The organism is Staphylococcus sp. CWZ226, assembly GCF_018986355.1.
GTDB lineage: Bacteria > Bacillota > Bacilli > Staphylococcales > Staphylococcaceae > Staphylococcus > Staphylococcus simulans.
The window spans coordinates 1-57,671 of the sequence record NZ_JAHMSB010000013.1 but is presented as its reverse complement, the minus strand read 5'-3'; the positions used below and the strand labels follow the sequence as shown (position 1 = coordinate 57,671).

At 36.1% G+C, this 57,671-nt stretch carries 65 protein-coding genes, 2 tRNA genes, 1 rRNA gene and 1 riboswitch (1 of these 69 running past the window's edge); of the genes, 63 read left to right on the top strand and 5 right to left on the bottom strand.

The genetic code is table 11. The features are described from left to right. Window positions 1–74: the end of a DNA-directed RNA polymerase subunit delta gene (gene rpoE / locus KRR19_RS10385; protein ID WP_002481808.1), read on the top strand. Its footprint begins 475 nt before the window's first position; the window shows 74 of its 549 coding nt (coding positions 476–549); its start codon lies off the left edge, out of view; the stop codon is at window positions 72–74. Window positions 75–301: 227 nt separating this feature from the next. Beyond that, entirely contained in the window at window positions 302–1,918 is a 1,617-nt protein-coding gene (locus tag KRR19_RS10380; RefSeq protein WP_002481807.1) for a CTP synthase, read from the top strand. A 97-nt stretch (window positions 1,919–2,015) separates the two neighbouring features. Here the strand turns inward: KRR19_RS10380 and KRR19_RS10375 are convergent, their stop codons facing one another. Further along, window positions 2,016–2,549 (bottom strand): DUF2529 family protein, encoded by a 534-nt coding sequence (locus KRR19_RS10375; RefSeq protein WP_002481806.1) that lies wholly within the window; start codon window positions 2,547–2,549, stop codon window positions 2,016–2,018. A 302-nt stretch (window positions 2,550–2,851) separates the two neighbouring features. Between KRR19_RS10375 and fdaB the strand changes: the two genes are divergently transcribed. The 28 genes from fdaB to fabZ all read left to right on the top strand — a co-directional run bounded on the left by fdaB (window position 2,852) and on the right by fabZ (window position 26,910). After that, window positions 2,852–3,709 (top strand): class IIb fructose-bisphosphate aldolase FdaB, encoded by an 858-nt coding sequence (fdaB, locus tag KRR19_RS10370; RefSeq protein WP_002481805.1) that lies wholly within the window; start codon window positions 2,852–2,854, stop codon window positions 3,707–3,709. Window positions 3,710–4,207: 498 nt separating this feature from the next. Next, complete coding sequence (locus KRR19_RS10365; RefSeq protein ID WP_023016121.1) at window positions 4,208–5,467, top strand: UDP-N-acetylglucosamine 1-carboxyvinyltransferase; 1,260 nt, start codon at window positions 4,208–4,210, stop codon at window positions 5,465–5,467. 62 nt (window positions 5,468–5,529) lie between these two features. Continuing rightward, window positions 5,530–5,880: a winged helix-turn-helix transcriptional regulator gene (locus KRR19_RS10360; RefSeq protein ID WP_023016120.1), complete on the top strand. Its 351-nt coding sequence runs from the start codon at window positions 5,530–5,532 to the stop codon at window positions 5,878–5,880. Window positions 5,881–6,011: 131 nt separating this feature from the next. After that, a complete protein-coding gene (locus KRR19_RS10355; protein ID WP_023016119.1) occupies window positions 6,012–7,442 on the top strand; it encodes an aldehyde dehydrogenase family protein in 1,431 nt (476 codons plus the stop codon). Between the two features lie 191 nt (window positions 7,443–7,633). Then, window positions 7,634–8,950, top strand: a complete 1,317-nt coding sequence (gene rho, locus KRR19_RS10350) for a transcription termination factor Rho (RefSeq protein WP_002481801.1) — start codon at window positions 7,634–7,636, stop codon at window positions 8,948–8,950. A gap of 132 nt (window positions 8,951–9,082) precedes the next feature. Continuing rightward, window positions 9,083–9,343, top strand: a complete 261-nt coding sequence (locus tag KRR19_RS10345) for a type B 50S ribosomal protein L31 (protein ID WP_002481800.1) — start codon at window positions 9,083–9,085, stop codon at window positions 9,341–9,343. Between the two features lie 152 nt (window positions 9,344–9,495). Beyond that, window positions 9,496–10,095, top strand: a complete 600-nt coding sequence (locus tag KRR19_RS10340; RefSeq protein ID WP_023016118.1) for a thymidine kinase — start codon at window positions 9,496–9,498, stop codon at window positions 10,093–10,095. 2 nt (window positions 10,096–10,097) lie between these two features. Beyond that, window positions 10,098–11,174: a peptide chain release factor 1 gene (gene prfA, locus KRR19_RS10335; protein ID WP_023016117.1), complete on the top strand. Its 1,077-nt coding sequence runs from the start codon at window positions 10,098–10,100 to the stop codon at window positions 11,172–11,174. Then, the gene (gene prmC / locus KRR19_RS10330) at window positions 11,164–12,003 is read left to right on the top strand and encodes a peptide chain release factor N(5)-glutamine methyltransferase (protein WP_156667030.1); all 840 of its coding nucleotides are present in this window, start codon (window positions 11,164–11,166) and stop codon (window positions 12,001–12,003) included. The genes prfA and prmC overlap by 11 nt, the downstream gene beginning before the upstream one ends. 107 nt (window positions 12,004–12,110) lie before the next feature. After that, window positions 12,111–13,154 (top strand): L-threonylcarbamoyladenylate synthase, encoded by a 1,044-nt coding sequence (locus tag KRR19_RS10325; protein ID WP_002481796.1) that lies wholly within the window; start codon window positions 12,111–12,113, stop codon window positions 13,152–13,154. Then, window positions 13,151–13,585 (top strand): low molecular weight protein arginine phosphatase, encoded by a 435-nt coding sequence (locus tag KRR19_RS10320; RefSeq protein ID WP_156667029.1) that lies wholly within the window; start codon window positions 13,151–13,153, stop codon window positions 13,583–13,585. Before KRR19_RS10325 ends, KRR19_RS10320 begins: the two co-directional genes overlap by 4 nt. A 114-nt stretch (window positions 13,586–13,699) precedes the next feature. After that, entirely contained in the window at window positions 13,700–14,227 is a 528-nt protein-coding gene (locus KRR19_RS10315; protein ID WP_023016114.1) for a TIGR01440 family protein, read from the top strand. A 25-nt stretch (window positions 14,228–14,252) separates the two neighbouring features. Further along, window positions 14,253–15,491 (top strand): serine hydroxymethyltransferase, encoded by a 1,239-nt coding sequence (glyA, locus tag KRR19_RS10310; protein ID WP_216733616.1) that lies wholly within the window; start codon window positions 14,253–14,255, stop codon window positions 15,489–15,491. A gap of 23 nt (window positions 15,492–15,514) precedes the next feature. Beyond that, window positions 15,515–16,144 (top strand): uracil phosphoribosyltransferase, encoded by a 630-nt coding sequence (upp, locus tag KRR19_RS10305; protein ID WP_002481792.1) that lies wholly within the window; start codon window positions 15,515–15,517, stop codon window positions 16,142–16,144. A 164-nt stretch (window positions 16,145–16,308) separates the two neighbouring features. Next, window positions 16,309–17,460: a non-hydrolyzing UDP-N-acetylglucosamine 2-epimerase gene (gene wecB, locus KRR19_RS10300; protein WP_002481791.1), complete on the top strand. Its 1,152-nt coding sequence runs from the start codon at window positions 16,309–16,311 to the stop codon at window positions 17,458–17,460. A gap of 160 nt (window positions 17,461–17,620) precedes the next feature. Further along, window positions 17,621–17,971 carry an ATP synthase subunit I gene (locus KRR19_RS10295; RefSeq protein WP_002481790.1) on the top strand — a complete coding sequence of 117 codons (351 nt, stop codon included), beginning with the start codon at window positions 17,621–17,623 and terminating at the stop codon, window positions 17,969–17,971. Between the two features lie 33 nt (window positions 17,972–18,004). Then, complete coding sequence (gene atpB, locus KRR19_RS10290) at window positions 18,005–18,730, top strand: F0F1 ATP synthase subunit A (RefSeq protein ID WP_002481789.1); 726 nt, start codon at window positions 18,005–18,007, stop codon at window positions 18,728–18,730. Window positions 18,731–18,778: 48 nt separating this feature from the next. Beyond that, window positions 18,779–18,991: a F0F1 ATP synthase subunit C gene (gene atpE / locus KRR19_RS10285; RefSeq protein WP_002481788.1), complete on the top strand. Its 213-nt coding sequence runs from the start codon at window positions 18,779–18,781 to the stop codon at window positions 18,989–18,991. A gap of 113 nt (window positions 18,992–19,104) precedes the next feature. Then, the gene (locus KRR19_RS10280; protein ID WP_002481787.1) at window positions 19,105–19,629 is read left to right on the top strand and encodes a F0F1 ATP synthase subunit B; all 525 of its coding nucleotides are present in this window, start codon (window positions 19,105–19,107) and stop codon (window positions 19,627–19,629) included. Next, on the top strand, window positions 19,629–20,168 hold the full coding sequence (locus tag KRR19_RS10275; RefSeq protein WP_002481786.1) for a F0F1 ATP synthase subunit delta: 540 nt from the start codon (window positions 19,629–19,631) through the stop codon (window positions 20,166–20,168). The genes KRR19_RS10280 and KRR19_RS10275 overlap by 1 nt, the downstream gene beginning before the upstream one ends. Window positions 20,169–20,190: 22 nt before the next feature. Further along, entirely contained in the window at window positions 20,191–21,702 is a 1,512-nt protein-coding gene (gene atpA, locus KRR19_RS10270; RefSeq protein WP_002481785.1) for a F0F1 ATP synthase subunit alpha, read from the top strand. 33 nt (window positions 21,703–21,735) lie between these two features. Beyond that, window positions 21,736–22,599 (top strand): ATP synthase F1 subunit gamma, encoded by an 864-nt coding sequence (gene atpG, locus KRR19_RS10265; protein WP_002481784.1) that lies wholly within the window; start codon window positions 21,736–21,738, stop codon window positions 22,597–22,599. Between the two features lie 22 nt (window positions 22,600–22,621). After that, window positions 22,622–24,037 (top strand): F0F1 ATP synthase subunit beta, encoded by a 1,416-nt coding sequence (atpD, locus tag KRR19_RS10260; protein ID WP_002481783.1) that lies wholly within the window; start codon window positions 22,622–22,624, stop codon window positions 24,035–24,037. Between the two features lie 19 nt (window positions 24,038–24,056). Continuing rightward, window positions 24,057–24,461 (top strand): F0F1 ATP synthase subunit epsilon, encoded by a 405-nt coding sequence (locus tag KRR19_RS10255; protein ID WP_002481782.1) that lies wholly within the window; start codon window positions 24,057–24,059, stop codon window positions 24,459–24,461. Window positions 24,462–24,647: 186 nt separating this feature from the next. After that, the gene (locus tag KRR19_RS10250) at window positions 24,648–24,881 is read left to right on the top strand and encodes a DUF1146 family protein (RefSeq protein ID WP_002481781.1); all 234 of its coding nucleotides are present in this window, start codon (window positions 24,648–24,650) and stop codon (window positions 24,879–24,881) included. A gap of 109 nt (window positions 24,882–24,990) precedes the next feature. Continuing rightward, the gene (murA, locus tag KRR19_RS10245) at window positions 24,991–26,262 is read left to right on the top strand and encodes a UDP-N-acetylglucosamine 1-carboxyvinyltransferase (protein WP_002481780.1); all 1,272 of its coding nucleotides are present in this window, start codon (window positions 24,991–24,993) and stop codon (window positions 26,260–26,262) included. Between the two features lie 17 nt (window positions 26,263–26,279). Next, window positions 26,280–26,468 carry a DNA-directed RNA polymerase subunit beta gene (locus KRR19_RS12365; RefSeq protein ID WP_002481779.1) on the top strand — a complete coding sequence of 63 codons (189 nt, stop codon included), beginning with the start codon at window positions 26,280–26,282 and terminating at the stop codon, window positions 26,466–26,468. Between the two features lie 4 nt (window positions 26,469–26,472). Continuing rightward, window positions 26,473–26,910 carry a 3-hydroxyacyl-ACP dehydratase FabZ gene (gene fabZ / locus KRR19_RS10235; RefSeq protein ID WP_002481778.1) on the top strand — a complete coding sequence of 146 codons (438 nt, stop codon included), beginning with the start codon at window positions 26,473–26,475 and terminating at the stop codon, window positions 26,908–26,910. A 72-nt stretch (window positions 26,911–26,982) separates the two neighbouring features. On the opposite strand, the gene KRR19_RS10230 is transcribed toward fabZ, so the two are convergent. Next, window positions 26,983–27,426, bottom strand: a complete 444-nt coding sequence (locus KRR19_RS10230) for a YwpF family protein (RefSeq protein WP_002481777.1) — start codon at window positions 27,424–27,426, stop codon at window positions 26,983–26,985. Between the two features lie 185 nt (window positions 27,427–27,611). On the opposite strand from KRR19_RS10230, the gene KRR19_RS10225 reads away from it, so the two are divergent. From KRR19_RS10225 to KRR19_RS10185, 9 genes are all read left to right on the top strand, one after another. Next, entirely contained in the window at window positions 27,612–28,028 is a 417-nt protein-coding gene (locus KRR19_RS10225) for a single-stranded DNA-binding protein (RefSeq protein WP_002481776.1), read from the top strand. Window positions 28,029–28,738: 710 nt separating this feature from the next. After that, on the top strand, window positions 28,739–29,416 hold the full coding sequence (locus tag KRR19_RS10220; RefSeq protein ID WP_216733615.1) for a transglycosylase family protein: 678 nt from the start codon (window positions 28,739–28,741) through the stop codon (window positions 29,414–29,416). 208 nt (window positions 29,417–29,624) lie between these two features. Beyond that, window positions 29,625–30,386, top strand: a complete 762-nt coding sequence (locus KRR19_RS12360) for a LysM peptidoglycan-binding domain-containing protein (RefSeq protein ID WP_367875029.1) — start codon at window positions 29,625–29,627, stop codon at window positions 30,384–30,386. 113 nt (window positions 30,387–30,499) lie between these two features. Beyond that, window positions 30,500–30,596, top strand: a riboswitch (TPP riboswitch). A 67-nt stretch (window positions 30,597–30,663) separates the two neighbouring features. Beyond that, window positions 30,664–31,344, top strand: a complete 681-nt coding sequence (tenA, locus tag KRR19_RS10210) for a thiaminase II (RefSeq protein WP_156667026.1) — start codon at window positions 30,664–30,666, stop codon at window positions 31,342–31,344. Window positions 31,345–31,346: 2 nt separating this feature from the next. Continuing rightward, window positions 31,347–32,168, top strand: a complete 822-nt coding sequence (thiD, locus tag KRR19_RS10205; RefSeq protein WP_002481772.1) for a bifunctional hydroxymethylpyrimidine kinase/phosphomethylpyrimidine kinase — start codon at window positions 31,347–31,349, stop codon at window positions 32,166–32,168. Further along, window positions 32,161–32,955, top strand: coding sequence for a hydroxyethylthiazole kinase (gene thiM / locus KRR19_RS10200; protein ID WP_060804052.1), 795 nt, complete (start codon window positions 32,161–32,163; stop codon window positions 32,953–32,955). Before thiD ends, thiM begins: the two co-directional genes overlap by 8 nt. Then, a complete protein-coding gene (thiE, locus tag KRR19_RS10195; protein ID WP_156667025.1) occupies window positions 32,956–33,594 on the top strand; it encodes a thiamine phosphate synthase in 639 nt (212 codons plus the stop codon). 88 nt (window positions 33,595–33,682) lie between these two features. Then, entirely contained in the window at window positions 33,683–34,552 is an 870-nt protein-coding gene (gene yidC / locus KRR19_RS10190) for a membrane protein insertase YidC (RefSeq protein WP_002481769.1), read from the top strand. 125 nt (window positions 34,553–34,677) lie between these two features. Continuing rightward, window positions 34,678–35,190, top strand: coding sequence for a GNAT family N-acetyltransferase (locus tag KRR19_RS10185; protein WP_002481768.1), 513 nt, complete (start codon window positions 34,678–34,680; stop codon window positions 35,188–35,190). A 56-nt stretch (window positions 35,191–35,246) separates the two neighbouring features. On the opposite strand, the gene KRR19_RS10180 is transcribed toward KRR19_RS10185, so the two are convergent. Further along, entirely contained in the window at window positions 35,247–35,897 is a 651-nt protein-coding gene (locus KRR19_RS10180) for an HD domain-containing protein (protein WP_216733614.1), read from the bottom strand. Between the two features lie 23 nt (window positions 35,898–35,920). Then, window positions 35,921–37,402 carry a cardiolipin synthase gene (gene cls, locus KRR19_RS10175; RefSeq protein WP_002481766.1) on the bottom strand — a complete coding sequence of 494 codons (1,482 nt, stop codon included), beginning with the start codon at window positions 37,400–37,402 and terminating at the stop codon, window positions 35,921–35,923. A 158-nt stretch (window positions 37,403–37,560) separates the two neighbouring features. On the opposite strand from cls, the gene csoR reads away from it, so the two are divergent. From csoR to KRR19_RS10150, 5 genes are all read left to right on the top strand, one after another. Beyond that, window positions 37,561–37,854, top strand: a complete 294-nt coding sequence (csoR, locus tag KRR19_RS10170; protein WP_002481765.1) for a copper-sensing transcriptional repressor CsoR — start codon at window positions 37,561–37,563, stop codon at window positions 37,852–37,854. A gap of 14 nt (window positions 37,855–37,868) precedes the next feature. Then, window positions 37,869–38,075 carry a putative copper chaperone CsoZ gene (gene csoZ / locus KRR19_RS10165; protein WP_002481764.1) on the top strand — a complete coding sequence of 69 codons (207 nt, stop codon included), beginning with the start codon at window positions 37,869–37,871 and terminating at the stop codon, window positions 38,073–38,075. Window positions 38,076–38,093: 18 nt separating this feature from the next. Further along, window positions 38,094–38,300 (top strand): copper ion binding protein, encoded by a 207-nt coding sequence (locus KRR19_RS10160; RefSeq protein ID WP_002481763.1) that lies wholly within the window; start codon window positions 38,094–38,096, stop codon window positions 38,298–38,300. A 92-nt stretch (window positions 38,301–38,392) separates the two neighbouring features. Next, window positions 38,393–40,585, top strand: a complete 2,193-nt coding sequence (locus KRR19_RS10155) for a heavy metal translocating P-type ATPase (RefSeq protein ID WP_061054648.1) — start codon at window positions 38,393–38,395, stop codon at window positions 40,583–40,585. An 81-nt stretch (window positions 40,586–40,666) separates the two neighbouring features. Beyond that, window positions 40,667–40,807, top strand: coding sequence for an Lmo0850 family protein (locus KRR19_RS10150; RefSeq protein WP_023016106.1), 141 nt, complete (start codon window positions 40,667–40,669; stop codon window positions 40,805–40,807). A gap of 59 nt (window positions 40,808–40,866) precedes the next feature. Here KRR19_RS10150 and KRR19_RS10145 read toward each other — a convergent pair whose 3' ends face one another. Beyond that, window positions 40,867–42,075 carry an FtsW/RodA/SpoVE family cell cycle protein gene (locus KRR19_RS10145; RefSeq protein ID WP_002481760.1) on the bottom strand — a complete coding sequence of 403 codons (1,209 nt, stop codon included), beginning with the start codon at window positions 42,073–42,075 and terminating at the stop codon, window positions 40,867–40,869. 245 nt (window positions 42,076–42,320) lie between these two features. Here KRR19_RS10145 and KRR19_RS10140 point away from each other — a divergent pair, with 245 nt between their 5' ends. From KRR19_RS10140 to KRR19_RS10050, 19 genes are all read left to right on the top strand, one after another. Continuing rightward, the gene (locus KRR19_RS10140) at window positions 42,321–43,391 is read left to right on the top strand and encodes a D-alanine--D-alanine ligase (protein WP_002481759.1); all 1,071 of its coding nucleotides are present in this window, start codon (window positions 42,321–42,323) and stop codon (window positions 43,389–43,391) included. A 14-nt stretch (window positions 43,392–43,405) separates the two neighbouring features. After that, the gene (locus KRR19_RS10135) at window positions 43,406–44,770 is read left to right on the top strand and encodes a UDP-N-acetylmuramoyl-tripeptide--D-alanyl-D-alanine ligase (protein WP_070848605.1); all 1,365 of its coding nucleotides are present in this window, start codon (window positions 43,406–43,408) and stop codon (window positions 44,768–44,770) included. Window positions 44,771–45,093: 323 nt separating this feature from the next. Next, window positions 45,094–46,602, top strand: coding sequence for a degradosome RNA helicase CshA (gene cshA / locus KRR19_RS10130; protein WP_216733613.1), 1,509 nt, complete (start codon window positions 45,094–45,096; stop codon window positions 46,600–46,602). A 146-nt stretch (window positions 46,603–46,748) separates the two neighbouring features. Then, a complete protein-coding gene (locus KRR19_RS10125; RefSeq protein ID WP_023016102.1) occupies window positions 46,749–47,213 on the top strand; it encodes a PH domain-containing protein in 465 nt (154 codons plus the stop codon). Beyond that, window positions 47,206–48,699 carry a PH domain-containing protein gene (locus KRR19_RS10120; RefSeq protein WP_156667022.1) on the top strand — a complete coding sequence of 498 codons (1,494 nt, stop codon included), beginning with the start codon at window positions 47,206–47,208 and terminating at the stop codon, window positions 48,697–48,699. The genes KRR19_RS10125 and KRR19_RS10120 overlap by 8 nt, the downstream gene beginning before the upstream one ends. Then, on the top strand, window positions 48,692–49,189 hold the full coding sequence (locus tag KRR19_RS10115; RefSeq protein ID WP_156667021.1) for a PH domain-containing protein: 498 nt from the start codon (window positions 48,692–48,694) through the stop codon (window positions 49,187–49,189). Before KRR19_RS10120 ends, KRR19_RS10115 begins: the two co-directional genes overlap by 8 nt. Before the next feature lies 1 nt (window position 49,190). Beyond that, window positions 49,191–49,544 carry a holo-ACP synthase gene (gene acpS / locus KRR19_RS10110; protein WP_031262810.1) on the top strand — a complete coding sequence of 118 codons (354 nt, stop codon included), beginning with the start codon at window positions 49,191–49,193 and terminating at the stop codon, window positions 49,542–49,544. A 79-nt stretch (window positions 49,545–49,623) separates the two neighbouring features. Continuing rightward, a complete protein-coding gene (gene alr / locus KRR19_RS10105) occupies window positions 49,624–50,778 on the top strand; it encodes an alanine racemase (RefSeq protein WP_023016098.1) in 1,155 nt (384 codons plus the stop codon). A gap of 80 nt (window positions 50,779–50,858) precedes the next feature. After that, complete coding sequence (gene mazE / locus KRR19_RS10100; protein ID WP_023016097.1) at window positions 50,859–51,026, top strand: type II toxin-antitoxin system antitoxin MazE; 168 nt, start codon at window positions 50,859–50,861, stop codon at window positions 51,024–51,026. Then, window positions 51,023–51,373: a type II toxin-antitoxin system PemK/MazF family toxin gene (locus tag KRR19_RS10095; RefSeq protein WP_031262808.1), complete on the top strand. Its 351-nt coding sequence runs from the start codon at window positions 51,023–51,025 to the stop codon at window positions 51,371–51,373. The genes mazE and KRR19_RS10095 overlap by 4 nt, the downstream gene beginning before the upstream one ends. A gap of 291 nt (window positions 51,374–51,664) precedes the next feature. Next, on the top strand, window positions 51,665–52,666 hold the full coding sequence (locus tag KRR19_RS10090) for a SpoIIE family protein phosphatase (RefSeq protein WP_216733612.1): 1,002 nt from the start codon (window positions 51,665–51,667) through the stop codon (window positions 52,664–52,666). 75 nt (window positions 52,667–52,741) lie between these two features. Beyond that, entirely contained in the window at window positions 52,742–53,068 is a 327-nt protein-coding gene (locus KRR19_RS10085) for an anti-sigma factor antagonist (protein WP_002481749.1), read from the top strand. Between the two features lies 1 nt (window position 53,069). Continuing rightward, complete coding sequence (gene rsbW / locus KRR19_RS10080) at window positions 53,070–53,549, top strand: anti-sigma B factor RsbW (protein WP_023016096.1); 480 nt, start codon at window positions 53,070–53,072, stop codon at window positions 53,547–53,549. Next, entirely contained in the window at window positions 53,524–54,294 is a 771-nt protein-coding gene (gene sigB, locus KRR19_RS10075) for an RNA polymerase sigma factor SigB (RefSeq protein WP_002481747.1), read from the top strand. Before rsbW ends, sigB begins: the two co-directional genes overlap by 26 nt. A gap of 115 nt (window positions 54,295–54,409) precedes the next feature. Further along, on the top strand, window positions 54,410–56,560 hold the full coding sequence (locus KRR19_RS10070; RefSeq protein WP_216733618.1) for a Tex family protein: 2,151 nt from the start codon (window positions 54,410–54,412) through the stop codon (window positions 56,558–56,560). 7 nt (window positions 56,561–56,567) lie between these two features. Then, window positions 56,568–57,020 (top strand): SprT family protein, encoded by a 453-nt coding sequence (locus KRR19_RS10065; RefSeq protein ID WP_060804066.1) that lies wholly within the window; start codon window positions 56,568–56,570, stop codon window positions 57,018–57,020. 268 nt (window positions 57,021–57,288) lie between these two features. Continuing rightward, window positions 57,289–57,371 (top strand) — tRNA-Leu (locus KRR19_RS10060). A 28-nt stretch (window positions 57,372–57,399) separates the two neighbouring features. After that, window positions 57,400–57,473, top strand: a tRNA-Gly gene (locus KRR19_RS10055). Between the two features lie 124 nt (window positions 57,474–57,597). Beyond that, window positions 57,598–57,671: ribosomal RNA gene (locus tag KRR19_RS10050) — 16S ribosomal RNA — on the top strand; the annotation flags it as partial.

Here is a 57,671-nt window from a genome sequence, read left to right as displayed (position 1 = left end):
ATGAATTAGAAGAAGCAGAAGAATTATTTGAAGATGCGGCTGGTTTTAATGATGAGCCAGACGATGAAGAATAATAATTGACTTTTTCTAGAAAAATGATAAAATTTTATTCGGGCTCCTTTAATTAGGACAACGTGTATAAATCATACGCTCCCCCTTTACATGAGATGTGAGAGGGAGCGTTTTTTTATTTTTTAAGCGATATTTAAAATAAGCGCTAAGACTTTTATGTCTTAACATGAATACAAACAAGTTATGGAATGTTAAATTAATTTGTAATTGAAAAGTAGGAGGAAAAAGAATGACTAAGTTCATATTTGTTACTGGCGGAGTAGTTTCTTCACTTGGTAAAGGAATTACAGCGGCATCATTAGGCAGATTATTAAAAGATAGAGGTTTATCCGTAACGATACAGAAATTCGATCCATATTTAAACGTAGACCCAGGTACTATGAGTCCGTATCAGCACGGGGAAGTCTTTGTGACAGATGATGGTGCGGAAACAGACTTAGACTTAGGACACTATGAACGTTTTATCGACATCAACTTAAATAAATATTCAAACGTGACAGCTGGTAAAGTTTACTCTCACGTATTGAAAAAAGAACGCCGCGGTGATTACTTAGGCGGCACGGTTCAAGTTATTCCTCATATCACGAATGAAATTAAAGAACGTTTATTATTAGCAGGCGAAAGCACAAATGCAGACGTTGTTATTACTGAAATCGGCGGTACAACAGGTGATATCGAATCACTGCCATTTATCGAAGCGATTCGTCAAATTCGTAGTGATTTAGGCAGAGATAATGTCATGTATATCCACTGTACTTTATTACCTTACATCAAAGCAGCAGGTGAAATGAAAACAAAACCGACACAACATAGTGTTAAAGAATTACGTGGTTTAGGTATCCAACCTGATTTGATTGTGGTAAGAACTGAATATGAAATGACACAAGATTTAAAAGATAAAATTGCATTATTCTGTGACATTCCTGAAGAAAATGTTATCGAATGTCGTGATGCTGAATCTTTATATGAAATTCCTTTACAATTAAGCAAACAACATATGGATGACTTAGTCATCAATCGCTTAGACTTAGATGCGAAATACGATACACAATTAGATGAATGGAAACATTTATTAGAAATCGTAAACAATCTTGATGGTGAAATCACAATCGGTTTAGTCGGTAAATATGTAAGCTTGCAAGATGCTTATCTTTCAGTTGTAGAATCATTAAAACACGCAGGCTATCCATTATATAAAGACATTAAAGTTAAATGGATTGATTCTAGCGAAGTGACAGATGAAAACGCAGCAGAATATTTAAAAGATGTAGACGGTATCTTAGTGCCTGGCGGCTTTGGTTACCGTGCAAGTGAAGGTAAGATTTCAGCAATCCGTTATGCGCGTGAAAACAATGTGCCATACTTCGGTATCTGCTTAGGTATGCAGTTGGCAACAGTAGAATTTGCGCGTAACGTTCTTGGTTTAGAAGGTGCACATTCTGCAGAATTAGATCCTGATACACCATATCCAATCATTGACTTATTACCAGAACAAAAAGATATCGAAGATTTAGGCGGAACATTACGTTTAGGCTTGTACCCAAGTGAAGTTAAAGAGGGTACATTAGCTTATGATATCTATGGTAAAAAAGAAATCGAAGAACGTCATCGTCACCGTTATGAATTTAACAACGACTATCGTCAACAAATGGAAGATGCAGGTATGGTCTTCTCAGGTATCAGCCCAGACGGCAGAAGAATCGAAATGATTGAAATTCCTGGTAATGACTTCTTCTTCGCGAGTCAATTCCACCCAGAATTCTTATCAAGACCAAACCGTCCGCAACCAATCTTCAAAGCGTTTATCGAAGCGGCTAACAAATATCAACAAAATAAAAGTAAATAAGGCAAAATACGTCTATTATAAAGCATAAAGAAGCGGCAAAGCAGATTCACAACTAGGTGAAACAGCTTTGCCGCTTTTGTATTTTCAAATTATTTAGTTACTCTTCTACGTTCAAATCCAAGTCTCTGATCATTTCAATCATTTGTGTATAGATTTCATAGTAAACGTAAGTGAATGCCATAGGATGAGGTTGAACGATTTTGTCGTAATCCTCTGTATAGACAATCGGTCTTGGTGTACATAAATCTATATAATGAAGAAGATGGTCAGGAATAGGGGTTTCTTTATTTTTGTTACAGATTAAAACGAAATCAACATCTAAATCAATTAAGCGTTGTGTATCCGCTTGAACTTCTTCTGTATAAAAAGGAGAGAAGAGTAAGACGCGGTCAGTTGTATCTAATGCATCATAACTTTCTAAGTCAGTTAGACGTTTGCTTGCTTCTAATTTTTCATTGCTGTTAAGCACATAATCTTCGAAGCAATTTAAGTCGCCATAACCTTTGACATAAACATGACCTTCTCCGCCGATAGCTTGAATTAAACATTGTGCTGCCATTTGTATATCCAATTCTTGTTGATTTAAGCGATTGAATATACCAGTAAGTTGTGTTTGTAAGATATTCGCCATAGTAGCCTCCAACTATATTATCGATATTTCAATTTTAAATGAAGCTTATCTTTAATTCAATTGACTGAAAAATGTATAAGACGCAGATGAAAATGGGTAATAATAAAAAATACAACGTTAAGCACAGAACAAAGTGGTTGTGAAACACATATACACATGTTGTATACGTTTTCATTTGAAAATTCACACAATTTTATCATTTATAACCGCTTACATTTAGTTTTGCAATGCATTACGGCGGTGACTTTGATATACTTAACGTATAAAAATCACGTGCAAAACGCACGCAAGGAGGAACTTTCATGCCTTTAGTTTCAATGAAAGAAATGTTAATCGATGCAAAAGAAAAAGGTTACGCAGTTGGTCAATACAACTTAAATAACCTAGAATTCACTCAAGCTATTTTAGAAGCTTCACAAGAACAAAATGCACCAGTTATTTTAGGTGTATCTGAAGGTGCTGCTCGTTACATGAGCGGATTCTACACTGTAGTTAAAATGGTAGAAGGCTTATTACATGATTTAAAAATCACTGTACCAGTTGCTATCCATTTAGACCACGGTTCAAGCTTCGAAAAATGTAAAGAAGCAATCGACGCTGGTTTCACATCAGTTATGATTGACGCTTCACACAGCCCATTCGAAGAAAATATTGAAATCACTAAAAAAGTGGTTGAATATGCACATGCACGCGGTGTATCAGTTGAAGCTGAATTAGGTACTGTTGGCGGACAAGAAGACGACGTAGTAGCTGACGGCGTTATCTATGCTGACCCTAAAGAGTGTCAAGAACTTGTTGAAAAAACAGGTATCGATACTTTAGCACCTGCATTAGGTTCTGTTCATGGTCCTTACAAAGGTGAACCAAACTTAGGCTTCAAAGAAATGGAAGAAATCGGTCAATCAACTGGTTTACCATTAGTATTACACGGTGGTACTGGTATCCCAACTAAAGATATCCAAAAATCTATTTCTTTAGGTACAGCTAAAATCAACGTAAATACTGAAAACCAAATTGCTTCAGCGAAAGCAGTTCGTGAAGTATTAAACAACGACAAAGAAGTATACGATCCACGTAAATATTTAGGACCAGCTCGTGAAGCTATCAAAGCTACAGTAACTGGTAAAATCAAAGAATTCGGTACTTCTAACCGCGCTTAATTTTGAATAATTAAGTATTGAAAGAGCATCTTGTTCGGATGCTCTTTTTTGTGTTGTGAGACAACACCAAAAGATTGTGTTCTCGTCAACCATTTGTTAGGATACAAAAGATTGCGGAAATATCTATATGACAATAATGTTAGGCAAAAATGGTGTATTGCCTGAAATTATTTCGCAGTCTTAACGTGACTTGTGCTATAATGTCTTAAGTGATTTTTTGAATGAAACAAAAAAGTTTGTTGAGACTGACATCTTAAGACAAACGCATAAAATGGGTGCAACATATCAACATGTTGTAAATACTTTAACAAATGGCTTTGTATTCTATAATATGAATATACAATCGCTAGTACATTCAACTATAATTAATATGAAGTATGTGGATAACAGTTATTTTCATAGAAAATGATGAAAGAGTGGGTGTAGTCGTATCAGAAACAAGGTAGACTATACATAGAACTGTGGAATAAAGATTGAATAACAAAGGAGAACAATCGAATGGCTCAAGAAGTAATAAAAATCAGAGGCGGACAGCCATTAAAAGGGAAACTGAAAATCAACGGCGCTAAAAATAGTGCAGTGGCGATTATCCCAGCAGCATTACTTGCAGAGGATGTTGTAACATTAGAAGGCTTACCGCAAATTTCAGATGTTGCTACTTTAGTAAGCTTGTTAGAGGATTTAAACATTAAAACAGATTTAAAAGATACAGAATTAAAAGTAGACCCGACGGAAATAAAAAATGCGTCTTTACCAAACCATAAGGTAGAGTCATTAAGAGCATCATATTATATGATGGGAGCAATGTTAGGTCGATTTAAAAAATGCGTCATCGGACTACCAGGTGGTTGTCCTTTAGGACCACGTCCGATTGATCAACATATTAAAGGATTCAAAGCATTAGGTGCGACGATTGATGAATCAAGCCCGACTTCTATGAAAATTGAAGCGGAAGAATTAAAAGGTGCGAATATTTTCTTAGACATGGTTAGTGTCGGTGCAACGATCAATATTATGTTAGCTGCTGTCCGTGCAGAGGGACAAACAGTAATCGAAAATGCAGCGAAAGAACCTGAAGTTGTAGATGTTGCGACGTTCTTAACAGGAATGGGTGCGAATATCAAAGGTGCAGGTACAAGTACTATTAAAATTACTGGTGTCGATCATTTGCATGGTGTGACACATCAAATTATTCCAGACCGTATTGAAGCTGGTTCATATATGTGTATGGCAGCAGCTTGCGGTGCTGAAGTGGAACTTGATAATATCATTCCAAAACACATCGAACCTTTAACTGTTAAATTACGTGAACTAGGTGTAGATGTTGAGATTGATGATGACCGCGTAAAACTTAAAGGCCAATTACCATTTAACAGCGTCAACATCAAAACATTGGTTTATCCAGGTTTTGCGACTGACTTACAACAACCAATCACACCATTATTATTCTTAGCAGATGGACCTTCATTTGTAACAGATACAATTTATCCTGAAAGATTCCGTCATATTGAAGAGTTAAGAAAAATGGGCGGAGAAATTTCTGTAGATCAAAACACAGCAACAGTTAAACCGTCTCAATTACATGGTGCGTCTGTGTATGCGAGTGATTTACGTGCCGGTGCTTGCTTAATTATTGCAGGTTTAATCGCAGAGGGTGTAACAACAATTTATAATGTAAATCACATTTATCGCGGCTACACAAACATTGTAGAGAATTTAAAATCTCTCGGCGCAAACATTTGGACTGAAAAAATTTAGAAAACGTGGTATACTTTGTATAGTAGGTTTGCATGATCTAGTAATCATGAGAGGTGATTTAAATGGAAATTTGTCCATATCTAGAAGAAACATTCAAAATCATCGGTCGAAGCTGGAATGGATTAATTTTAAATTATTTATCTAGATGTCCAGAACAGTCTGCACACTTCAGTGATATGAAGAAAGATTTGAAGACAATTACACCACGTTCTTTAAGCTTAAAACTTTCTGAACTGATGGAATGGGAGTTAGTAGAAAAGAACATCGTATCAAAAGCCCCCTTATCAATCGTTTATCATTTAACTGATAAAGGTGCTGCTTTAGCTGAGGCTTTAGTACCGATGGAAGAATGGGCACAAAAATATATTGAACTTGAATCTGAGAATCAAACAGATAATGTGTCCAATTCTTAATATAGATTTGAGAGAAGTAAGAGTTATTCCTTTTGGAGTAGCTCTTATTTTGCGTTATAAGCAGAAACGTTTAAAAAAATCTGAGAAAGGATAAACTATAAAATAAGACGTAATACTAAGGAGTGACTGAATTGAGAATTCAAACTAAGCAATATATCAATGGTGAATGGGTTGATAGTGCAAGTGGCGAAACAATCGATGTCATCAACCCAGCAACTGAAGAAGTACTCGGTCAAGTTGCGAAAGGTAACAAAGAAGACGTAGATAAAGCAGTCCAAGCTGCAAAAGATGTTTATCTTGAATTCCGTCACAGCAGTGTAGAATATAGAAGAGACTTACTCGATAAAATTGTCAAAGAGTATGAAAATAGAAAACAAGATATTATAGAAGCGATTACTGATGAACTAGGTTCACCGCTTGAAAAATCCGAAAATGTGCATTATCAAATGGGGCTTAATCACTTCTCAGAAGCAAGAGATGCATTGGATAATTTCCAATTTGAAGAACGACGCGGTAATGACTTAGTGGTGAAAGAGGGTATTGGTGTTGCTGGTTTAATCACACCATGGAACTTCCCAACTAACCAAACATCATTAAAACTAGCAGCAGCATTCGCAGCTGGTAGTCCAGTCGTATTAAAACCTTCTGAATTAACACCATACGCAGCAATTATCTTAGCTGAAATCTTTGATAAAGCTGGCGTACCAAAAGGTGTATTCAACTTAGTAAATGGTGACGGCGAAGGTGTCGGCAATCCATTAAGTGAACATCCAGATGTACGCATGATGTCATTCACAGGTTCAGGACGTACAGGTGCAAAAATTATGGAAAAAGCAGCACAAGACTTCAAAAAAGTTTCACTTGAACTTGGTGGTAAATCACCTTATATCATTTTAGATGATGCAGATGTAGAAGAAGCTGCTGAAGCTGCAGTCGGCAAAGTTTATAACAACACAGGCCAAGTATGTACTGCAGGTACAAGAACTATTATTCCTGAATCAATGAAAGATAAATTCATTGAAGCAGCAAAAGAAAAAATGAGCCAAGTAAAAGTCGGAGATCCAAGAGAAGAAGGCGTTCAAATGGGTCCAATCATCAGCAAAAAACAATTTGATCAAGTTGAAGATTATATTCAAAAAGGTATCGATGAAGGTGCTGAATTAGTTCTTGGCGGTGTAGGCAAACCTGAAGGATTAGACAAAGGTTACTTCGCAAAACCAACAATCTTTGCGAATGTTGATAACCAAATGACTATCGCACAAGAAGAAATCTTTGGACCTGTAATGTCAATTATCACTTACAAAGACCTTAAAGAAGCAATTGAAATTGCGAACGAAACAAAATATGGTCTTGCTGGTTATGTATATGGTAAAGACTTAAACACTTTACGCAAAGTTGCACGTGAAGTTGAAGCAGGTACAATTGAAATCAATGAAGCAGGTCGCAAACCAGATTTACCATTCGGTGGTTATAAACAATCAGGTATCGGTAGAGAATGGGGCGACTATGGTATTGAAGAATTCTTAGAAATTAAATCAATTGCAGGTTACTATAATGAATAACCTTTGAATACTATTTGCTGGGCACGAAAGTGTCCAGCTTTTTTAATGGAGAAATAGTTAATTATACGCAATTGATAACGTTAGACCAATGATTGTTTTTGTAATTAAAATGGAAATTTGCTATGGTTATCTTATGAAAAATACTTTATAATAAGTAAATACGTAAAATTAAAACGAAATGAGTGTCAAACATGCCTGAAAGAGAACGTACATCTCCTCAATACGAGTCTTTCCACGAACTTTATAAGAACAACACTACTAAAGCGCTAACTCAAAAAGCAAAATCTCTTAAACTTACAAATTATAGTAAACTTAATAAAAAAGAATTAGTATTAGCTATCATGGAAGCTCAAATGGAAAAAGACGGCAACTATTATATGGAAGGTATCTTAGATGATATTCAACCTGACGGTTACGGTTTTTTAAGAACAGTCAACTATTCCAAGGGCGAAAAAGATATTTATATTTCTGCAAGCCAAATCCGCCGTTTTGAAATCAAACGAGGGGATAAGGTTACAGGTAAAGTCAGAAAGCCAAAAGATAATGAGAAATATTATGGTTTACTGCAAGTTGACTTCGTTAATGATCACAATGCAGAAGAAGTCAAAAAACGTCCTCACTTCCAAGCACTTACACCACTATATCCAGATGAACGTATTCGATTAGAAACAAAATCAACTAACTATTCCACACGTATTATGGACTTGGTTTCACCGATTGGTTTAGGCCAACGTGGTTTAATTGTCGCACCGCCTAAAGCAGGTAAAACAACGTTGCTTAAAGAAATTGCGAACGCCATTTCAGCAAACAAACCAGAAGCTAAATTGTTCATTTTATTAGTTGGAGAACGACCAGAAGAGGTAACAGATATTGAACGTTCAAGTGATGATGCAGAAGTAGTGCATTCAACATTTGATGAGCCGCCAGAACATCATGTTAAAGTTGCTGAATTATTACTAGAACGTGCGAAACGTTTAGTTGAAATCGGAGAAGACGTCATTATTTTAATGGACTCTATTACACGATTAGCACGTGCATACAACTTAGTTATTCCACCAAGCGGACGTACTTTATCAGGTGGTTTAGATCCGGCTTCATTACACAAACCTAAACATTTCTTTGGTGCGGCAAGAAATATTGAAGCAGGCGGCAGCTTAACAATTTTAGCCACTGCATTAATTGATACAGGTTCTAGAATGGACGATTTAATTTATGAAGAATTCAAAGGAACAGGTAACATGGAGCTTCATTTAGATCGTAAATTAGCTGAAAGACGTGTCTTCCCAGCTATTGATATTGGTCGAAGCTCAACACGTAAAGAAGAATTGCTGGTAGATAAGAAAGATTTAGAAAGCTTATGGCAATTACGTAATATGTTTACAGATTCTACAGACTTCACAGAACGTTTCATCAGAAAGTTAAAACGTTCGAAAAATAATGAAGAATTCTTCCAACAATTACAAAAAGCAGCTGAAGACAGCAAGCGTACAGGCAAGCCGATCATTTAAATATAAATTTGATTTGTCTTCCAGAATGGGTTGCAATTTATTCTGGTAACAATTATAATTACTAAGTATTGGGTAAAAACTCACAAATAACTCTGTTCCAGATGGTTCAGGGCAAAGGAGCTGAAAATAATAATGAGACAAGGAATCCATCCTGAATACCACAAAGTAATTTTCTTAGATACTACTACTAACTATAAATTCTTAAGTGGTTCAACTAAAACATCATCAGAAACAATGGAATGGGAAGATGGTAACGAATATCCAGTTATCCGTTTAGATATTTCATCTGACTCACATCCATTCTACACAGGTCGTCAAAAATTCGCAGCAGCGGATGGCCGTGTTGAACGATTCAACAAAAAATTCGGTCTTAAATCAAACAACAATCAATAATATTGAATGTCATTTACTCTCGCTTTTAAAGCGAGAGTTTTTTTTACATTTTTGTCCGAATTCATTTGGATTTTCTTGCAGTTATTTCTCTATCAAAATTAAAAATATGATATAATGAGATGATTTTGTTTTGAAAAGGAAGGAAAAGCATAATGTATGAAACTTATCATTCCGGCTGGATTGAATGTATTACCGGCAGCATGTTCAGCGGTAAATCTGAAGAATTAATCCGCAGATTAAAACGCGGCATGTATGCAAAACAGAAAGTCGTTGTATTTAAACCCGCAATAGATAATCGTTACCATAAAGAAAAAGTGGTATCGCATAATGGTAATGCGATAGAAGCCATTACAATTAAAGTAGCTGAAGAAATCTTTGAACAGGATTTAACAGGGGTAGATGTCATCGGTATTGATGAAGTACAATTCTTTGAACATTCAGTAGTAGATATCGCACAAGAGTTGGCTGAACAAGGTCATCGTGTGATTGTTGCTGGATTGGATATGGATTTCAGAGGTGAACCTTTTGAACCGATGCCTCAACTAATGGCAGTCAGTGAACTTGTCACAAAGTTACAAGCCGTTTGTGCAGTCTGTGGTGCACCTGCCAGCAGAACGCAACGTTTGATTAATGGCAGACCTGCCAAAGCAGATGATCCGATTATTATGGTTGGTGCAGATGAAAGTTATGAACCAAGATGTCGTGCACATCATATTGTCGCACCAAGTGAGACTGAGAAGGAGGAATTATAATCATGTTTGATCAATTAGACATTGTTGAAGAACGTTATGAACAGTTGAACGAATTACTGAGTGATCCAGATGTGGTCAGTGATTCTGATAAACTGCGTGAATACTCAAAAGAACAATCTGATTTACAAAAAACAGTAGATGTTTATCGTGAGTATAAACAAAACAAAGAAGATATTGAAGAAATGAATGAAATGCTGAATGAAACAACAGACAAAGAAGAAGTCGACATGTTGAAATCAGATATCAGCGAATTAAAAAATACATTACCTGATTTAGAAGAACAATTAAAACTATTATTGATTCCTAAAGACCCAAATGATGACAAGAACGTTGTCGTTGAAATCCGTGCCGCAGCAGGTGGAGATGAAGCAGCCATCTTTGCGGGTGATTTATACCGTATGTATTCACGTTACAGTGAAGCACTAGGATATAAAACTGAAGTCATTGAAATGAATGACAGTGACCATGGCGGTTTCAAAGAAATCAGCTTTATTATCAATGGTCAAGGTGCTTATTCTAAATTGAAATACGAAAATGGCGCACACCGTGTACAACGTGTACCTGAAACTGAATCAGGCGGTCGTATTCATACGTCAACTGCTACTGTAGCGGTACTGCCTGAAGCGGAAGATGTAGAAATTGAAATTAGAAATGAAGACTTGAAAATTGAAACATATCGTTCAAGTGGTTCAGGTGGTCAGCACGTCAATACGACTGACTCAGCAGTACGTATTACGCATTTACCAACAGGTATTATTGCGACATCATCTGAAAAATCACAAATTCAAAACCGTGAAAAAGCATTGAAAGTGTTGAAAGCACGTGTGTATGATATGAAATTACAAGAAGAACAAGAAAAATACGCATCTGAAAGAAAATCAGCAGTGGGTACTGGAGACCGTTCAGAACGTATTCGTACGTATAACTATCCACAAAATCGTGTCACTGATCACCGTATCGGTTTAACAATTCAAAAGTTAGATCAAATCATCGAAGGTAAATTAGATGAAATTATCGATGCGTTAACAATGTCAGAACAGACAGAGAAATTGAAAGAATTGAACAACGTTGAATTATAAAGAAGCGGTTCAAGCTGCCTCAAAACAAGCGACTGCTCGTGGTTATGAACCGAAACGCGCAGAATGGCTGTTGCTAGATTTATTAGATTGGTCGTTGACGGACTATGTAATGCATATGCAGGATACCATGCCAGAAGAACATGAACGGTTATATCAACAAGCGGTCGAACGTATGTTGACAGGGGAACCGATTCAATATATCACTGGCTTTCAAAGTTTCTTAGGAGAAAAGTTTCAAGTAGATGAACGTTGCTTAATACCAAGACCTGAAACAGAAGAAGTACTCATGTACTTTTTAGAACGTTTGCCTAAGCAAAGTGTGGTGGCAGATATTGGAACGGGAAGCGGTATTTTAGCTGTCTCCTTAAAACGTTTAGAACCAAGTTTGACAGTGTATGCGTCAGATTTATATGAAGGACCGTTAACTATTGCTGAAGCTAATGCGAAGCTGCATCAAACAGAAATTACTTTTATACAAGGCAGTGACTTGGAACCTTACATTAAACAAGGTATTCGTTTAGATGGTTTGATTTCTAATCCGCCGTATATTGATGAAAGTGAATCTGTCGATATGGCCGAAACAGTTTTGAATTATGAACCACATCAAGCTTTATTCGCAGATGAACAAGGTTTAGCGATTTATCGTGCGATCATTGAAAAATTGCCGTATGTTTTAAATGATCAGGCACTTGTCGTCTTTGAAATTGGTTATAATCAAGGCGCAGTATTAAAAACGATGATTGAAACCATGTATCCAAAAGTACAAGTTGAAGTCGTCGCAGATATTAATCAAAATGATCGAATTGTCGCATTTAAATGGTCAACTTAAACAGAGGATGAGAAGTTATGGGAGAAGAAGGGGAATCGCACATTCCCTGTTCTCGCATAACTTCTTATTTTGTTTTACAATTAAATTGAAAGGACGTGCAGCAGAAAATGATGACAAAAACATGGGATTTACGTAACCAATTACAGACAGAACAAGGTCAACGTGCATTAAATGAAATCAGTGACATCTATCATGCGGGCGGTTTAGTCGCAATTCCGACAGAGACAGTTTATGGATTAGGAGCTAACGCATGTGATGATCAAGCCGTACGTCGTATCTATGAAGCGAAAGGACGTCCATCTGATAATCCTTTAATCATTCATATTCATGATAAAAGCCAATTGAATGATTTTGTGGCTTCTTATTCAAAAGAAGTGGAACAATTAATGGATGCGTTTTGGCCAGGGCCGATTTCTTTTATCTTACCGTTGAAACCAGGTTACTTATGTGAACGTGTCTCAGGAGGTCTTGACTCTATCGCAGTGAGAATGCCGAGTCATCCTATTGGTCGTGCTATTTTGAAATATACAAATCTGCCGATTGCTGCACCGAGTGCTAATATTAGCGGCAGACCTTCACCTACAACTTTCTCACATGTCTTTAATGATATGGACGGACGGGTAGAAGGAATAGTAAATGGTGATCAAAGTGAAGAAGGTTTAGAAAGTACAGTACTTGACTGCACACAATATCCTTATAGAATTGCAAGACCAGGTGCGATAACAGAAGAAATGATTGACTCTGTATTGCCAGGTTCTGTAGACCACGATGCACAATTAAATACAGAAAAACCAATCGCACCAGGTATGAAGTATAAACATTATTCACCACAAACACCTGTAGCGATGCTGACAAGTTTAACACAAGCTATTTCAGAGGATAAAGATTGGTCGCATACATTGTTTGCGGTACCTGCGACATTGCAGGCCTACTTGCCGAAAGATGCTATTTATCGCGAACTTGCAAAAGATGTCACTGATTTAAAATCCGCAAATCATATGCTATATCAAATTCTGCACGAGCTTGATACGGATGAATCCATTGAACAAGGTTATATTTATCGTTTTGAACCTACAGATGAAAGTACAGCTTTCTTAAATCGTTTAGAAAAAGCAACAGGTAATCAACAAATAGGAGCGGATCAACTGTGAAAATAATCTTTGTTTGTACAGGAAATACATGTCGCAGTCCAATGGCTGAAAGTATTGCGAAATCATTAATGCCTGAACATACCTTTTATTCAAGAGGTTTATTTGCGATGAATGGTCAAACTGCAGCTGCACATACACAATCTATTTTAGAAGGAAAAAATTTAGATTCGCCGACAAAGGCTTGTCAGTTGTCTGAAAGTGATTTAGATGCAGACTTGATTTTGACAATGACTGAAGGACATAAGCAACAACTTGAAATGATGTATGCGCAACCATTACCGGTATATACGCTTTATGAGTTTGCAGGCCAAAAAGGTGAAGTTTCAGATCCCTATGGCGGAGACCTCAATCAATACCAACAGATTTATAATGAACTGAATTACTTATTGAACGAAGTGAAGTTAAGATTGGAAAAAGATGTTAATAATTAGTATGAGTTGAGCTTTAAATGCGTTATAATAGCAACTATATAGCATCGTTTGCTTTACATAAGCGAGAACTTTTCTGTTTTCGCTTGAGATGAGTTTACAAAGGGGTGGAATTAAATGGAAAATTTGAAGTTATTGCTTAATGAGTTAAAAGAACAAGATTTCTTCAAACCCGGAGAAATTTGTGTTATTGGTTGTTCAACATCTGAGGTTATCGGTGAGCGAATCGGCTCAGTCGGTTCAATGGAAGTAGCACAAGAAATCTTTGATGCTTTGATGGAAATCCGTAAAGAGACAGGTGTCACTTTTGCATTCCAAGGTTGCGAGCATATCAATAGGGCAATTACTATCGAAAGAGAACATTTCAATCCACTTACAATGGAAGAAGTTACAGTTGTGCCCGCAACGCATGCTGGCGGCAGTATGTCGACATATGCTTATCGTCACTTAGACAATCCGATGGTTGTTGAACATATCACTGCTGATTGCGGTATTGATATCGGTCAAACAATGATCGGTATGCATATCAAACATGTTGCAGTACCTGTACGTACTTCAGTGAAGCGTGTCGGGGATGCGGTCGTGACACTTGCGACTTCTAGACCTAAGCTAATCGGCGGCGAACGTGCTCACTATACTTTATAACTAAATGAATTGGGGGAATGATGTCATGTCATTTATCGAAAAGGAAGACAAAGCAGTATTTGAAGCTATTCAAAACGAATACAATCGTCAGAATAACAACATTGAATTAATCGCATCAGAAAACTTTGTGTCAGAAGCAGTAATGGAAGCACAAGGTTCAGTATTGACTAACAAGTATGCTGAAGGTTACCCAGGACGCCGTTATTATGGCGGCTGCCAATTTGTAGATGTAACAGAAACATTAGCGATTGAACGTGCGAAAGAGTTATTTGGTGCAGAACACGTTAACGTACAACCACATTCAGGTTCACAAGCAAACATGGCAGTTTATTTAGTTGCATTGGATTACGGTGACACTGTATTAGGTATGAACTTAAGCCATGGCGGTCACTTGACACATGGTGCTAAAGTCAACTTCAGCGGACAATTTTATAACTTTGTCGAATACGGTGTAGATAAAGAAACAGAACGCATCGATTACGAAGAGGTACGTCGTCTTGCGAAAGAAAACAAACCTAAATTAATCGTTGCGGGAGCATCAGCTTACCCAAGAGAAATCGACTTCAAGAAATTCAAAGAAATTGCTGATGAAGTCGGTGCTAAATTAATGGTAGACATGGCACATATCGCTGGTTTAGTAGCTGCAGGTTTACATCAAAACCCAGTAGACTATGCTGATTTTGTGACAACTACAACGCATAAAACTTTAAGAGGCCCTCGTGGCGGTATGATTCTTACTAAAAAAGAATATGCGAAACAAATTGATAAAACAATTTTCCCAGGTATTCAAGGTGGACCATTAGAACATGTTATTGCGGCAAAAGCAGTAGCATTCGGTGAAGCATTGCAACCTGAGTTCAAAGTTTATCAAGAACAAGTCATCAAAAATGCAAAAGCATTAGCTGATACGTTAATCAATGAAGGCTTCAGAGTTGTTTCTGGTGGTACAGAAAACCACTTAGTAGCGGTTGATGTTAAAGGTTCATTTGGTATTACAGGTAAAGAAGCGGAAGAAGCATTAGATGAAGTGGGCATTACTTGTAACAAAAACACAATTCCATTTGACCAAGAAAAACCATTCGTAACAAGTGGTTTACGTTTAGGTACACCAGCTGCAACAACACGTGGATTCGATGAAAAAGACTTTGAAGAAGTAGGTAAAATCATCAGCCTAGTTGTTCAAAATCCTAAAGATGAAGCGAAGTTAAATGAAGCTTCTGAACGCGTACAAGCTTTGACTTCAAAACATCCACTATATAAATAAGAGAACTAGGAGGCTATTCCTTTATGGGAAAAGTACATGTATTTGATCATCCGTTAATTCAACACAAATTAAGTTACATCCGTGACGTCCACACTGGAACAAAAGAGTTCAGAGAGTTAGTAGACGAAGTCGGTATGTTAATGGCATATGAAGTGACAAGAGATTTGGAACTTCAAGATGTTGAAATCGAAACACCCGTGACTAAAACGGTAGCGAAAAGATTATCTGGTAAAAAACTAGCGTTTGTACCGATTCTTAGAGCTGGTTTAGGTATGACACAAGGTGTCTTAAGCTTAATCCCTGCAGCGCGTGTCGGTCATGTCGGTTTATATCGTGATCCAGAAACATTGGAAGCAGTTGAATACTTTGTTAAATTGCCTCAAGATATTGAGGAAAGACAAATTATTGTCGTAGATCCAATGTTAGCAACAGGTGCTTCAGCAATTGAAGCTATCAACTCGTTGAAAAATCGTGGTGCGAAACATATTCGTTTCATGTGCTTGATTGCTGCGCCTGAAGGTGTGGAATTACTTCAAGAAGCGCACCCGGATGTTGATATTTATATTGCAGCACTTGATGAAAAATTGAATGATAAAGCATATATCATCCCAGGTTTAGGTGATGCTGGAGACCGTTTATTCGGTACAAAATAAGAAGTGTTCAGCAGTCACACATATTAACCTATGTGCATGCTTTAAATGGAAATAAGAGATAAATAGATATAAGAGTATGCAAATTGTTTAGCGTAGATGAACAGAAAGTTCAATCTGTGATGCCATAACATTGCATACTCTTTCTCTGTATAGGAGGCATTGACTTGAAGAAAATAATGACAATCTTCGGCACGCGACCTGAAGCAATCAAAATGGCGCCATTAGTCAATCAATTAAAACATGAAGAAGCGCTAGAACCTGTGGTTGTCGTTACGGCTCAACATAGAGAAATGCTTGATGCTGTACTAGAAACGTTTGATATTCAACCAGATTATGATTTAGATATTATGAAGGCAGGGCAAACGTTATCAGATATTACTTCTAGAGTTTTAAAAGGATTGGAAGCTATTATTCAACAAGAGAAACCAGATATGATATTAGTCCACGGTGATACGATGACTGCATTTGCCAGCGGTTTAGCAGCATTTTACAATCAAGTCGCTATAGGTCATGTAGAAGCTGGATTAAGAACTTGGAATAAGTATTCGCCTTATCCTGAAGAGATGAATCGCCAAATGATCAGCTGTTTATCAGATATTCATTTTGCGCCGACAAAACAAGCGAAGGCGAATCTATTAAAAGAGAATATACCTAGCGCTAAAGTTGTAATTACAGGCAACACTGCCATTGATGCTATGAATACTACAATTCAAAAGGATTATCATTCAGAAGTGATGAAACGTCATAAAGACAAGCGCGTTATTTTATTGACAGCGCATCGTAGAGAAAATTTAGGTGAACCCATGGCACATATTTTCAGTGCAGCACGAAGATTAGTGGAAGCACATGAAGATGTGGTGTTGGTTTATCCTATGCATAAGAATCCTAAAGTACGTGAAATTGCACAACAGTATCTCAGTGATCATGATCGCATAGAATTGATAGAACCTTTAGATGTCGTAGATTTTCATAACTTTGCCCATCAGTCTTATTTGATACTGACAGATTCAGGCGGTATTCAAGAAGAAGCACCATCTTTAGGCAAACCAGTTTTAGTATTAAGAGATACAACAGAACGACCTGAAGGTGTAGAAGCGGGTACCTTGAAATTGACTGGTACGGAGGAAGAAGATGTGTATCGAGAAGCTGAATTATTATTAACGAATCAAGCACTTTATCAGCAAATGAGTGAAACTGCCAATCCTTATGGAGATGGTAAAGCTTCGAAACGCATTTGTGACAATATTAAGTATTATTTTAATCTGACAAGCGAAAAACCTGTAGATTTTAATGAAAATAAAGACAATTATGAATGATTTGTTAAAAATGTGTCTAATTTGTGACAAAAATCACTCATAAGAATTGCATGTTTTGAATGTAATTGACACGCGTTCCATTGCTATATTATGATTAAAAATGTATGGATGAAATGGTTTACAAATGATTCGTATCTCCATGTGAAATGAGGCACAATAAATGAAACAGTTCAACTTAATTTTTAAGCAATATCTTCAATATTACATTTATTGGTTGTTAGCCTTGGTTGTAATAGCAATTTTTATACCAAAGCCTTTCATTATTGGTCTTATCATCGGTTCATTTGGTTCCTTGATCAATACATACATCTTTGAATTATATTTATCTCAGGCGCAGAAACAAGAAACGTCTCAGATATCTACAGGTGGGATATGGCGCTTTTTAGTGGCACTTGCTGCTTGTATTATCTGGGTTTATTTCAAAAACCAAGTGAATATTATTGGTGTAATGATTGGTTTAATGATTTCATACTTATTAATCATTTTTCGACCATTTCTTCACAAAATGTAATACAAATCAACGAATGAAAGAGGTGAGTATTATATGCAACATAAAAGCCCTGTAGTTACATGGGAGCTATTTGGTTTAGATATCAAATTCAACTTGGCTAGTATTTTAATGGTAATTATTACAGCAATTATTGTTTTAGCAATAGCCATAGCTTGTACACGTAACTTACAGAAACGACCGACTGGCAAACAGAACTTCATCGAATGGGTCTTTGACTTTGTTAGAGGCATCATCGAGAGTAACCTTGCATGGAGACATGGCGGTCAATTCCACTTCTTGGCAGTAACATTAATTATGTTTATCTTTATCGGTAACATGTTGGGTCTGCCATTTGCGATAGTCATCGACCATACGCTATGGTGGAAATCTCCGACAGCTGATGCCACAGTTACTCTGACGTTGGCAATGTTAATGATTCTGTTGACACATTACTACGGTATCAAGTTGCGCGGAGCGAAAGGTTACTTTAAAAATTATGCTCAGCCTTTCTTAGCGTTAACACCTGTCAATATATTTGAAGAATTTACAAATACATTGACGCTCGGTCTACGTTTATACGGTAATATTTACGCTGGTGAAATTTTAATCGGCTTATTATCTACTTTAATCATAGGCCATGCAGCTTGGGGTTGGATTATCGGTATTCCAGGCTTAATTGCTTGGCAAGCATTCTCGATTTTTATCGGTACGATCCAAGCGTATATCTTTATCATGTTATCCATGGTATACATGTCCCACAAAGTTGCGGACGACCACTAGTTTTTCCACATTAAAATTTTATAAAAATATTTAGGAGGATTTTTTAATATGAATTTAATCGCAGCGGCAATCGCAATTGGTTTATCAGCACTTGGTGCAGGTATTGGTAACGGTCTTATTGTATCTAGAACAGTTGAAGGTGTAGCACGTCAACCAGAAGCACGTGGACAATTAATGTCAATCATGTTCATCGGTATCGGTTTAGTTGAGGCATTACCTATCCTTGGCCTTGTTATCACATTCATCGTCTTATTCATGTAATTTATACATCGATACTAACGGCGAAGTCTCACATCGACTCTCGCCATTTCTTTCGTAAACAACTATCGTAAGAGCCAATAGAGGACTTTGAATGAAAGGAGTGTCCAAGTACTGTGACTGCGACTACAAACACATTAGTTTTAGGTGCTGCAGGCGGCGGTGTTGAATGGGGTTCAGCATTAGTAACATTAATTACTTTCTTAATCCTTTTAGCATTGCTTAAAAAGTTCGCATGGGGTCCATTGAAACAAGTCATGGATAAACGTGAACGCGATATCAACAAGGATATCGATGATGCAGAACAAGCTAAAATTAATGCTCAAAAATTAGAAGAACGAAATAGACAAACACTAAGAGAAACTCAAGAAGAGGTTCAAAAAATCTTAGAAGAAGCAAAAGTTCAAGCGCGTGACCAACATGAACAAATCATTCATGAAGCTAACGTCCGTGCAAACGGCATGATTGAAACTGCACAAAGTGAAATCAACAGCCAAAAAGAACGTGCAATCTCTGAAATCAACGATGAAGTTTCTAAACTATCAGTTCTGATTGCATCTAAAATTTTACAAAAAGATATCTCAGAACAAGATCAAAAAGACTTGATCGACAAGTACATTAAAGAGGTAGGGGATAAATAATGGCAGATGTTGCTAAAAAATATGCCCAAGCACTGTATGAAACGTCACTCGATAAAGATGTTTTAGATTTAATGTACGATGAATTTGCTGTTATTGATGAAGCAGTAATTCCTTATAAAGAGAAATTAAAATCTTTCGATGAAGATCCAAAGAATATTGCACAAAACCGCAAAGCTTTTGTTGATGCAACATTCCAAGATATCAATGAATACTTAAAAAACATGTTATATGTCTTAGCTGAAAATCGAAATCTTGCGATTATCTCTGAAGTATTCAGAGCATTCCAAGGTTTATACAATCAACACTATAATCAAGACTTTGCAACGGTTGAGTCTGTATATGAGCTTTCTCCAGAAGAACTGGACAAAGTAGGGGAGTCTTTAATTCAACGTACAGGACTTGAAAGAGTCATTCTTACAAATGAAATCAATCCAGCACTCATCGGCGGTTTGAGAACAACTGTAGGAACTAAAGTATATGACGGCAGTATTCAAAATGATCTTATTAACTTAGAGAGAAGATTTACTAGAACGAAATAATAATTATAGAGGAGTGACATAGATGGCCATAAAAGCTGAAGAGATTAGTGCATTACTTCGCTCACAAATTGAAAATTATGAGTCAGAGATGTCTGTTACTGATGTTGGTACAGTAATTCAGATTGGTGACGGTATTGCATTAGTTCACGGATTAAACGACGTTATGGCTGGTGAGTTAGTAGAATTCCATAATGGTGTGCTTGGACTAGCTCAAAACTTAGAAGAATCTAACGTCGGTATTGTAATTTTAGGACCATACACTGACATTAAAGAAGGCGACGAAGTTAAACGTACAGGACGTATCATGGAGGTGCCTGTAGGTGAAGAATTAATCGGTCGTGTCGTGAATCCATTAGGTCAACCACTTGATGGACAAGGTCCAATTGAAACAAATAAAACACGCCCAGTTGAAGAAAAAGCAACAGGCGTTATGGCAAGAAAATCAGTTGACGAACCATTACAAACAGGTATTAAAGCGATTGACGCATTAGTACCAATCGGTCGTGGTCAACGTGAGTTAATCATCGGTGACCGTCAAACTGGTAAAACAACAATTGCAATCGATACAATCTTGAACCAAGCGGATCAAGACATGATTTGTATCTATGTAGCAATTGGTCAAAAAGAATCAACAGTACGTGCGACTGTAGAAAAATTAAGACAGCATGGTGCTTTAGATTACACAATCGTTGTAACTGCATCAGCAGCTGACCCAGCTCCATTATTATACATTGCGCCATATGCAGGTGTAGCAATGGGTGAAGAATTCATGTTCGACGGTAAACAAGTGTTAATCGTTTATGATGATTTAACTAAACAAGCAGCAGCTTACCGTGAACTTTCATTATTACTTCGCAGACCACCAGGTCGTGAAGCATACCCAGGTGACGTTTTCTATCTACATAGTAGATTATTAGAACGTGCAGCTAAATTGAATGATGAATTAGGTGGCGGTTCAATTACTGCATTACCTATCATTGAAACACAAGCCGGAGATATCTCTGCTTATGTTCCAACAAACGTAATCTCAATCACTGATGGACAAATCTTCTTAGAATCAGACTTGTTCTTCTCAGGGGTACGTCCAGCGATCAACGCCGGATTCTCAGTATCTCGTGTAGGTGGTTCAGCGCAAATTAAAGCAATGAAAAAAGTTGCGGGTACTTTACGTTTAGACTTAGCTTCATACCGTGAGTTAGAATCATTCGCGCAATTCGGTTCAGACTTAGATGAATTCACAGCAAGAAAATTAGAACGTGGTAAACGTACAGTTGAAGTTCTTAAACAAGGACAAGGCGAACCATTACCAGTTCAAAACGAAGTATTAATCATCTACGCATTAGTTAATGGCTTCTTAGATGATATCCCAGTTCAAGACGTTCAACGTTTTGAAGCAGAAATCATCAGCTGGACTAAAAACAATGCGCCAGAAATCTTAGATGAAATCAAAACAAAAGGTACTTTACCTGACAAAGAAAAAATGAACAGCGCAATTGAAAACTTCAAACGCAGTTTCAGTATTTCTGAAGAGTAAGATGAAGCGAAGTATAAATAAGGTGGTGAAATAATGGGATCTCTAAAGGATATTGATTCAAGAATCAAGTCGACGAAAAAAATGAATCAAATTACCAAAGCGATGAACATGGTAGCGAGTTCTAAGCTCAACAGAGCACAACGTAACACGAACCAGTTCAAACCTTATATGGAAAAAATGCAAAATGCGATTACAGCAGTTGCAGGCCAAACGACTTCTAATCATCCGATGCTGAAGAAACGTCCGGTTAAAAAACGTGGTTACTTAGTTATTTCAAGTGATCGTGGATTAGCTGGTGCATATAACGCAAATATCTTGAAGAAAGTGGTACAAGATATCGAAGCGCGTGGTGAAAGTCAGAGCGATTATAAATTACTCGTTCTTGGTAAAGTAGGTATTGATTTCTTCAAAAACAGAGACTATGAAGTAGACTTTGCATTGCCGGATGTTCCAGATCAACCGTCATACAAAGATATTTCTTCTGTAACGAAGAAAGCAATCGATTTATATAGCAACGGTGATATTGATGAGTTGGAAATTTACTACAACAAATTCGTCAACGTTCTTGAAAATACGCCAACTGCAAGAAGAGTATTACCATTAGCAGAAGAAGATACAAGTTCAGGACATGGACAAATGTCTTCATATGAATTCGAACCAGATAAAGAATCAATTTTAAATATTATTTTGCCGCAATATGTAGAAAGCTTAATTTACGGCTCAATTCTGAATGCGAAAGCCAGCGAGCACGCATCTAGAATGACTGCCATGAAGAATGCTTCTGATAATGCGAGCGACCTTATTGACGATTTATCATTAGAATATAACCGAGCACGTCAAGCAGCAATCACACAACAAATTACTGAGATTGTCGGTGGCGCAACAGCTCTTGAATAGTATATTAAAGGAGGAAAAAAGAATGGGTGTAGGCCGCGTAACACAAATCATGGGTCCAGTTATTGACGTAAGATTCAATCATGATGAACTGCCTAAGATTAATAACGCATTAGTGCTAGATGTACCTAAGAAAGATGGCACGACTGAATCTCTTACATTAGAAGTAGCACTTGAATTAGGCGACGACGTAGTTAGAACTATCGCCATGGACTCTACAGACGGAATTAAACGTGGTGACGACGTTAAAGACACTGGTCGTCCAATCAGTGTACCTGTCGGTGAAGATACGTTAGGAAGAGTATTTAACGTTTTAGGTGATCCAATCGATAATGATGGACCGATTTCTGAATCAGTTCCACGTGAACCAATTCATAGACAACCACCTAAATTTGATGAATTATCAACAAAAGTTGAACTACTTGAAACTGGTATCAAAGTAGTAGACTTATTAGCACCATATATCAAAGGTGGTAAAGTTGGTTTATTCGGTGGTGCCGGAGTAGGTAAAACTGTATTAATCCAAGAATTAATTAATAACATCGCTCAAGAACACGGCGGTATTTCAGTATTCGCAGGTGTTGGTGAACGTACACGTGAAGGTAACGACTTGTACTTCGAAATGAGCGACAGTGGTGTTATCAAGAAAACAGCGATGGTATTCGGACAAATGAACGAACCACCTGGTGCACGTATGCGTGTAGCTTTATCAGGTTTAACAATGGCTGAATACTTCCGTGATGTTAAAGGACAAGACGTTCTTTTATTCATCGATAACATTTTCCGCTTCACACAAGCAGGTTCTGAGGTATCAGCATTGCTTGGCCGTATGCCATCAGCCGTTGGTTACCAACCAACATTGGCAACAGAAATGGGTCAATTACAAGAACGTATCACTTCTACAATGAAAGGTTCTATCACATCTATCCAAGCGGTATTCGTACCTGCCGATGACTATACTGACCCAGCGCCAGCAACAGCTTTCGCTCACTTAGACTCAACAACTAACTTAGAGCGTAAATTAACAGAAATGGGTATCTACCCAGCCGTTGACCCATTAGCGTCAACTTCACGTGCGCTTGAACCAAGCATCGTTGGTCAAGAACACTATGATGTTGCTCGTCGTGTACAATCAACATTACAAAAATACAGAGAATTACAAGATATCATCGCAATCTTAGGTATGGATGAATTATCTGATGAAGATAAGAGCACAGTTGAACGCGCAAGACGTATTCAATTCTTCTTATCTCAAAACTTCCACGTTGCAGAACAATTCACTGGTCAAAAAGGTTCATACGTACCTGTTAAGCGTACAGTTGAAGACTTCAAGGACATTCTTGAAGGTAAATACGACCACATCCCTGAAGATGCATTCCGTTTAGTCGGCAGCATGGACGATGTATTAGAAAAAGCTAAAGACATGGGTGTTGAAGTATAATATTAGGAGGTAAAGTTTAATGAACACAATGAACGTTAATATTGTTACTCCTAATGGTTCTGTTTATAACCAAGATGATGTTGAAATTGCGATTCTGCAGACAGTTGGAGGCGACATTGGTGTAATGGCCGGCCATTTACCAACTGTTACAGCAATTAAAACAGGTTATGTTAAAGTAAATTATACAGATGGGATTGATTTCATTGCGGTCAGTGATGGTTTCGTTGAAATCAGACATGAAAGCACATCAATTATTGTACAAACAGCAGAAAAAGCTGAAGATATTGATATCAGACGTGCTAAATCGGCTAAAGAAAGAGCAGAATCACATTTGAATAACAATGACGAAGATACTGACATTAACAGAGCAGAACGAGCTTTAGAACGTGCGGAAAACCGCATTAAAGTTTCGGAAATGAAATAATAACAACCATAAAGTATAGGATATATCTCACTTTGAGGTATATCCTATTTTTTAATGTCAAATTTTAGGGTAAACATATGAGTGAACAGATATTAGGATTTTGAATTTCTAAGTAAGAATGTATGATTTTACTCTATTTTCATGTACAATATGAGACAGTAAACAATTGAGGAGACGACAAAGATCATGGAATATTTAGGGCAATTTGCGATTGCGCATTTGATTATGCATGTGCTTTGTATCTGTGTCGCATATTGGGCATTGAATGCGATTAGGTTGGATCAATTCTTTAAAAAGGGTTATCCTGTCCAAGTACAAGTATTGATTATATTTCTTGCGATTTTAATCGGAACAGGAGTTAGTAATTTCATCATAGATTTATTGCAATTTTCAACGCAACTTAAATATCTTGGCCGCTAATCGTTTGAGTGTAATTCAAATGTTTTTCCATATATAATAATAGGTAATAGAAGAGATGAGAAATTTTTAAATTGAAGATGTTCAGGAGTTAAAAAGTGGAGGAGTAGTAATGAATAGAGATAGAATGATTATTAAAGGCGGAAATCGTCTAGTAGGAGAAGTACAAGTTGAGGGAGCAAAAAATGCAGTATTGCCAATTTTAACTGCATCATTGTTAGCTTCAAAGGGAGCGAGTACATTACATAATGTGCCTGAGTTAAGCGATGTTGAAACGATTAATAATGTACTTTCAACGCTTAATGCTGAAATTGAGTATCATAAAGAGGATAACAGCGTGACAGTTGATGCGACGAAACAATTGAATTCAGAAGCACCTTATGAATATGTCAGTAAAATGCGTGCGAGTATTTTAGTCATGGGTCCATTGCTTGCACGTTTAGGTCATGCAAAAGTAGCTTTACCAGGCGGTTGCTCTATCGGAAGCAGACCGATTGAACAACATATCAAAGGATTTGAAGCACTAGGTGCCAAAATTCATTTAGAAAACGGCTTTGTCTTTGCAGAAACTGCAAATGGTTTAACAGGTGCAGAGATTCACTTAGATTTCCCAAGTGTAGGTGCTACACAAAATATCATCATGGCGGCTTCATTAGCAAAAGGTAAATCTGTTATCGAGAATGTTGCACGTGAACCAGAAATCGTTGACCTAGCAAACTACATCAACGAAATGGGCGGTAATGTAACTGGTGCAGGAACAGATACAATTACGATTCATGGTGTCGAAGCTTTACATGGTGTAGAACATGCGATTATCCCAGATCGTATTGAAGCTGGTACATTACTTGTAGCAGGCGCTATTACAAGAGGCGATGTTTTAGTTAAAGGTGCAATTAAAGAACATTTAACAAGCTTGTTGTATAAACTAGAAGAAATGGGTGTCAACTTATCATATGAAGATAAAGGTATCCGAGTATCTGCAGAAGGTGAATTGCAACCAGTAGATATCAAAACATTACCACACCCAGGATTCCCTACAGATATGCAATCACAAATGATGGCGTTATTGTTAACAGCTGAAGGACATAAAGTCATTACAGAAACTGTCTTTGAAAATCGCTTTATGCATGTTGCTGAATTCAAACGAATGAATGCTCAAATTACGGTTGAAGGACGCAATGCAAAAATTACAGGTAAAAGCCATTTACAAGGCGCACAAGTGAAAGCAACTGATTTACGCGCTGCAGCAGCATTGATTTTAGCCGGTTTAGTGGCTGAAGGTACTACTGAAGTTTCAGAATTACAACACTTAGATAGAGGTTACGTAAACTTTAACGGTAAACTTAAAGCTTTAGGTGCTGATATTGAGCGTGTTAATAAATAAGTAAGTAGGGGATTAAGATGATTAAACGCTTTTATTTTAAAGTGATAAAATTACCGATTGGTTTTCACATACTCATCGTTATGCTTATGATGCTTTTGATGTTTTTCATCGGTATGTGTATCGGTTTTATATTGAATCATCAAAATCCGCTTAATATATTTGAATACCAGACTTGGTATCATTTCAAGCAAATTTTTGGAGGCTAGTAACATGGAAACAATTTTTGACTATAACCAAATTAAAAACATTATCCCACACCGCCAACCTTTTTTATTAATTGATAAAGTTGTTGAGTATGAAGAAGGTCAACGTTGTGTGGCTATTAAACAAGTATCAGGTAATGAACCATTCTTCCAAGGTCATTTCCCAGAATACGCGGTTATGCCAGGCGTGTTGATTACTGAAGCATTAGCACAAACTGGTGCAGTTGCGATTTTAAACAGTGAACAAAACAAAGGTAAAATCGCATTATTCGCTGGTATTGATAAATGTCGTTTCAAAAGACAAGTTGTACCTGGTGATACATTACAGTTAGAAGTTGAAATTACTAAAATGCGTGGACCAATTGGTAAAGGCACTGCGAAAGCAACTGTTGATGGTCAATTGGCATGTAGCTGTGAATTAACATTCGCAATCCAAGATGTATAAGCTGATATAAAAAGACTGAGACAATAGATATAAAGCATTGCTTTAATTCATCTATATTGTCTCAGTCTTTTTTTAATCTTCTCTTTTTTCGTCTTTTAAACGTGGTTTTGATTGCATCATACGGTTGAATGAAGTCTTCAATTCTTCACCAGATAATCCATCATCTACAAGCTGTGCTAATAAATTTTCAGCATAAACTTGTCTTAATGTATAGACGTGGCAATCAAAAATAATAGACATACGCTCATTATCGTATAATGAAATATTTTTAATCGTTGCATCGAATAATGCAGGATCATTAGAAGGACGTGTAATCACAACACGTATATCTAATAATGTTTCATCATCCATATATTCTTTCATAATATCGTAGTGGTTACTGGAGATTACAATTTCTAACAACCAGCCGGTGCCGCTTTGTTCTTTATTGATAATTACACCATCATAGAGTTCATATTCTATAACGCCACCGTGTTCAGTGACAATTTGGAATCTGACTGCTTTAAATGTTTTCAATTGAAGTCACTCCAATCTTTTTAAAATCTGCAAATTTTTTCTTTCTGATTCTAGTATAGCGTAAAAGATAAAAATATTTGAGAGATAGTACAGAAAATTAACCAATCAACTATAAAATTTCTCTTAATTTGTGTTTTGACGATATGTATCAATCTGAATATGATAGTAACCAAGGAGGTGACAAAATGCTTAATAAAATCGTTATTGTAGGAAGATTGACGAAACAACCTCAATTGACAGCAAAGGAGGAATCAGACATTGTATACTTTAGTGTTGCGACAGAACGTCATTATAACTATCAAGGCCAGAACAAACAATCTGTAGACTTTATTAATTGTAAGGCTTTTGGCAAGATTGCCCGAAATATTGCCAGCTATACACAAAAAGGATCGCTTGTCGGTATTACTGGCTATATGCATTCCTACAAATATGAAAAAGATAATCAAACACATTTCGGTATGGAGCTGGTTGTAGAAACAATCAAATTTATCTCGCATCCGAATGACAATTCAAGTTGTCAATTCTCATCACACCATGCACAAACGGACACTTTGATGGGTGAATATGAAGGAAGCCCGTCCTTCGACGCCATTCATCTCTAACTACCAAGTTATCCATTGACATTATATATGCTTAACTGCATATCTCCCAAAATCAAATTGCAACAACCAGCATGATGTATTCATCTCTATCCTGTTCAAAGTATCATGCTGTCCTCTCGTTAATTAAAAGTAATTCATTATGATGTTAGAATTATCCTTCTTTCTATTATAGGAAGATTCCTATAATCTATTCCAAACTCTATTTTTAAACTCTATTTAGTCCAACGCATAGCTTTTACTGCGAAAGATGCTTGGATTGCTCCATTTTCAATTTTGTACTTTCAACTTAATCCATAAAAAACTCTTTAAATATACTAATACTCACCAAGACTTTGCATAAATTTCACTTTATGCAGGGTCTTTTTTTATAAAAAGACGTTTGACAGAGAAAAAACCATGTTTTATTGCGGTTTTTTCTAGAAATTTTAGCCGATGTAAAGGGTAAAATAACCCTTTAATTATCTGAAAGATTACATAAATGTTACATAGGTTAAGAGTCAAAATTCAGTTAGAATGTGATATTAATAGGATTTGAAGTGATAGTAAGATACCTAACTATTTTATTTTAATGTAATTTACACGTAAAATTAAGCTGTATTTTTTTATTTGGTTGTAACCTACACCCTGATTTCAGATGATATAGTTGTAATTGCAAATTGATGATATTAATCACACGAAAAAACAATTACCTTATAGGAGGATTTTTAGAAATGAAAAAATTATTAGTAGCTTCATCAGCAACAGCAGCATTATTCGCAGTAGGAGTAGGAGCAGAAGCTCACGCATCTGAACAAGGAAATGCAGATCAAGCACAATTAGCAGAAACAGCATTAAACAATCCTGAACAATTAAACGAAAGCCCTGTACAAGAAGGCGCTTATAATATTAACTTTGAATATAATGGTTTAGACTTCAACTTTGAATCAGACGGTCAATATTGGAGCTGGAGCTATGGTCAAGCAGGCGGTAACGCACCAGCAGCTCAAACTACAACTCAACAAGCACCAGCAGCTCAACAAGCTCCAGTAGTTGAGCAAGCAGCACCACAAGCACAAGAAGCAACAACTCAACAAGCACCAGCACAACAAGCAGCACCACAAGCTCAACAAGCTGCTCCACAACAATCAGCAAGCACTGGTTCATCAGCTGGTTTAAATGATCACTTACGTGCAATTGCACAACGTGAATCAGGTGGCGACATCCACGCAATCAACCCATCATCAGGTGCAGCAGGTAAATTCCAATTCTTACAATCAACTTGGGATTCAGTAGCACCAGCTGAATGGGTAGGTAAATCACCAGCATCAGCACCAGAAAGCGTACAAGACGCAGCAGCTGTTAAATTATATGACGGTGGCGCAGGTGCAGGTCACTGGGTTACTGCATAATTCAGTTAACTGATTATAAATAAATAGTTAAAAATCTATCAGGCAGGTTATCTCCAATTTAGGAGGTAACCTGCCTTTTGTAATATGTATGTAAAGAAAGACACAAGAAATATATATTGTTGTAACCTATGTTATTAGGATAGATGCTATTATAAAGACATCAAATAAATGATTTAATACAAACACCTTATGGGAGGACATATTTTACATGAAGAAATTACTAGTAGCATCGACAGCGGTGACAGCTGCTGCAGCAGTATTGGCAACAGGAATTGGAACTCAAGACGTACAAGCAAAATCATCATCAAAAGCTGAACATGCGAAGAAAGTAAAAGACGCTGAAAAGTATCTAAATGAAAAAGGTGAATATACTGTAGTTAAAGGTGACACTTTAAATAAAATCGCTAAAAAATTCGACGTTAAAGTTAAAGAATTAAAAAAATGGAACGATAAAAAATCTGACTTAATCTTAGTAGATGAAAGTTTAAAAGTTAAAGAACCTAAAAAAGTTGCGACAACACAAACAGCTGTACAATCAGACAGCCACTATGCATACAATACGCAACAAGTATCATACAATAATTATAACCAAGCGCAATCAAACAATGCGTCACAATCATCATATACAGCACCACAACAATCTTATAACGCACCACAAGCATCATACAGTGCACCATCATATGCATCTTATGGTTCAGGTTCAGTAAGATTAGCTAACGGTAATACTGCAGGTTCAACAGGTGCATACGCAGCAGCACAAATGGAAGCTCGTACAGGCGTATCTGCATCAGTATGGGAAAACATCATTGCACGTGAATCAAATGGACAAGTTAATGCGTACAATCCATCAGGTGCCAGCGGTTTATTCCAAACAATGCCTGGTCATGGTTCTACAGCAACAGTTCAAGATCAAATCAATTCAGCTGTACATGCATATAACGTACAAGGATTAAGTGCTTGGGGTTATTAATGTTAAATAGTTAAAATTCAAGTCGAGACTGAGGTCTCGGCTTTTTTTATGAAAACAGATTCATTGCAAGTATGAAAGGGCTTTGATATGTTTAGTATGTAAATAAATTAAATAAAAACTGCTAGGGGCGCCTTTTGGCTGAGATAGGAAACTAGACCCTTTAAACCTGATTTGGTTAAGACCAACGTAGGAAAGTAGATACATAGTATGCATGATGCAAAAATACTGAAACTGCACTCCTAGGTTGGAATGCAGTTTTTTTATTGGAGGAATAAAAGTGACTTTTGCTGAAACACTTGAAAGAGATGCACAACCGATTATTGATCAAATTTATGATGATAATTTCATTCAAGCATTGTTAAAAGGGAATATAGATAAAGAGTCAATTAGACAATATTTACGTGCAGATGCCTCGTATTTAAGAGAGTTTGCGAATATCTATGCTTTATTAATTCCTAAAATGCCGAATTTAGAAAGTGTTCGATTTCTAGTTGATCAAATTCAATTCATTGTGAATGGTGAAGTGGAAGCACATGAATTCATGGCAGAATACGTGGATGAACCGTATCACGAAATCGTACAACAAAAAGTGTGGCCGCCAAGTGGTGACCATTATATTAAACATATGTATTACAACGTTTATGCCCATGAAAATGCTGCATATGCGATTGCGGCAATGGCACCTTGTCCTTATGTCTATGCAGAAGTTGCAAAACGCGCAATGCAGGATGACAGATTAAATCAATCTTCTATATTGAAAAAATGGTTTGAATTCTATCAAACAGAAATGGATGCATTAATCGATGTTTTAAACCAATTAATGAATGAGTTAACAAAACATATGACAGATACAGAGAGACAAGAAGTCAGAGAGAATTATCTACAAAGTACAGTACATGAACGAAACTTCTTTAATATGGCTTATACAAAAGAACAATGGGAATTTGGAGGTAAATAATTATGAACAAACCGAAAATTGCTTTAACGATTGCAGGCACAGATCCAACAGGCGGCGCAGGTGTAATGGCTGACTTAAAGTCATTTCATGCATGCGGTGTGTACGGGATGGCCGCAATCACAAGTATCGTAGCGCAAAATACAAAAGGGGTTCAACACATTCATAACTTAGAATTATCTTGGTTAGAAGAACAGTTAGATAGTGTGTTTGATGACGAATTACCGCAAGCGATTAAAACTGGCATGATTGCGACAAAAGAAATGATGGAATTAATTCGTACTTATTTAGAAAAGCATCCTGAAATTCCATATGTCATTGATCCAGTAATGCTAGCCAAAAGTGGAGACTCTTTAATGGATGATAAAGGTAAACATGCCTTACAAAGTATCTTGTTACCACTTGCTGATGTTGCAACACCTAACTTACCTGAAGCAGAGGAAATTGTAGGATTCAAATTAGATAATGAAGATGCGATTAAAAAAGCAGGTAAAATCTTCATAGAAGAAATCGGCAGTAAAGGTGTAGTCATTAAAGGTGGTCATATCGAAGATGACAATATCGCAAAAGACTATCTATTTACGAAAGATGGTTTAGAAATTTTTGAAAGTGAAAGATATGAAACAAAACATACACATGGTACAGGTTGTACTTTTTCAGCTGTAATTGCGGCTGAGCTAGCGAAAGGGAAAACGATTTATGAAGCGGTTAAAAAAGCAAAAGACTTTATCGCATTAAGTATTAAATATACACCTGAGATCGGACAAGGCAGAGGACCAGTTAACCATTTCGCATATATGAAGAAAGTAGGATTAGATGATGAGTAAAGGTTTAGATAGAATCAGAACAGAACATCCATTAGTTATTTGTTTTACGAATGATGTCGTCAAAAATTTTACAGCTAATGGACTCTTAAGTTTAGGTGCGAGTCCAGCAATGAGCGAAGCACCAGAAGAAGCAGAAGATTTTTATCCACACGCAGGTGCAGTCTTAATTAATATTGGCACACTGACAAAAGCGAATGAACAAGCAATGTTAGAAGTTGGAAAAATTGCGAATAAGACAAACACACCGTTAGTGTTTGATCCCGTTGCTGTGGGCGCATCAACGTATCGTAAACAATTTTGCAAAACATTCCTAGAGCAAGTGAAACCAACTGTAATCAAAGGAAATGCTTCAGAAATTTTAACGCTTATAGATGATACAACAACAATGAAAGGTACAGATAGTGCTGAAAGCTTAGATGTTGTATCCATTGCGAAAAAAGCACATGAACAATATCAAACTGCAATTGTGTTAACTGGTGAAACAGATGTCATTGCTCAAAACAATAAAATCGTTAAGCTGAATAATGGTTCACGTTTCTTAACACAAATTACAGGTGCAGGTTGTTTATTAGGTGCTATTGTAGGTGCATTCTTATTTAGAAATGAAAATCCAGAGATTGAAGATTTAATTGAAGCAGTTTCTGTTTATAATATTGCAGCTGAACGTGCTGAACAATTAAGTGAAAGTAAAGGACCAGGTACTTTCTTAGTTCAATTTATTGATGCATTATATAAAATAGACAGTGAAGCAGCAGTAGAAAATCGTAAAGCACAAGAGGTGAAATAAGTGTTTCAACCAGAGGATTTAAAAGTTTACTTTATTTGCGGAACACAAGATATACCTGAAGGTCGTACGATTCATGAAGTATTGACTGAAGCATTAGAAGGCGGCATTACGATGTATCAATTTCGTGAAAAAGGGCCTAACGCTAAAACAGGTGATGCGAAGAAAGAACTGGCACAATCTATGAAACAATTATGTGAACAATATCATGTACCTTTTATCGTAAATGATGATGTTGAATTAGCAGAGTTGATTGATGCTGATGGCATTCATGTTGGACAAGATGATGCGAAAGTGAATACTTTTAAGACGCACTTTAAAAATAAAATTATCGGTTTAAGTGTCGGCAACGAAACAGAATTAGCGCAATCTGATTTAACAGATGTCGATTATATTGGCGTTGGTCCGATATTTAAAACAGGGTCTAAAGACGATGCCAGTGACCCTGTCGGCACAGAAATGATTGAAACATTGCATGAGAAAACAAATGGTATGCCGATTGTCGCAATTGGCGGTATTGCGTTAAATAATGTCGGACCGATTGCGCAAACACATGCACAAGGTGTATCAGTTATTTCAGCGATTGCTCAGAGTTCAAATGTTAAAGAAACCGTTCGCAATTTCTTACAATATTTTAAATAATGCCCTTAATTCTATGTTTTTGTTTTCTACACCTCATAGAATGTGATAAAATTATTTTTATGTGAATAATACCAATAGAGGTGGAAAAATGAATAAAAAAGCATTATTGCCTTTGCTTCTTGGGGTTATGGTTTTTCTTGCAGGATGTGATTATTCTAAACCTGAAAACAGAACAGGTTTTTTCTATAATACATTTGTGAAAAACATGGATAACATCATCCATTGGCTAGGCTCTAGTTTTAATAACGATTATGGATTAGCGATTATTGTCTTAGTTTTAGCAATCCGTATTGTCGTTCTGCCATTCATGCTTTCTAACTATAAGAACAGTCACTTAATGCGCGAAAAAATGGTGATTGCAAAACCAGATATGGACGCAGTGAAAGAGAAAGTAAAACGTGCACGCACACAAGAAGAAAAAATGGCAGCAAACCAAGAAATGATGGAAGTTTATAAAAAATACGATATGAATCCAATGCAAAGTATGCTTGGATGTTTACCAATGTTAATACAAATGCCTGTAATCATGGGCTTATTCTTCGTATTAAAATACCCATCACCAGGTGGTATTGTAGAACATCCTGATTTCTTATGGTTCAACTTAGCAAAACCGGATATTTGGATTACAATTATTGCCGGTGTGTTATACTTCCTACAAGCTTACGTATCAACATTCAGTATGCCGCCTGAACAAAAACAAATGAGTTACATGATGATGATCATTTCACCAATTATGATTATCTGGGTATCATTAAGTTCAGCAGCTGCATTAGGTTTATACTGGTCAGTCAGTGCCGCGTTCTTGATTGTTCAAACATATGTTGCGAACCAATATTACTCTAAGAAAGCGAAAGAAGAAGTCGCTCCGATGATTAGAGAATATGAAAAGAAACATGGTAAAGACGGTAAACAAAAAGGTGCGCAAGTCTTAGGTAAGAAAAACAGAAAGAAAAAATAATACATCATTGATGACTTAAAATCAGTTGCAACTAAAATTGCAGCTGATTTTTTATTTAGGATTTGTACAATAGGGAATAGTAATAGTAACTAAAAGTGTTATTTTAAAATTGGAGGGGAATACCAATGGAAATTAAATCAGTAACAACTGCTGACATTTTAGAGTTACAGAAAATCAGCTATAGAACTTTTGATGACACATTTAGAGAAATGAACAGCCCAGAAAATATTAAAGATTATTTAGATACAGCATTTACACAAGACAAACTAAGACGTGAATTAGAAGATCCACATTCGAATTTCTATTTCTTGTATGATAACGATAAAATTGTCGGATATTTAAAGTTGAATGAAGGGGATTCACAAACAGAGCAAGTTTCATCTGATTGTACTGAAATAGAACGCTTATATATTTTGAAGAATTATCATGGCTATGGTTATGGTAAAAAATTATTGAACTTTGCTATAAAGACAGCAGTCGAAGATGGTAAAAAATGTGTATGGCTAGGTGTATGGGAAAAAAATGAACAAGCATTAGGTTTCTATAAACATTTAGGATTCAAGAAAATCTCAGAACATGATTTCATGATGGGGAATGATAGACAAACAGATTTAATCCTAGCATATAATATCGAATAAAAAAGAAGCGGTTGAGAATTTAGATTTGTTCTCAACCGCTTCTTCATCTTATTTGCTTATTGTTCTGTAAACTGCCATTCGTTAAAGAATTGTGCGACGAAGAATTCCATAAAACGATGACGTTCTTGCGCAATTTCTGAAGCTGTTACAGTATGCATTAAATCTTTAAGTTTAAACAATTTATCATAGAAATGCTTAATTGCTGAAGGATTATAACCTTCTAATTCGTTATCAGAACTAATACTATCAGGAATAGGCCCTTGCCACATCGGCTCATCAAAGTGACCCGCAAATTGGAACGTACGCGCTATACCAATTGCACCAATCGCATCTAAGCGATCTGCATCTCTAACAATATAACCTTCTTTGGATAAGGGGATTTCTTGATCCACATTATGACGAAAGCTGATGTTTTTGATGATATGCATAATTTTTTCTTGATCCTGTCCACTAACTTCAATACGGTTTAAAAAATCAATTAGTTGATTTTCAGCAGCAGTTTCATCTGTTAATTTGGTATCTACCGTATCATGTAATAATGCAGCCATCTGAATAATGTAAGGATTGCCGTAGCCTTCTTGTTCAGAGATGAAGAGTGCCATTTTAACGACCCGCATGACATGGTTGATATCATGCCCTGTGTGATCTGTTTGATGGAAGTCTTTCATATATTGTTCAGCTGATTTTAATTGTTGATATTGATTCATGACTTTGTGTACTCCTTTATGATTTACAATATCGGTGAAATTAAGTTAGCAATGGCTTCTTTGAATTTCACCCATAAACTGCGTTGATTATAACGCTCTTGTGTTAATTCTGAAGATAACATTAAATCTTGATTGAACTGGTCACGCAATTGTGCCGCAATTTGACGGTCATAAATAAACGCATTGATTTCAAAATTCAGTGTAAAACTACGATGGTCCATATTCGCTGTTCCCACACTTGCGACTTCGTCATCAATAATCATCATTTTTGAATGTAAGAAGCCATTGTCATAATGATAAACCTTGACGCCTGATGCCAACAGTGATGCAACATTTTTCAATGTCGCAAAGTAGACGAATGGATGGTCTGGTTTATTTGGAATCATAATCGATACATCTACACCGCCTAATGCAGCAATAGACACAGCATCCATAAAGGCTTGGTCAGGAATAAAGTAGGGCGATTGAATTTGAATCGAATTTTTCGCTGAAGTAATCATTTTCAAATAACCGTATTTGATTTGCTCCCAATCTTCATCTGGACCGCTTGATGCGATTTGGATACCGATAGAACTACCTGTATCAATGTCAGGGAAGTAGCGATCAGAATAAGTGATGTTATCACGCTTAGCTTGTGAGTTCCAATCTAAAATAAAGCGTAATTGCAAGGCATTGACCGCATCTCCAACAATACGTAAGTGCGTGTCTCTCCAGTATCCGAAACGTTTGGATAAGCCTAAATATTCTTTACCAACATTAAAACCTCCGACATATCCGATATAACCATCAATCACGACAATTTTACGGTGATTTCGGTTGTTTAATCTAAAGTTGATAAGCGGTAATTTAGAAGGGAAGAAAGATTCAACTTGTCCGCCCTTTCTTCTGAACTCATCAAAGTCTTTTAAAGTTAAGCCCCTGGAACCCATATCATCGTATAACATTTTTACTTCAAGGCCTTCTTCAAGTTTTTTCTCTAAGGCAGCTAAGATACGTTTACCAAGCTTGTCATTTCTAAAAATGTAATACTCGATATGGATGTAATCTGTGGCGTTTTCTATATCTTTAATCAACGCATCAAACTTTTCATGACCATCTGTAAAAATCGTCATTTCATTATCAGTAGTTAAGAAGGCTGAGTTATTATACAACAACATTTGTACCATTGATTTATGTTTGACGATTTCATGGTTCCCTTTAGAGAACTCTTTGGTTTGTAATGCTTTTAATTGTTCATTAACAATTGCCTCTAATCCAATACGGTCTTCCTCATCTAAGGAAAAGATATGATCTCTTTGGATTTGACGGCCCAGCAATAAATAAAGTATGAACCCGATAACAGGCAAGAATACGAGTACGAGCAACCATGCCCAAATCGATCCTGCAGATCTTCTTTCCATAAATACAATAACGAAACCGAATACGAGGTTTAATATGAATAAGCCGATTAAAATAATATTGATAACTAAATTGGCTTGAAAAGGTATAAAGTCGAAATTATACATAAGTAACCTCCGTGTTGTTAATCAGCAATTATGTATGTTTTTACTTTGGCTGATGTTGAACTTATTGTAACACAGGGACACCTTTCACGATACATTTGACATATACCTATATAGGGTATATTCTAGAGATAGAAACCTAACAGGACGGAGGTTCAAACATGACGCAAGAAGAACGCGCACATCATTCAGAAAAAATAAAATCTAACCTTAAAGCACGACTGAATCGTATAGAAGGACAAGTCAGAGCGATTAATCGCATGATAGATGAAGATGTTTATTGTGATGATGTTTTAACACAAATCAGAGCGACACGTTCAGCTTTGAATAGTGTTGCTGTAAAATTGCTGGATCATCATATGAAAGGCTGTATTTTGCATAAAGCTGAAGATGGACAAGCAGAAGCTGCAATGGAAGAATTATTAGTTACCGTCCAAAAATTAATTAAAGATTAATAAAGGAGTCAGACATGCATAGTAGTGTGATTCAAATCAGTGGTATGGAAACTGAAGAACAACAGCATATTTTGCAAGAACATTTGCAGCAAATGATTGGTATGTCAGAAGTGCAAGTGGATCTGAAATCACAAGAAGTGAAAGCGAGTTACCAGACACCAATCAGTTTAAACAATTTGGAAAAAGAAATTTATGATCAAGGTTACCAAATATTAAATTAAATAGAGGAGTGTTGTGATATGGAAAAACAATTAAAAGTTGAAGGTATGAGTTGCAGTCATTGTAAAAAAGCTGTAGAAGATGCTGTTGGTAAAGTAAATGGCGTTGACCAAGTAACGGCTACCCCAGATAATGATACAGTAGACGTAACATTCAATGGTGAAGATAAAGTATTATCTGAAGTTGAATCAGCAATTTATGACGCAGGTTATGACGTTGTAAAATAAGACAGAATTATAAAGGCTCAAGTTATCTCTATGGCTGAGCCTTCTTTTTTAAATAAAAATATACCTATGTAGGGTATAGGAGCGGGTGAAATATGGAAAAAGCAGAGTTTAAAATATCAGGTATGACTTGTGCTGCTTGCTCATCACGAATTGAACGGGTTTTGAGTCGTACAGAAGGGATCGACCAAGCGAATGTGAACTTAGTCACTGAAAAAGCATCTATCGAATATGATCAAAGCCATGTCGATATGGATCAAGTCTTTGAAAAAGTGAAACAGCTCGGTTATGAACCCATTGCGCTTGAAACTGCAGATGAAGCAAAAGCACGTAAAAATCAAGAGTTAAATCGTCAAAAAATGAAATTTATTATTGCGATGATTTTATCATTGCCATTGTTATATACCATGGTGGGGCATTTCAGCTTCTTAAGCTTCTTGCCACTCCCTCATGTGATGACAGAACCGTGGTTCCAATTTATCTTAGCAACGCCAGTCCAATTTATTCTAGGTTGGCAATTCTATAAAGGTGCGTATGGTGCATTAAGAAATAAGAGTGCTAATATGGATGTCTTGGTCGCATTAGGGACTTCCGCAGCGTACTTCTATAGTATCTATATGTGGATTATTCATGCAGGTGAAAAACACATTCCATTGTACTTTGAAACCAGTGCAGTTTTAATTACGTTAATCTTACTTGGTAAATACTTTGAGGCGAAAGCTAAAGGCCATGCGAGTGATGCGATTAATAAACTGTTATCACTTCAAGTTAAAGAAGCGCGTGTAGAACGAGATGGGGAAGCGGTCTCTTTACCAGTCGATCAAGTACAGAAAGGTGATGTTTTACTGATTAAAAGCGGTGAATATGTGCCTTTAGATGGTGAAATTATCGAAGGGGAGACTAGTTTAGATGAATCAATGTTAACTGGTGAAAGTATTCCTGTAGATAAAACGATTGGTGATGAAGTCATCGGTGCCACATTAAACCATGGAAACTTTATTAAAGTGAAAGTGACACATACAGGCGATGATTTAGTATTAAATCAAATTATTAAAATTGTTGAAGAAGCACAAGGAGAAAAACCAAATATTCAACGTTTAGCAGATAAGATTTCTGGAATCTTTGTGCCGACAGTACTCGGTATCGCGCTTGTTGTGTTTATTATTTGGTTCAGTTTTATCACACCATTTAATTTTCAATCTAGTTTAGAGGTCTTTATCGCAGTCATAGTTATTGCATGTCCATGTGCTTTAGGTCTTGCGACACCGACATCAATTATGGCTGGATCAGGACGTTCAGCAGAATTAGGTGTGTTATTCAAATCATCTGAAGCGTTAGAACAAACGCAAAATGTGGACACAATCGTATTTGATAAAACAGGCACATTAACAGAAGGGCAACCTTCAGTATACAAAGTCATCGATAATACAGATAATCAACAGTTCGGAACACTTGTAAAAAGTTTAGAAGTACAATCTGAACATCCATTATCACAAGCAATTACAGACTATTATCAAGATGCGCAAAACTTGATAGTAGAACAGTATCAAACACATCCAGGTAATGGTATCAGTGGTTATATTAATGGACAGTTTATCAAAATCGGATCACAAAGCTTTATTCAACCTGATTTGAATGATTGGGATGAGCAGCTTGAAGCAGAAATAAAAGATTTACAACATCAAGGTTCAACGGTTGTATTAGCTTCAATCGATAATCAATTTGCGGGATTGATTGCCTTAAGAGATGAACCGAAAACAAGTGCCAAAGCATTAATTGAACGCTTAAATCCACATTATGATATTGTGATGTTAAGTGGTGACAGCCAAGGTACAGCTGAAGCCATTGCTGAAGAGTTAGGCATTAACCGTGTCATCGCTGGTGTGAAACCTGATCATAAAGCTGAAGAGATTACGAAATTACAAGACGAAGGTAAAAATGTGATGATGGTCGGTGATGGTATCAATGATGCACCAGCATTAGCAAAAAGTAACATCGGCTTGGCAATGGGTACAGGTTCTGATATTGCGATTGAAGCAGGCGACATTATGATTGTCGGCGGAGATATTGAAAAAGTAGAAGATGCGTTAGATATGAGTCAGCGTACGATGAAGAATATTAAACAAAACTTATTCTTCGCATTCTGTTACAATGCAATCGGCATTCCGATTGCGGCATTCGGTTTACTTGCCCCATGGGTGGCTGGCGCTGCAATGGCATTCAGTTCAGTCTCAGTCGTACTCAATGCATTAAGACTACAAAAAGTTAAACCACAAAAGAAAATATAAAAATAATGTAGTAAAATGAAAATTTTTAGGGTAGAATAAAAGTAACTATTCTATAGTAATACGAAGATGGGGTGAACACGAATGAATAATAATACAGATAAACTACGTAATGTCGTTCAATTGTTATCTTCGCTCGGTGTCAATATTAAGAAAACGAAATCCAGATTAGAGATTATGCATACGTTACCGAATACTTCAGTAGCGACACCAAAATTAAAGTAATAAAAAACAGGTTATCGATTCGGACATTGAATGCAATGTTCAACCGATAACCTGTTTTTTTAGTTTGTATAAGATTTAGAACGTAAGAAGTCTGGTTGATAAGGGACAGGTTGGTGATAGTAGATTGATAAGATCACACCGACACCCGTCATTAAACTCCATAAAGAGCTACCGCCGTAACTGATGAATGGAAGCGGAATACCTGTAATTGGTAATAATTGAACTGTCATTCCCATGTTTTGGACTGCGTGGAATAAAACAAGTGTCATAAATCCGATAATATAAATCTTGTTGTAAATAATTGTGTTTTTATTCGCAAGACGTACCAAGTGGAACATCAGCACAATAAATAAAATGATTAATAATACAGCGCCGATAAATCCGAATTCCTCACCAACAACAGAGAAGATAAAGTCAGTATGGTTTTCAGGGATATAAACTTCACCATGGTTAAGTCCTTTACCTAATAATTGACCAGAACCGATTGCTTTCAGCGACTCTGTTAAATGATAACCATCGCCTGAACTATAAGAATAAGGATCTAACCATGAAGCGATACGCCCTAATTGATAGGTTTTAATACCGAACCCATTTTCAATTAATGATGGTTTGAAGATAATAGATAAAATAAAGAATGCACCGATTGATAAAATCGTTAAGAAAATAGGTGCAAGGATTTTCCAAGAAATCCCACTGACGATTAAAACACCTGTTAAGATTGCTAGGCAGACTAACGTCGTCCCTAAGTCATTTTGTAAAAAGATTAAAGCCATCGGAATACCTGTGACTATTAATAATTTAAAGAATAACTTAAAGTCAGTTTCTAATGATTTGTTAAATGTATATTTGTTATGACGAGATACAATCTTCGCAAGCATTAAAATCAGTATAATTTTCATAAACTCAGAAGGTTGGATACTGATCGGACCAAAACTGTACCAACTTTTTGCACCGTTGATGATAGGTGTTATCGCTGTTTCCGGCATTACCAATAAGACAATTAACAAAACACATAAAATGCCGTACAACGTATAAGTGTATTTCATAATGCGCTTAGGTGAGATTACCATAATTGCAAAGGCGATTATAAAACCGAGTATGTAATAAATGATTTGTTTAATACTGAAGTTTGCGCTATATTGACCGCCGCCCATGGCAGATTTTATAAAAACGACACTAATGATAGCAAATATTACCAAAATGCCGATTAAAACCCAGTCAATACGCCGTATCCATGATTTATTAGGTTGTTGACGTGAAGCTTTCATAAATAGTCTCCTTTAATGCATGTTTTACATCAGTTCAATTGATGTTGACAGGTTACTCTTTGATAGTTGAATGTTATGTATAGTTATCCATATGAAAAACTATAGCATATTTGAACTTTCATCTGTAGCTATTTCCTATTATATACCGTTTTACCAATTATGACTTTAATTTCTCAGGTTTGACATGCAATAAATTAGGAAATCGTGATAAAATAAAGTTTAACAATGCGTTTGGAGGAAAGAACATGGCTAAAGAAAATATATGTATCATTTATGGTGGAAAAAGCGCGGAACATGATGTTTCTATTTTAACTGCGCAGAATGTCTTAAATGCTATTGATAAAGATAAGTACCAAGTAGATATTATCTACATTACAAATGATGGTGCTTGGAAAAAGAAAGATAACATCGTCGATAGTGTGGAAGATACAGAAACCTTGCGCCTAGAAGATGTAAAAGAAGGTGAAATTTCCAGCTTGCTTACAAACAGCAGTTCTGGACAGCCATATTCAGCAGTATTCCCATTATTACACGGACCGAATGGTGAAGACGGAACAATTCAAGGATTATTTGAAGTATTAGATTTACCGTATGTCGGTAATGGTGTGTTAGCAGCTTCTAGTACAATGGATAAACTTGTCATGAAACAATTATTTGCACATAGAGGTTTACCGCAATTACCATATGTCAGCTTTTTAAGAAGTGAGTATGACAAATATCAAAGCAATATTTTAAAACTTGTGCATGACAAATTAGAATATCCTGTCTTTGTAAAACCAGCAAACTTAGGTTCAAGTGTCGGTATCAGTAAATGTAACAACGAAGAAGAGTTAAAAGCAGGGATTGAAGAAGCTTTCCAATTCGATAGAAAACTTGTGATTGAACAAGGTGTCGTTGCGAGAGAAGTCGAAGTTGCGGTATTAGGTAATGATTACCCAGAAACAACGGAACCAGGGGAAGTTATCAAAGATGTGGCATTTTATGACTATAAATCTAAATATTTAGATGGTAATATCCGTTTATCTATTCCAGCTGAATTAGACAGTGAAGTACGTACAACACTTCGTAATATGGCAGTTGAAGCATTTAAAGCAACAGACTGCGCAGGCTTATTACGTGCAGATTTCTTTGTGACAGAAGATAATCAAATCTACATTAATGAAACAAATGCGATGCCAGGATTTACTAAATTCAGTATGTATCCAAGTCTGTGGGAAAGCATGGGCTTATCATACTCTGACTTGATTACAAAATTAATTGAGTTAGCGAAAGAAAAACATATCGAAAAACAAAAGAACAAATACAAAATTGATTAAGGTCGTGTACTTACATGATAGAAGTAACTTTAAAACAAATTAAAGCGTGGATTCCTTGTGAAATTGATGAAAAATATTTAGATCATACAATTAAAGGTGTCACAATCGACTCAAGAAAAATTGATGAAGGTAATTTGTTTATCCCATTTAAAGGTGAAAATACAGATGGTCATCGATTTGTAGAACAAGCATTACAAGATGGTGCAGGCGCTGTTTTTTATCAAAAAGATGTCAAACCAGAACATCCAGTAGAAGGCCCTGTCATCTGGGTTGATGATACCTTATTAGCACTGCAAGAACTGGCGAAAGCTTACTTGCAGCACGTACAACCAAAAGTAATTGCTGTAACAGGATCTAATGGTAAGACAACAACTAAAGATATGATTGAAAGTGTTTTAAAGCCGAATTTCAAAGTGAAGAAAACACAAGGAAATTACAATAATGAAATTGGGATGCCATTAACGATTTTAGAGTTAGATGAGGATACTGAAATTTCCATTTTAGAAATGGGTATGTCAGGTTTCCATCAAATTGAACTACTATCTGAAATCGCACAACCTGATATTGCAGTGATTACCAATATCGGTGAATCACATATGCAAGATTTAGGTTCTAGAGAAGGTATTGCCCGAGCTAAATTTGAAATTGTTGCTGGTTTAAAACCAGAAGGTGTACTGCTTTATGATGGCGATGAACCTTTACTTGTACCGCATGTTCATACGTTAGAAAATAATCAAGCGATCAGTATCGGCATAAGTTCTGAGAATGAAGTGGTATGTCATGTTGAACAACATGATGCGTTAGGTATAGCGTTTAGTATCAATGATCAAGAACATTATCAAATTCCTATTTTAGGTATTCATAATATGCGTAATGCAGCAATTGCGATTACGGTCGGCAAATTGTCAGGTCTTGATTATGAAACAATTAAAACGAATATTGCGCAAGTCCAATTGACGCAAATGCGTATGGAGTTGCATCATTCTAAACAAGATGTCGCAGTAATTAATGACGCTTATAATGCCAGCCCAACAAGTATGAAAGCGGCTATTGATACGCTATCTGCAATGGATGGTCGAAAAATCTTGATTTTAGCGGATGTGCTAGAATTAGGAGAAAACAGTGCAGCAATGCATGCTTCAGTAGGTGAATACTTAGAAGATAAAGGTATCGACTATTTATTGACTTACGGCGAAGAAGCGGCACATATTCATCAAGCGGGTAAAGCATTTGTAGAGACTGCCGAACATTTTGATGATAAAACACAATTAATCGAATATACGTTAGCACATGTTCAACCAAAAGATAATGTGTTGATTAAGGGTTCAAGAGGTATGGCTTTAGAAGAAGTAGCACAAGCTCTATTAGAACAAAATTAATTAGAAAGTCAGCGAGATGATGAAATTTCTTATTACGAGAAATCCTATCATCTTACTGACTTTTTTGCTTTCTAATGAGAATTGCATGATTGCTATAATGGGCTTAAGGTGGTACTATATAGAAGTTGATGAAAAATTAAAGACAAGGTGGGGGCGGGTGCTCATTAGTTCTGTATCCATACAGAATAATTGTTAAAGTATTAACCGCTCATTTTTTATCATTTTTAGATGAAAATGAAACTGATAGATGATGTATATCTACTGAAATAAAGAGAGCACAAATTCATCAAAGTCGTCTCGACCATATATAAAGGAGAATTATTTTGCAAAAATTTATAGACTTAGGTGTTTCAGAACAAACTGCTGAAACGCTTGCTAATATGGGCTTCGAAGAACCGACTCCTATACAAAATGATAGTATTCCGTTTGCATTGCACGGTTTAGATATTTTAGGACAAGCGCAAACAGGTACAGGTAAAACGGGAGCGTTTGGTATTCCGTTAATTGAGAAAGTTGTCGGAAAAGAAGGCGTACAAGCACTGATTTTAGCACCTACACGCGAACTTGCAATGCAAGTTGCGGAACAATTACGTGCATTCAGTCGCGGACAACGCGTACAAGTCGTAACAGTTTTCGGTGGTATGCCGATCGGACGCCAAATTAAAGCGTTGAAAAAAGGACCACAAATTGTTGTAGGTACACCAGGACGTGTCATTGACCACTTGAACCGTCGTACACTTAAAACAAATGATATCCACACATTAATTATTGATGAAGCGGATGAAATGATGAACATGGGCTTCATCGACGATATGAGATTTATTATGGACCATATTCCATCAGAAAATCGTCAAACAATGTTGTTCTCAGCAACAATGCCTAAAGCCATCCAAGCTTTAGTACAACAATTCATGAAAGACCCTAAAATCGTTAAAACAATGAATAACGAAATGTCAGATCCGCAAATTGATGAATACTACACAATCGTTAAAGAATTAGAGAAATTCGAAACATTTACCAACTTCTTAGATGTCCACCAACCAGAATTAGCAATTGTCTTCGGTCGTACAAAACGTCGTGTAGACGAATTAACAAGTGCATTAATTTCAAAAGGCTACAAAGCTGAAGGTTTGCATGGTGATATTACACAAGCAAAACGTTTAGAAGTCTTGAAGAAATTTAAAAATGACCAAATCGATATTTTAGTTGCGACAGACGTTGCAGCACGTGGTTTAGATATTTCAGGTGTCAGCCATGTATACAACTTCGACATTCCTCAAGATACTGAAAGTTATACTCACCGTATCGGACGTACAGGCCGTGCCGGTAAAAAAGGTATCGCGGTTACATTCGTTAACCCGATTGAAATGGACTATATCCGTCAAATCGAAGATACAAATAATAGACGTATGAAAGCGTTAAGACCACCATCTCGTAAAGAAGTATTACGTGCACGCGAAAATGATATTAAAGAAAAAGTAGAAAAATGGATGAATCAAGAACATTCAGAACGTCTACAAAATATCTCTTCTCAATTATTAAATGAATATGATGATGTAGAATTAGTAGCTGCATTATTACAAGAATTAGTCGAGTCAAATGATGAAGTAGAAGTTCAATTAACATTCGAAAAACCACTTGCACGCAAAGGTCGTCATAATGCTAAAGGTCCTCGTCGTGGAGGCAAACCTTCTAATAAACGTTCAAACAATAAATTTGATAACAAAAACCGTCGCGGTAAAGGCAAATTTAATGGTAAAAAACAAAAACACGATAAAAAAGATCATAAAAAACCGATTAAAGGTCGTACATTCGCAGACATGCAAAAATAAGAATACCCAATGATTTTAAACCGTTTCGAAGAAATTCGAAGCGGTTTTCTATTTATAGAAATCTATAAATTATTAACAAAATAATGTTAATCATTGTTAAAATATGACTGATAGCTAAAATACATAGAAAGGTGCGAAGTGACCTTATGTCTAAAAAAAGTCCACGCCGCGTAGTAGGGTACTATTACGTCCGCTATTTCATTGAGTTTTTAATAGAAATATTAGTTTTTAGTGGCTTAGTATATTTATACCATCATTTTAATTGGTCGCCTTGGGTGTTAAACACTTTGATTATTTTATTAGCTCTGAGCTTTTTGTTTAAAGTCATACGCCCATGGATTTTATGGAGATATCGCTTTTATAGTTTACGACCGAGTTTTCTATTAAATGAAGCACGTTTTTTCTTTCAAAAGCAAAATGTTTTAAAATACGACAGAATACAATATGTCGAACGAGAAAGTGGACCGATTTTATTAGCATTTAAACTTTATAAGCTCTCAGTAGTTACTGCGGGTCATGTAGTTATATTACCGATGTTAACGAAAGAAGATGCGGTTATGGTTGAAGAGGTTTGTATGCGTCAGCTTGAGGAGGTAGATGCAGATGTATAATCCACAAAGATTACACCCACTGTCATATCTCACAGGGTTAATTACTACAATTAAGCAAAATATAGTCGTCATTGTTATCTTTATTTTCAATATCAACAACTTTAACTTTACCGATGTAAAATCGTATATATGGCCAGCCTTTTTAACAGCTATATTTTTATTTTCTTTTATCTATAATGCATTAGAAGTGTATTCTACACGCTATTGGATAGAAGGGCATCATTTCGTTGTGACAAAAGGTGTGTTTAATAAAAAGCGTAAAGAGTTGGATATTCAAAGAATACAAGCCTTTGATTCCTCACAAGATATCGTCAATCGAATTTTCGGTGGTGTTATCATGGAAATTAAAACGCCTAGTGATGGTATCAAGTTACAAATTGTCTCAAAAAATCAATTCAATTTAATAGAACAAGCAGTCAGATCAGAGCAAGCAACAAAAGATTATGAAGATGAATTAATGGGTGAAACGAGTGAAGAGGAACAACCAGCGTCTCATACAATGACAACGGAGCAACCTACACAAATTTTTAAACTCTCGTTGAAAGAATTAATCTTTATGGCGTTATCCAGTGGTTCTATCGGAATTGCTTTAGTTACTTTAGGACCTCTTTTAGGTACTTTCCAAGAAATTATCCCTTGGGATAAATTGTTCCATCAATTTGATTGGATTGCGCAGGCTGCATATTTAGTCGTAGCAGGATTAATTATTCTCGCTTTATTTTTAGCTTATATTATTGGCGTTATCATAGAATTTGTCCGTTATTATGGCTATACATTAAGTGAGAAGAATGAACAGTTGCATATCCGTTATGGCTTGTTGAATGTGAAAACCATTAACGTCGCAACACGCAGAATTCAAGCTGTCGTAGAAAAACAATCATTTATACGTCGCTTTATCGGTTATACGTCTGTATATTTTATTATTACAAGTGACGCAAAACAGACAGAAGGTTCCACAACGGCTTCTGGTGATATTATGATTTTGCCTTTTGTAAAACGACAAAAAGCTTATCGTATGATTGAACAATTAGTTCCTTCCATTGCGTTTGAAAAAGTTGAAACAGGATTGCCATTTGGCGGTATTCGTCGTCATGCGCAAATTGGGATGGGCATGCTTTTAATTGCTGGTATTATAAGTACATATTTTTGGTCATGGTGGTATTTAGCACTAGCGCTAATTGCATGTCTTTTAGTCTTGATTAACAGTATTATTACGGTTCGTTACTCAGGATTTAAAACAGATCGAACAACTTTAACTGTAAAAAAATCTCAATTAATGAGAACGCGTTATTTTTACGCGAAAAAAGATAAGTTACTTGGGTTTGATAAATCACAGAACTGGTTTATGAAACGCGTAGGTTTGTCTGATTTTGCATTTTCAGCTGCAAAAGGTCTAGGGAGTATGGACATAGGCTTACGATTTATAGACAATGAAGCAGCAGAGCAACTAAAACAATGGTATGTGGAGGAGGATGACGATGCATAGAATGGCGCAAGAAGGAAAGAAAGTGTTATTGATTTCAGGTTTAATTCAAACAGGACTGATTGTTTTAGTGTTTTCTGTATTAATTACGGCAGAATATCTGTGGTTGCATCTCTTGTCTAAAGATGCGTTGAAGTGGATTGTGATTATTGCGATTGTGTTAGTATTATTTGTATTCACATGGACATGCTTGCTTAATCCTTGGCTGAAAAATAAGCAACATGGTTATTTATTGGAAACCAATCAAATTCTAGTTCAAGAAGGTATGATTTTTGTAAGTTTAAAATATATCCCTTTATTCAGAATTCAAAATATAGATATTAATGAAGGTTGGCTGATGCGTAAATGGCAATTAGCAACTTTGACACTATCAACAGCAGGAGGAGATAGTGAGATATTGTTGATAAATAAAGCAACAGCCCAACAAATCATGTATGATATTAAACATATTCATGATAAGAATGAGATGTCAGAAGAAGAAGCGGGTGAATAAAGTGATTTATGGTATAGGTATCGATTTGATTGAAATCGATCGTATCAAAACAATGTTAGAACGTCAGAAGAGATTTCCAGAAAAAGTATTGAGTCAAGATGAACTGGACAAGTTCCATTCATTTTCACATCCACAACGACAAGCAGAATTTTTAGCTGGACGTTTTGCATGTAAAGAAGCGTTCAGTAAAGCGTTAGGTACAGGCATCGGCAAACAAATCAGTTTCCATGATATTAATTGTAAGAATGATGAATTAGGTCGTCCTTATATTCACTTTGAAGGATTCAAAGTTCATGTCAGTATCTCTCACACGAAAAATTATGCGACAAGCCAAGTATTGCTTGAAAAAATATAAAATAAATTGAGTATTGATAAAATGAGTCAGAAAGTATTATAGTAGTAATACATTTTACTTGGTTAAAGGAGATGACGCTATGGCGGATAAATTTTATCGCCCTACGTATTTAAAGGTAGACTTAGAAGCGATTTTAAAAAACTACCAAGTACTAGGAAAACTACAACCAAACAAAACAGTAATGCCTGTCATTAAAGCAAATGCATATGGACTGGGCAGTGTGAAAGTTGCACATTATCTAGAAAAACACGGTGCAGAATTTTTTGCGGTCGCTACATTAGACGAAGCAATTGAATTGCGCATGCATGGGATAGACGCCAAAATTTTAATATTAGGTGTCGTTATGCCGAATGATATTAATAAAGCGATTCAACATCGTGTTGCCTTAACCGTTCCTTCATACCAATGGTTGGAAGCGGTAATAGAGCAGATTGAGCCTGAAAATAAAAAAGATTTATGGCTGCATGTCAAAATTGATACAGGCATGGGGCGACTAGGTATTAAGACACTTGAGGATTATCAAAAAATCGTTGATACAATCAATCAACATGATCAATTAGTTTTTGAAGGTGTGTTTACTCATTTTGCGCAAGCAGATGAAGATTCACCACATACACATGAACAATATCAAGTATTTGAAGATTGGGTGAATACATTACCACATCCTCCTTATGTCCATTCTCAAAATTCTGCAGGGACAATTCTGCATGAAGCGCCTATTTGTAATATGGTGCGTACTGGTATTTCGTTATATGGTTATTACCCGTCTGAATATGTAGAAGAAGTGACAAATGCAGTGCTTTATCCAAGCGCTTACTGGGCAACCGAAATTATGGAAATCAAACGTTTAAACTTAGGGGATACTGTCAGCTATGGTTCTACCTTTACTGCTGACCGAGCATTGAAAATCGCTATTTTAGGTGTGGGTTATGCAGATGGATTCCCACGCATGATGCAAGGAGCAACAGTAGAAATCAATGGCCATCATTGTGAAATTATCGGACGTGTTTGTATGGATCAAATGATGGTGGTTTTACCAGAAGATGACACATTTGAAGTTGGGGATACAGCAACGTTATTGAACCGCGAACATCAAGGACCTGAATCATTAACTTCATTGGCACATCAACAACAAACTATCAATTATGAAGTGCTTTGTCGTATCGGTAGACGTGTGCCAAGAATCTACGAACCAGAAAAAGAATTTGATATTGTCAACGAATTGCAAAAATAGTATGGTCATGAATTTTGAAATTTGTTATGATTAATTTGAATATTAGTTTAGAAGTTCTTTATTTCTTGGAGGTCTTACCTATGTCAACTTTTAATCAGAATAGAAGCTATAGTTTGGAACAGTCATTAAAAGAAGGCTATTCACAAATGGCTGATTTGAATCTCTCCCTAGCAACGGAGGCATTTTCAGTGGAATGTGAAGCCTGTGATTGCAATGAATCTTATCTTACATTTGATAAGGATGAATGATGAGGAGAGGCGATGTTTATTTAGCTGATTTATCACCAGTGCAAGGTTCTGAACAAGGGGGAGTTAGACCTGTTGTAATTATACAAAATGACACTGGCAATAAGTACAGTCCGACGGTAATTGTAGCCGCGATTACTGGGCGTATTAATAAGGCGAAAATTCCAACACATGTTGAAATTGAAAAGAGTAAATACAAATTAGACAAAGATTCTGTTATATTACTTGAACAGATTAGAACAGTTGATAAAAAACGTTTGAAAGAGAAATTGACTTATCTTTCAGATGAGAAGATGAAAGAAATTGATAACGCGATTGGAATTAGTTTAGGCTTGACACATAAAAATTAGGAACCGATTTCAATCATATGTGTAAACAACTAAATGAGAAGTGGTTGTATCAGTTTATGCTGAACAATCCAGTTCATTCAAATGAACGATTTAAAAGAGGTGAAGCAACATTTTCAGCCTGCTTAGCAACTTTGCTTATTGCTCGATTTTTATCATAGTGTGATACAGCATTTTACTATGGTGCTGAAATGTGACTTTCGACCTCTTTTTATTTCATCAAACAAGATTTAAATAAGTATGTGTGGTTACTGGGTAGACGGCGAAACTGGTATAAAGAGAGGGACAACGCAATTGGAAAATTTCAAAAAAAGATATATGCAATTAATGAAGTCTTATGTAGAGTCCTATAATAAGGAAACGGTTATTAAGCAATTTGAAGGCTTTGGTCAAGAAATTTTAGAAAAACATATCCATGCAGAAGATGTACTTGATATTCATAGAGAATGTGCCAAAGAAATGGACTTAACTAAAGAACAAGTCTTCGCTACATTTGAGTTATTGAAAATTATCGCAAGTATTTTCGGATATAGCTATCAAGATTATCAAGAAATGGTAGATAAACTCTATTACCATGATAAAGAAATGGATTTAGCTTCACGTTTACAACAAACGATGCTGCAAACTGAGATACCTCAATTCGACAGTATTCAAATTGGGGTTATTTCTGTTGCAGCGCAAAAAGTAAGTGGGGACTACTTTAATTTAATTGATCATAAAGATGGAACGATGAGTTTTGCGGTAGCAGATGTCATTGGTAAAGGTATTCCTGCAGCGCTCGCAATGATTATGATTAAATTCGGAATGGATTCATATGGGCATTCACAATTACCAAGTGATGGTTTAAAACGTCTGAATCGTGTAGTTGAGAAAAACGTCAACCAAGATATGTTTGTGACAATGTTCTATGGCTTATATGAAGAAATGAATCATTTGTTATACTGCAGTTCGGCAGGTCATGAACCAGGTTATATTTTCAGAGCTGCCGAAGACAGATTTGAAGAAATCTCTGTTAAAGGGCGTGTGCTTGGTGTTAGACAATTAGAACGCTACAAGCAGCAGGAAATTCAAATTCATTTAAATGATTTGATTATTATCTTTACTGATGGTGTGACTGAAATCAGGGATGAAAACGGTAAATTTATAGAGACAGATTATTTATTAGATTTTATACATAAGTATAAAAATCTGCATCCGCAAGATATTGTACAGTTATTGTATGAAGATTTACTTGGCATTCAAAAGTCAGGCAAGCGCGATGACTTAACAATCTTAATTATTAAGCGAGTAAATTAAATAAAAATGATTAACCTTTAAACAAAATGGGTAAACTAGTGTTTGAAATATGAACAGACTGGAGTGTATCACTGAATGAATTTGAATATAGAGACACAAGAACATGATGGGTATTATGAAATTAAAGTCGGAGGAGAACTAGACGTTTATACTGTACCTGAATTGGAACAAGTTTTAACACCAATTAAACAAGAGGGTACACATGACGTATATGTTAACTTGACGAATGTAAGTTACATGGATTCCACTGGACTTGGTTTATTTGTAGGAACATTGAAAGCATTAAATCAAAATGATAAAGAATTATATATTATTGGCGCTTCAGAACGTATCAGCCGTTTATTCGAAATTACAGGTTTAAGCGACTTGATGCACGTAAATGAAGGATCGGAGGTAGAATGACATGGAAGCGAAGCGGAATGTAATTGAAATGAAGCTGCCGGCACAAGCTGAATATGTCAGTTTAATCCGATTAACATTATCGGGCGTGTTTTCACGTGCGGGTGCTTCATATGAAGATATCGAAGATGCTAAAATTGCGGTAAGTGAAGCAGTCACAAATGCTGTAAAACATGCATACAAAGAAGAAGAAATCGATCCCTCTATTTATTTATGTTTTGAAATTTACGATGATAAAATTAGAGTTGTTATTTCTGACCAAGGCAAGAGCTTCGATTACGAAGAGAAGAAAAAAGAACTTGGTCCATACAGTGAAAATGAAAATATAGACTTCTTAAGAGAAGGCGGATTAGGTTTATTCTTAATTGAGTCATTGATGGATGAAGTTAAAGTAAACAAGGACAATGGTGTAACGATAAGCATGATCAAGTATATAAAAAAAGAGCAGGTGCACAATAATGGCGAAAGAGTCGAAATCAACTAACGATATTTCACCACAACAAATCAACGAATGGATCAGACAACATCAGAATGAAGAAAATACCAGTGCCCAAGACAAACTTGTCAGACATTATCAAAAATTGATTGAATCTTTAGCTTTCAAATATTCAAAAGGACAATCACACCATGAAGACTTGGTTCAAGTAGGAATGGTAGGACTTATTGGTGCCATAAATCGATTTGATATCAATTTTGGCAGAAAGTTCGAAGCCTTCTTGGTGCCTACGGTAATCGGTGAAATTAAAAGATACTTAAGAGATAAGACTTGGAGCGTTCATGTTCCAAGACGTATCAAAGAAATTGGTCCAAGAATTAAAAAGACCACTGATGAATTAACAAATGAACTTGAACGTTCGCCATCAATTGCCGAAATCGCAGATAGATTAGAAGTTACAGAAGAAGAAGTATTAGAAGCGATGGAAATGGGACAAAGTTACAATGCGTTAAGTGTAGACCATTCCATTGAGGCAGATAAGGATGGTTCAACGGTCACGTTACTTGATATTATGGGTGAGCAAGAAGATGGTTATGATTTAACCGAGAAACGAATGATTTTAGAAAGAATCTTACCTATTTTATCTGATCGTGAACGTGAAATTATTCAATGTACTTTCATTGAAGGGTTAAGTCAGAAAGAAACAGGTGAACGCATTGGCTTAAGTCAAATGCATGTCTCACGATTGCAACGTAATGCAATTAAAAAGTTACAACAAGCGGCGAAGAAATAATGCCGAAAATAAAGAATCGCAATCTTTAGAAAGGGCTGAGATACATTATGTATTTCAGTCTTTTTCTATTCTTATGATACTATGGAAACAAGAAAATGAATTTGAGGTGCAGATATTGAATAACGAATTAATCAACTCAATTGAAAAACAACATCACTTTTCAAAAAAACAAATTACTGAAGTGCTAGCATTACTAGAAGAAAATAACACAGTTCCATTCATCGCACGTTATCGAAAAGAGCGTACTGGTGGACTAGATGAGGTCGAAATTAAAAAGATTGCCGACGAATATCATTACATGGAACAGCTTCAAAAGAGAAAAGAAGAAGTTTTACATAACATAGAACAACAAGGTTTATTAGATGACCAGTTAAAAGCGGATATTTTAAAACAAACGAAGTTGCAACGTGTGGAAGATTTATATAGACCGTTTAAACAAAAGAAAAAAACACGTGCAACAGAAGCTAAACGAAAAGGATTAGAACCTTTAGCAAAATGGTTGATGCAAAGTAGTATTGATCAATCACCTAAAACTTATGCAGAAGCATTTTTAAATGAAGAAGTGACATCAGTTGCTGATGCGTTAGCAGGTGCACAAGATATTATTGCAGAATGGGTTTCTGATAATCCTAAATACAGAAATAAAATTTTGACACAGACACAAAAACGAGGACTCATCACAAGTCAGAAAAAGAAAAAAGCAGAAGATGAGAAAAAGACATATGAAATGTACTATGAATTTTCAGAGCCGATTCATAAAATAGCCAACCATAGAACATTAGCGATGAATCGCGGCGAAAAAGAAAAAGTATTATCAGTGAAGATTGAAATGGATACAGATTCATTAGAAAGAGAAATTGCACGCCAAGAAATTAAAGGTCAGCATGAAGGTACAACTTATATTGAAGCGGCAATTAAAGATAGTATGAAACGTTTGATTATGCCATCAATCGAGCGAGAAATTCGCACTGATTTGACGACTAAAGCTGAGAATCATGCGATTGATGTATTCAGTGTTAACTTAAAACATTTATTATTACAACCACCATTGAAAGGAAAACAAATTTTAGGTGTTGACCCTGCATTTAGAACAGGGTGCAAATTGGCTGTTATTAATCCGTATGGTACGTTTATTGCAAAAGGTGTGATGTATCCGCATCCGCCAGTTTCAAAAACAGCGCAAGCAGAAAAAACATTTTTACAATTTATCAATGATTATGATGTTAAATTAGTAGCTATTGGTAATGGTACGGCAAGTCGTGAAACTGAACAATTTGTGGCTGACTTAATTCAAAAACATAACTTAGATGTTCAATTTATTATTGTGAACGAAGCGGGTGCGTCTGTTTATTCTGCATCTGAAATCGCAAGAACAGAATTTCCTGATTTCCAAGTAGAAGAAAGAAGTGCTGTTTCCATAGGACGTCGTGTACAAGATCCGTTGAGTGAATTAGTAAAAATTGATCCAAAATCAATTGGTGTAGGTCAATATCAACATGATGTTAACCAAAAAGCACTTGAAAATGCTTTGAATTTCGTAGTAGAAACAGCCGTTAACCAAGTTGGTGTAGATGTGAATACAGCTTCACGTTCATTATTGCAACATGTTTCAGGTTTATCACCGCAAATCGCACAAAACATTATTGATTATCGCGAAGAAAATGGTGTCATTAACCATCACAAACAAATTGCCAAAGTAAAACGTCTAGGCCCTAAAACATTTGAACAAAGTATCGGATTCTTACGTATTGTAAATGGTAAAGAGCCGTTAGATAATACATCAATTCACCCTGAGAGTTATGCGATTGCATATCAATTATTAGAGCAACAAGGTTTGAGTGCAGAAGATCTAGGTACAACACATCTTAAAGAGGTATTGAACAAACTAGACTTAAAACAATCTGCTGAGCAATTAAACGTAGGTCTACCAACTTTAGAAGACATTGTGGCTGCGTTGATAGCACCTAATCGAGATCCACGTGATGAATATGAAACGCCGATTTTAAAATCCAACGTATTATCTTTAGAAGATTTAACCAAAGGAATGAAATTGAGCGGTACTGTTCGAAACGTCGTTGACTTTGGTGCATTTGTAGATGTCGGTGTTAAACAAGATGGCTTAGTGCATATATCTCAATTAGCGAAACGTTTCGTGAAAAATCCAATGGATATTGTCAATGTAGGAGATATTGTATATGTTTGGGTACTTGATACAGATACAGTAAAAAATAAAGTTTCATTGACAATGATTAATCCTAATGAGTAATAACTGGATAGATAATGAGAAGTTGCAACAACTTACAGAGAAAATTTCCAGACAATCATTTGGATGGGAATTCAAACACGAGGCTTATTTCAATAATAGGTTAAGAACAACAGGCGGAAGATATTTGTTGCAGTCTCATAATATCGAAATCAATCCGAAACAATATGAACAGTTTGGAGAAGCGGCTATTATTGATATTATCAAACATGAACTATGTCATTATCATCTCCATCTGCAAACACGAGGTTACCAACATAAAGACAAAGATTTTAAGAAGTTAAGTCAAAAAGTTGGTGCACCAAGATTTTGCAGTGCTGTTAAAAGTTATGAAGAACGAGCGAACTATGTATATCAATGTCAATCATGCAAAAAATCTTTCTTGCGCATTAAAAAAGTGAATACACGAAAGATGGTTTGTGGTCATTGTCACGGCAAGTTAAAACTACAAAAGAAATTATAGTAATCAATACCGAGTATCTAAGGTGTTATGCCTTGGATGCTCGGTTTTTTACTACGATTAAAATAAAAACAAGGAAATATGAACTTTAGTGTTGACTCAACTCTGAGAATGTTATATGATAGTTCATGTCCTAAAAAAACGACATTAAATATTTGAAACGAACTTTAACGCTTTGTTAAAAACTTTTAAAAAGTTATTGACATGATATTACGAGAGTGTTACAATAGAGTACGTTGTTAAAATAAATGATTAATGAAATCAAACCCAAGCGGTCGTGGCGGAATGGCAGACGCGCTAGGTTGAGGGCCTAGTGGGAGAGATCCCGTGGAGGTTCAAGTCCTCTCGGCCGCATCAACATTTCATTAATTTACGAATATATGCGGGTGTAGTTTAATGGCAAAACCTCAGCCTTCCAAGCTGATGTTGTGGGTTCGATTCCCATCACCCGCTCCATTGAAACATTTAATGAACATTGAAAACTGAATGACAATATGTCAACGTTAATTCCAAATTAACAAACGTCTTAAGGACGTTTTAAAACAATTAGTTTTTATGAGCTAGTCAAACATCATAAATTATTATGGAGAGTTTGATCCTGGCTCAGGATGAACGCTGGCGGCGTGCCTAATACATGCAAGTCGAGCGAACAGA

What these genes read in the sequence shown, in the direction of transcription:
- murA (WP_002481780.1), top strand. Translation starts at nt 24,991, where the DNA reads ATGAATAGAGATAGAATGATTATTAAAGGCGGAAATCGTCTAGTAGGA.
- KRR19_RS10380 (WP_002481807.1), top strand. Translation starts at nt 302, where the DNA reads ATGACTAAGTTCATATTTGTTACTGGCGGAGTAGTTTCTTCACTTGGT.
- alr (WP_023016098.1), top strand. Translation starts at nt 49,624, where the DNA reads ATGGCGGATAAATTTTATCGCCCTACGTATTTAAAGGTAGACTTAGAA.
- KRR19_RS10315 (WP_023016114.1), top strand. Translation starts at nt 13,700, where the DNA reads ATGGAAAATTTGAAGTTATTGCTTAATGAGTTAAAAGAACAAGATTTC.
- KRR19_RS10225 (WP_002481776.1), top strand. Translation starts at nt 27,612, where the DNA reads ATGCTTAATAAAATCGTTATTGTAGGAAGATTGACGAAACAACCTCAA.
- KRR19_RS10115 (WP_156667021.1), top strand. Translation starts at nt 48,692, where the DNA reads ATGCATAGAATGGCGCAAGAAGGAAAGAAAGTGTTATTGATTTCAGGT.
- KRR19_RS10250 (WP_002481781.1), top strand. Translation starts at nt 24,648, where the DNA reads ATGGAATATTTAGGGCAATTTGCGATTGCGCATTTGATTATGCATGTG.
- KRR19_RS10365 (WP_023016121.1), top strand. Translation starts at nt 4,208, where the DNA reads ATGGCTCAAGAAGTAATAAAAATCAGAGGCGGACAGCCATTAAAAGGG.
- fabZ (WP_002481778.1), top strand. Translation starts at nt 26,473, where the DNA reads ATGGAAACAATTTTTGACTATAACCAAATTAAAAACATTATCCCACAC.
- KRR19_RS10275 (WP_002481786.1), top strand. Translation starts at nt 19,629, where the DNA reads ATGGCAGATGTTGCTAAAAAATATGCCCAAGCACTGTATGAAACGTCA.
- yidC (WP_002481769.1), top strand. Translation starts at nt 33,683, where the DNA reads ATGAATAAAAAAGCATTATTGCCTTTGCTTCTTGGGGTTATGGTTTTT.
- KRR19_RS10255 (WP_002481782.1), top strand. Translation starts at nt 24,057, where the DNA reads ATGAACACAATGAACGTTAATATTGTTACTCCTAATGGTTCTGTTTAT.
- cls (WP_002481766.1), bottom strand. Translation starts at nt 37,402, where the DNA reads ATGTATAATTTCGACTTTATACCTTTTCAAGCCAATTTAGTTATCAAT.
- KRR19_RS10155 (WP_061054648.1), top strand. Translation starts at nt 38,393, where the DNA reads ATGGAAAAAGCAGAGTTTAAAATATCAGGTATGACTTGTGCTGCTTGC.
- KRR19_RS10140 (WP_002481759.1), top strand. Translation starts at nt 42,321, where the DNA reads ATGGCTAAAGAAAATATATGTATCATTTATGGTGGAAAAAGCGCGGAA.
- thiM (WP_060804052.1), top strand. Translation starts at nt 32,161, where the DNA reads ATGAGTAAAGGTTTAGATAGAATCAGAACAGAACATCCATTAGTTATT.
- atpA (WP_002481785.1), top strand. Translation starts at nt 20,191, where the DNA reads ATGGCCATAAAAGCTGAAGAGATTAGTGCATTACTTCGCTCACAAATT.
- KRR19_RS10340 (WP_023016118.1), top strand. Translation starts at nt 9,496, where the DNA reads ATGTATGAAACTTATCATTCCGGCTGGATTGAATGTATTACCGGCAGC.
- rsbW (WP_023016096.1), top strand. Translation starts at nt 53,070, where the DNA reads ATGGAAGCGAAGCGGAATGTAATTGAAATGAAGCTGCCGGCACAAGCT.
- KRR19_RS10135 (WP_070848605.1), top strand. Translation starts at nt 43,406, where the DNA reads ATGATAGAAGTAACTTTAAAACAAATTAAAGCGTGGATTCCTTGTGAA.
- KRR19_RS10120 (WP_156667022.1), top strand. Translation starts at nt 47,206, where the DNA reads ATGTATAATCCACAAAGATTACACCCACTGTCATATCTCACAGGGTTA.
- atpG (WP_002481784.1), top strand. Translation starts at nt 21,736, where the DNA reads ATGGGATCTCTAAAGGATATTGATTCAAGAATCAAGTCGACGAAAAAA.
- atpB (WP_002481789.1), top strand. Translation starts at nt 18,005, where the DNA reads ATGCAACATAAAAGCCCTGTAGTTACATGGGAGCTATTTGGTTTAGAT.
- KRR19_RS10325 (WP_002481796.1), top strand. Translation starts at nt 12,111, where the DNA reads ATGATGACAAAAACATGGGATTTACGTAACCAATTACAGACAGAACAA.
- glyA (WP_216733616.1), top strand. Translation starts at nt 14,253, where the DNA reads ATGTCATTTATCGAAAAGGAAGACAAAGCAGTATTTGAAGCTATTCAA.
- KRR19_RS10095 (WP_031262808.1), top strand. Translation starts at nt 51,023, where the DNA reads ATGATGAGGAGAGGCGATGTTTATTTAGCTGATTTATCACCAGTGCAA.
- KRR19_RS10125 (WP_023016102.1), top strand. Translation starts at nt 46,749, where the DNA reads ATGTCTAAAAAAAGTCCACGCCGCGTAGTAGGGTACTATTACGTCCGC.
- KRR19_RS12360 (WP_367875029.1), top strand. Translation starts at nt 29,625, where the DNA reads ATGAAGAAATTACTAGTAGCATCGACAGCGGTGACAGCTGCTGCAGCA.
- sigB (WP_002481747.1), top strand. Translation starts at nt 53,524, where the DNA reads ATGGCGAAAGAGTCGAAATCAACTAACGATATTTCACCACAACAAATC.
- KRR19_RS10295 (WP_002481790.1), top strand. Translation starts at nt 17,621, where the DNA reads ATGAAACAGTTCAACTTAATTTTTAAGCAATATCTTCAATATTACATT.
- rho (WP_002481801.1), top strand. Translation starts at nt 7,634, where the DNA reads ATGCCTGAAAGAGAACGTACATCTCCTCAATACGAGTCTTTCCACGAA.
- KRR19_RS12365 (WP_002481779.1), top strand. Translation starts at nt 26,280, where the DNA reads ATGATTAAACGCTTTTATTTTAAAGTGATAAAATTACCGATTGGTTTT.
- thiD (WP_002481772.1), top strand. Translation starts at nt 31,347, where the DNA reads ATGAACAAACCGAAAATTGCTTTAACGATTGCAGGCACAGATCCAACA.
- KRR19_RS10375 (WP_002481806.1), bottom strand. Translation starts at nt 2,549, where the DNA reads ATGGCGAATATCTTACAAACACAACTTACTGGTATATTCAATCGCTTA.
- KRR19_RS10150 (WP_023016106.1), top strand. Translation starts at nt 40,667, where the DNA reads ATGAATAATAATACAGATAAACTACGTAATGTCGTTCAATTGTTATCT.
- KRR19_RS10085 (WP_002481749.1), top strand. Translation starts at nt 52,742, where the DNA reads ATGAATTTGAATATAGAGACACAAGAACATGATGGGTATTATGAAATT.
- csoZ (WP_002481764.1), top strand. Translation starts at nt 37,869, where the DNA reads ATGCATAGTAGTGTGATTCAAATCAGTGGTATGGAAACTGAAGAACAA.
- fdaB (WP_002481805.1), top strand. Translation starts at nt 2,852, where the DNA reads ATGCCTTTAGTTTCAATGAAAGAAATGTTAATCGATGCAAAAGAAAAA.
- prfA (WP_023016117.1), top strand. Translation starts at nt 10,098, where the DNA reads ATGTTTGATCAATTAGACATTGTTGAAGAACGTTATGAACAGTTGAAC.
- KRR19_RS10145 (WP_002481760.1), bottom strand. Translation starts at nt 42,075, where the DNA reads ATGAAAGCTTCACGTCAACAACCTAATAAATCATGGATACGGCGTATT.
- mazE (WP_023016097.1), top strand. Translation starts at nt 50,859, where the DNA reads ATGTCAACTTTTAATCAGAATAGAAGCTATAGTTTGGAACAGTCATTA.
- atpD (WP_002481783.1), top strand. Translation starts at nt 22,622, where the DNA reads ATGGGTGTAGGCCGCGTAACACAAATCATGGGTCCAGTTATTGACGTA.
- KRR19_RS10345 (WP_002481800.1), top strand. Translation starts at nt 9,083, where the DNA reads ATGAGACAAGGAATCCATCCTGAATACCACAAAGTAATTTTCTTAGAT.
- atpE (WP_002481788.1), top strand. Translation starts at nt 18,779, where the DNA reads ATGAATTTAATCGCAGCGGCAATCGCAATTGGTTTATCAGCACTTGGT.
- KRR19_RS10160 (WP_002481763.1), top strand. Translation starts at nt 38,094, where the DNA reads ATGGAAAAACAATTAAAAGTTGAAGGTATGAGTTGCAGTCATTGTAAA.
- upp (WP_002481792.1), top strand. Translation starts at nt 15,515, where the DNA reads ATGGGAAAAGTACATGTATTTGATCATCCGTTAATTCAACACAAATTA.
- csoR (WP_002481765.1), top strand. Translation starts at nt 37,561, where the DNA reads ATGACGCAAGAAGAACGCGCACATCATTCAGAAAAAATAAAATCTAAC.
- KRR19_RS10360 (WP_023016120.1), top strand. Translation starts at nt 5,530, where the DNA reads ATGGAAATTTGTCCATATCTAGAAGAAACATTCAAAATCATCGGTCGA.
- KRR19_RS10185 (WP_002481768.1), top strand. Translation starts at nt 34,678, where the DNA reads ATGGAAATTAAATCAGTAACAACTGCTGACATTTTAGAGTTACAGAAA.
- KRR19_RS10180 (WP_216733614.1), bottom strand. Translation starts at nt 35,897, where the DNA reads ATGAATCAATATCAACAATTAAAATCAGCTGAACAATATATGAAAGAC.
- KRR19_RS10220 (WP_216733615.1), top strand. Translation starts at nt 28,739, where the DNA reads ATGAAAAAATTATTAGTAGCTTCATCAGCAACAGCAGCATTATTCGCA.